The following is a 53,050-nucleotide window of genomic DNA, read 5'->3' as shown; positions in this document are numbered from 1 at the left end:
GGTTTTGGTGATCGAAGCGTCTGTCGAGATCGAAGGGGGTGAAGTGGTCGAAGTAGGCGAGGCGCTCGATGCGCTCGACGCGGCCGAAGCACCCGAAGCACCCGAAGCACCCGAAGCACCCGAAGCACCCGATGCACCCGATGCACCCGATGCACCCGATGCGCTCGATGCGCTCGATGCGCTCGAAGTGGTCGAGGCGGGCGGCGCAGTCGAAGTGATCAAAGTGCCAGGCGCACCCGAAATGCCCGAAGCGACCGAACCCGCCTCCATCCCCGGCAAATCGACGAGAAACCGCGGCAGCAGCGCGATGCCAGCGCCCGCCACACACGCGCGATGCAGCGCGGCGAGATCGTTCGAGATGAACGCGAAACCGCGCCCGGCCGCGAAGCGCTCGAGCCACTGCTGCTGCGGCATTTGCGCGAGCGCGTCGTCGTAACCGACGAACGCCCACGTATCGGGCGGCGCGGCGGCCCAGTCCGGCGACGCGCACAGCGCGAAGCGCATCGTGCCGAGCCGGCGGGCGGCCAGGCCCGGCTCGCTCGGCCGCGACAGGCGCACCGCGAGGTCGGCTTCGCGCGCGTACAGGTTGGCCGCATGCATGTCGCCGATCAGGTCGATCCGTAGCGCCGGCCACGCGCGCTGCGCGCGGGCGAGCCGCGGCGCGAGGAAATGACTCGCGAACACCGGCGACGCCGACACGCGCACGACGCCGTCGAGCGTCGCCGCGCCCTGCGCGGCGCGCGCGAACGCATGCACGTCGGCCTCGACGCGCGCCGCATGCTCGGCCAGATGCAGACCTTCGTCGGTCGGCGGCCAGCCGCGCGGCAGCCGGTCGAACAGCCGGATGCCCAGCGCCGACTCCAGCGCGTCGATGCGCCGCGCGACCGTCGAATGCTGGACCTGCAGTGCGCGTGCGGCGGCGGACAAGCTACCGCCGCGCATTACCGCGAGGAAGTAACGCAGATCGTCCCAGCTCATCGCCGGCGCGGAACCGCTGGATGGATCGGTCGAATTTTGCACAGGAAGTGGGCGGGAAATGGGAATTCCGCTCGATTATGCACGATGGGATGATCGCGTCACTTCATACGAACGCGAGGAATGCCATGACCCGAACTGAAACCGCGATCCGCATCGGAATCGACCGCTACGGCGACGCCGGTGCGCTGCGCCGCGTCGATGCGCCCGTCGCGCCGCCCGGCCCCGGCGAAGTGCGGATTCGACAGACCGCCGTCGGCGTGAATTTCGTCGACATCTATTTCAGGACGGGCGCGCATCCGTTGCCGGCGCTGCCGGCTGCGCTGGGCGTCGAGGCCGTCGGCGTGGTGGACGCGGTCGGGCCGGGCGTGGACGCCGTCGTCGCCGGCCAGCGGGTCGCCTATGCGGGGTTGCCGACCGGCAGCTACGCGAGCCTGCGCACGCTGCCCGCCGAGCGCGTGGTGCCGGTGCCAGACGGCGTGAGCGACGAAACGGTGGCCGGCGGCCTGTTGAAGGGGATCACCGTCTACATGCTGTTGCACCGCGTGCGGCAGGTGGCGGCCGGCGATAGCGTGCTCGTCCACGCGGCAGCGGGCGGCGTCGGCCTGCTGGCGACGCAGTGGGCGCACGCGCTCGGCGCGCGCGTGATCGGCACGGTCGGCTCGGCGGCCAAGGCCGCGCTGGTGCGCGCGCATGGCGCGCAGGCGGTGGTCGATTACCGTGACGAGGATTTCGTCGCGGCCGCCCGCGCATTCGGCGGCGGCGCGGGCGTCGACTACGCGATCGACGGGATCGGCGGCGACGTGCTGACCCGCACGCTCGGCGCCATCCGCCCGTTCGGGATGGTGGCGAGCATCGGGCAGGTGGCCGCGATCGGCGCGCGACAGACGATCGATCTCGACGAGCTCGGCCCGGCGCGCTCGATCGCATTGGCGCGGCCGAGCGTGCTGGGCTTCATCGCGCGCGACGTGGCCGGCTATCGGGACGCGGCGCACGCGACGCTCGAGTGGTTCGCGCGCGGGATGCACGTGGAGGTCGGCGCGCGGCTGCCGCTAGAACAGGCTGCCGATGCGCACCGCCTGCTTGAATCGAGGCAGACGACCGGCGGCGTGGTGCTGCTGCCGTGAGCGCGGGCGGGCAGGGCTGCCGCTCGAGCAGGCCGCCGCCGCGCATCGCTTGCTCGAAACGCGGCAGACGACCGGCGGCGTGGTGCTGCTGCCGTGAGCGCGGGCGGGCAGGGCTGCCGCTCGAGCAGGCCGCCGCCGCGCATCGCTTGCTCGAATCGAAGCAGACGACCGACGGCGTAGTGATGCTGCCGTGAGCGCGTGCGGCGCGACTGCCGCTCGACCAGGCCGCCGCCGCGCACCGCTTGCTCGAAATGCAGCAGACGACCGGCGGCATGGCGCTGATGCCGTGAGCGCGGCAGGCGCGGTTACCGCTCGACCAAGCCGCCGCCGCGCACTGCTTGCTCGAATCGAGGCAGACGACCAGCGGCGTGGTGCTGCCGCCTCGCGCACTTTCCGCCTCGCGCGACTACGCCCGGCCGACAGCGCTGCCGCCTTGCGCGCCGCCACCGCCAATTCAACGCCGCGTCCGCAGCGGCGCGCGCTCGACGAACCACGCGAGCACGAATGCGATCGCGATCACGCCCGTCGCTGCGAGGTACACACCGTGCAGCGAGCCGGCGAACGCGTGCAGGTACGCGTCGCGCACCGCGGCCGGCAACTGCTGGACGGCCGTCGGCCCGAGCGCGGCCGGCAGCGTCGCGTCGGCCGGCAGCGCTTGCTCGAGCCGCGACTGCAGCCCGTGCGAGAACAGCGCGCCGAACGCGGCCACGCCGAGCGAGCCGCCGATCGAGCGGAACAGCGTCGCACCGGAGGTCGCGACGCCCATGTGCTGGAATTCGACGGCGTTCTGCACGGCGAGCGTCAGCACCGGCATCACCATGCCGAGCCCGATGCCGAGCAGCGCCATGTACGCGTAGATCGTATGCAGCGACGTGTCGAGCGACAGCGTCGACAGCAGCGCCATCGCGACACCGCCGAGCAGCGTTCCGGCGATCGGAAACGGCCGATAGGTGCCGAACCGCGCGATCAGCCGGCCGCTCGCCACCGACATCGTCAGCATCCCGCCCATCATCGGCAGCAGTTGCAAGCCGGCCTGCGACGGCGTCGAGCCCTTGACGACTTGCAGATAGAGCGGAATGAACGTGACGGAGCCGAACAGCGCGATGCCGACGACGAAGCCGATCAGGCTCATCAGCACGAAGGTGCGCTGACGGAACAACTCGAGCGGCATGATCGGCTCGGCCGCGAGCCGCTCCTCGTAGACGAAGCCGCCGATCGCGACCGCGCCGAGCACGAGCGTCAGCCACAGTTGCGGCGACGACCACGGCAGCAGCGAACCGCCTTCGCTGGTGAACAGGATCACGCAGGTGAGCGCCGTCGCGAGGAACGCGGCGCCCATGTAGTCGATCCGGTGCTTGACGGGCGCCGCCTGCGGGCGGAACGCGACGCCGATCACCGCGAGCGCGAGCGCGCCGAGCGGCAGGTTGATCGTGAAGATCCAGCGCCACGACAGGTGCTCGACGAGGAAGCCGCCGAGCAGCGGCCCGACGATGGTGGCGAGGCCGTAGACGCCGCCGAACATCCCCTGGTAGCGCGCACGGCGATCGGGCGGCACCAGGTCGCCGATCGCTGCCATCGTGACGACCATCAGTCCGCCGCCGCCGAGCCCTTGCAGCGCGCGCAGCACGATCAGCTGCGGCATGTCCTGCGCGATGCCGCACAGCGCGGAGCCGGCGAGGAACAGCGCGATCGCGGCCTGCAGCACGACTTTGCGGCCGTAGAGGTCGCCGAGCTTGCCGTACAGCGGCAGCACGACCGTCGACGACAGCAGGTACGCGGTGACGACCCACGACAGCCGGTCGAGGCCGCCGAGCTCGCCGACGATGGTGGGCAGTGCGGTCGACACGATCGTCTGGTCGAGCGCGGACAGCAGCATGACGAGCAGCAGCGCGGCGACGATCGGCCCGCTCGGCGCGTCGCGGCCGGCCGCGGCGGTGGGCGGGACAGCAACGAGAGTATTGGTTTCCATTGAAATATCTGCCTTGGCAGTGAATCGGTCGAAATATAGGCGTATTCCGTTGTCCGATCAATGATCGTCGTGGCTCGAATTGTTGCAGCGGTAACGGGAGATTTCAGGTCAGATGAATTGACCGAGATCAGTGTGCAAGCACACTTCGCACTCAAGTTTTTTGCAGGGAAACCGTAATAAAGAATGCCGCGGTCCGATTGCCGCGGCATTTTTCATCGCTCACTCCCGACATGATGAACCTGAACGCCCTGTTTTCCCGCTTTTCGATCCGTACGCGGATCTTTTCCACGCTCGGTCTGGTGGCCGTGCTGCTCGTCGTGTCGGGCCTGATCGGCCTTGCCGGGATGCAGAGCTCGAACCGCGCGCTCGACGAGGCCTATACGCGCCAGATGGTCGCGAAGACGGCGCTGTCCGCGGCGAACCTGAACCTGATGATCGTGCGCACCACGCTCGACCGCGCGCTCGTGCATCCGGACGCGCCGGAGGTGCCCGACCTCGTCGGCAAGGCCGAAGGTTATCTCGCGAAAGCCGACGCGGCGTGGCGCACCTACGCGGCGATGCCGCACGACGGCGACGAAGCTCCGCTCGCGAGCCGGCTCGACGCCGCCCGCCAGGCGCTGATCGGGCAGGCGCTGAAGCCGATGATCGACGCGATGCGCGGCGGCCGCCGCGACGACGCCGACCGGCTGCTGATGACGGTCGCGCCGCCGCTGTCGGTCGCGCTCGCGCAGGCGACCGATGCGCTGGACGCATACCAGGCGGCGCGCGGCAAGGACGTCTACGACACCGCGCAGACCTATTACGGCTGGATGCGCATCGGCGCGCTCGCCGGCATCGCGTTCGGGCTGGCCGCCTGCTTCGGCTGCGCGGTCGGGCTGCATTTCGCGATCACGCAGCCGGTGAACCGGCTGCTCGCGCATTTCCGCCGCCTGTCGGACGGCGATCTGACGGCCGAGCTGCACTGGTCGTCGCGCGACGAGATGGCCGAGCTGGTCAAGGGCGTGACGGGGATGCAGCGCAGTCTCGCCGATACGGTGCGCCAGGTCAGCCGCGGCTCCGAATCGATCTCGACCGCCACGCACCAGATCGCGGCCGGCAACACGGACCTGTCGCAGCGCACCGAGGAGCAGGCGTCGGCGTTGCAGCAGACGGCCGCGAGCATGGAACAACTGACGGCCACCGTGAAGCAGAACGCCGATCACGCGGTCGAGGCGCAGGCATGTGCGGACAACGCGAGCGAGATCGCGACGCGCGGCGCGACGGTCGTCGGCGAGGTGATCGGCACGATGAACGAGATCGACCAGAGCTCGCAGAAGGTCGCCGACATCATCGGCACCATCGAAGGCATTGCGTTCCAGACCAACATTCTCGCGCTGAACGCGGCGGTCGAAGCCGCGCGGGCGGGCGAGCAGGGCCGCGGCTTCGCCGTGGTCGCGGGCGAGGTGCGCACGCTCGCGCAGCGCTCGGCGTCGGCCGCGAAGGAAATCCGCACGCTGATCGGCGAGTCGGTCGAGCGCGTCTCGACGGGCTCGAAACTGGTCGGCGTGGCCGGTGCGACGATGCAGGACATCCAGCAGGCGATCGGCCGCGTGACCGGCATCATGACCGAGATCGCGGCAGCGTCGAACGAGCAGCGCGACGGCATCGAGCAGGTGAACCGCGCGGTGTCGCAGATGGACGAGGTGTCGCAGCAGAACGCGGCGCTGGTCGAACAGGCCGCGGCCGCCGCGGCGTCGCTCGAAGAGCAGGCGGAAGGTCTGCGTCGGGCGGTGGGGACGTTCCGGGTCGCGTGACGCATCGGGCGCCGGCGCATGCAGCGGCCGGCGCGGCTGCCGGCGTGCCGTTGTTGGCGTCGCCGGGGTCGCCGGGGCAGCCGTGCGTCAAGCGGCCGGCAGTTGCGCAGCCGCGCGCGCCGACGCGACGAGCAGCAGCTTCATCGTCGCGCGGGTCGCGCCGACGAACAGCTTGCGGGCCGCGCGCGCATCGAGCGTGTCGAAGTCGACCTCGGTGAGGATCACGCAGGGCGCCGATTGCCCCTTGAACCGGTAGATCGAATCGAGGAGCACGTCGCCTTCGCGGTATTCAGGGTTGCCGAACAGGTCGTACTTCCCCGTGAACCGTTTCAGCCGGTGCGGGCCGAGCTGGTCGAGCCGCGCCAGCACCGAGCTCTCGCGGCCGCGATACGACAGCACGGCGATGTCCTGCTTGCGAAAGCCGAGCGACAGCGCGTGCGTGATCGCGCGCTTGGTCGCGTCGATGCACGCGTCGGCGAGCGCGTCGTCGGACGCGCCGGCTTCCCCGTATGACGACACGGCCGGATCGGAACCGTCGAACGGGCTGCCGGAGCGCAGCTCGGCCGCGAGTGGCTCCACCCGGCCGACGACGTCGCGCACGAATTCGAGCAGGTCGCGCGGGCTGCGATAGTTGGTCAACGCCTTCAGCGTGACCCAGCCCGGCAGCGCGACGGGCTCGCGCAGATACAGGTTCTGCAGCGGATCTTCCAGCCACCACCAGGCGCCGTTCGGCGCGAGCAGGCGCTCGAGGGCCGTCGCCCATGGCGCGTGGAAATCCTGACCTTCGTCGACGATCAGCACGTCGAAGCGCCAGCGCTCCGTCACCGGTGTTTCGGCGAAGCGCGCCTCGAGCCGCTCGAACGCGCCGGGCGCGTCGAAGTCGGGCGTATAGCCGCCGTCGCGCGCGACCCAGTCGCACAGCTGATGGTAGTTCGCGATCGTCGCGCCGGGCGGCGCGATGCGTGCGATGTAGTCGGCGAGCGGCCGGTTGAAGCACACGTAGAGCACGCGCTTGCCGGCCGCGAGCGCGTCGCGCATCGCCTGCACCGCGAGCTGGGTCTTGCCCGAACCGGCCGTGCCCGTCACGCGCAATCGGAACGGCGTGAACTCGAGCTGGCGCGCCCATGCGGCGAGCCCGCCCGACAGCCGCGTGACCAGCGTGCCGGCCTGGCCGACGAGCGCGCTGGTATCGGGCGTGAGCGCGAGCTCGTCCGCGAAGAAGTGATGCAGCTTCGCGGCGTTCGGCAACGGCGCGTCGTCGTCGGGGAGAATCTGCTGGATGACCTGCGCGAGCTGCGCCTTGCGCGAGGCATCGACGATGCGGTCCGCCGGGACGCCGGCGATCGCCGTGTCGCGGATCGCGTAGTCGGGGCAGTACAGCAGCGCATCGACGCCGTAGACGCCCGCGCCGAGCGCGGCCGTCAGCCGCCGGTGCAGCGTTTCCTGCGTGCGCGCGAGCTGGATCGGGACGTTGCGCTCCTTCTGCAGGTAGACCTTGACGAGGCCCTTCGGCGTTTCGCGCAGGAAGCCTGCCTTCTGCTCGATCAGCAGCACGCGGCCCGCTGCGCTGACGACCACGAAGGCCGCTTCGCCGAACACCGAGAAGCCCTGGTCGGCGCGCGTCCAGTGGACGCCGTGATAGACGGTGTAGGTGTCCGGCAGCGCGTGTTCGAGCGCGGCGAGCGTCTCGCGCTCGCGTTCGGCCGCGCCGGTGGCGGCAAGGCTTTTCCAGTCGTCGGGAATCAGGCGGGCCATGAAGTCGGGCGGCGGAGGCCGGTCGTGAACGGAATCCGGCCATTGTACTGACGAACCCGTGCGCCACCGCCGAGCGGCCTGCGCCGGCTGCCCGTCAGCGCAGGCCGGCGCTCAACTGCGGGCCAGCCGCTTCGCGAGATCGGCGCTGAGAATCGCCATGCGCGCGGGCTTTTCGTAGCAGACGACGTCGAACGCGCGGATCACTTCGCTGATGTCCGCTTCGCTCGCGCGGCCGGTCAGCAGGTCGCCGGTCAGCACGAAGATCGGGGCGCCCGGATTGTCGGACGTGCGCACCGCCTTGATCGCGGTGGCGGCCGTGCCGTCGTCGAACCGCCATTCGGTGACGACCGCATCGAACGCCTGGCCCTGCAGCGCGTCGACGAACGGCGCGAGGCCGTCGAACGCGGCGGTGGCGAAGCCTTGCCGTTCGAGATAGCGGCACAGTTCGGTCGCGCTGACGCGGTCGGGATCGATCACCGCGACGATCAGCTTGTCGCTTTCGGCGCGGCGCGGATATATCTCGATCTTGTGCACGTCGTACGCGTTTTGATACAGCACGCCGGTGTGGCGCAGCACGCGCCAGCGGCCGTTCTGTTCGTAGGCGACGAATTCGGGGCGGGCGCCCGCTTCGAGCGGCGCGCCGATCCACGCGGTGCATGGAATTTCGGCGACGCCCGCATAGAGCACGGCTTCCTGCGAACAGGCGCCGACCATGCCGGGGTCGAGCGTCTGCGCGCCGAACAGTTGGGCGGCGGGCTCGCCATAGGCTTCGGCGACTTTCTTGATCTGCGAGAGCGTCCAGGGGCTGCTGCCGCGCAGTTTGCGGTGACCCTGCGAAAAACTCAGGTCGAGGATGCGGCACAGCTCGGTGGTCTGCTGGCGCTTGCCGATGCCGTTGCGGGTCATCAACTCGCGCACGCGCTCGGCAACCGCGAGGGAATCCGTGGTGATTGCTTCAGTGGTCATGCTACGGGAACGGATCGTGACGTTCAGAACGACGCCTTGCGGCAGTCTCGGCGGACAGTCTTGAGGACGTCCAGGGGCGAGCCGACCGGCCACGCGCGGAAACGATAACTTTACCGCAAAACTGCGGCCATTCCGTGGCCGAAAAGATGGGTTTCTGTGAAAGGTGTGTCACGACGTTACGCGATGCGCACCGCTTCGGGGCATGCATAACGGTCGGCGCCGGGCCCGGGTGCGCCGCGTAGGCCTCGGCGCGCAGCGGCGCAGCATGCGGCCCTTTTTCGATGAAATCCTCTAGCGCAACCGATGAAGTTACAGTTGCCGGGCGCTGCGTGCACGAGCCGCACGCCATGCTACGATTTCGCTCGTCTCAAAACAGATCGAAGCGATGCAGAAAAAGTTTGTGATGCGCGGGTATGAGATGAACTGCGAGCCGCGCGTGACCGAGAACGGCAAATATGCCGCGCAAGTCGAGGTGACGAAGCTGGGTTTCAGCCGCGAGGCCGCATTCCGCAAGCTGGGCGAATTCGACACCGAAGCGGAAGCCGTCGCGTACGCGAAGAAATTCTCGGAAGAATGGTTGAGCCGCTACGCATAGCGTGCCGACGGGTTGCGGAACCCTCGGGCAGTACGCTCTCCTGACAGCCGAACGCGTTCAACGAAGCCAGCCATGCCAGGCGTGCCACGTGCGATCGCCTTGATTCATTCCATATGGTTGCGAATGGCGACGTAAATTTGTAGATTGCTCAGGTGAATCGCCGGTATCGGCCGATGATTGGTAGAACGACACGCAACGGGAGACCGTCAATGTCAGCCTTGTGCATGCAGACCATCGTTCACGGCAGGACCGTCCAGGTCGTGCTCTCACCCGAGCGGCGAACCGCCAGGATCCACATCGTCGACGACGAATCGGGCAGCTATCCCCCGCGCACGATCAGCATCGAACAGTATTTGAGCGCCGGGATGACCGACGAGCAGATCGCGCGGCATGTTCTCGAAGTTGTCACGATGTCGGTCGAGCAACTCGCCAGATTGCAGCCGTTCGACCGCGCGAGCGGAAACCGCAACCGCACGCGCCATAGCCACTGATTCGGGCCGCGCCCGACTGCCGGCGTTTGCCGCCGGAGACCCTTTCCACGATTCACGCGCATCGCCGTATGCGGCACCGCATACGGCGAGCATTGCCGCGACTATCAGGTCTGCGTCTGCGGCTGCGCGCTGCCGGCATCGGCGGCCGCCGCGCCGAACCATTGACCGCACTGCGCGTCTGGCTCGTCGCGGTCGTGCGCGAGCGCGGGCGGACGACCGCTCGCGCGGCGGCGGCGGGCGCCACTCGCGCCGAACGCGTCGAGCATCGCGTGCCCGCGCGGCGTCAGATGCACGCGCCGATCGCCGTCGGCGCGATGTTCCAGCATGATCAATTGGCGTGCGAGCAGCGTGTCGATTTCGGCACGGCCGTTGTCCAGCTGATCCGGCGCATGACGGATCAGCATCAAGGTCGCGAATTCGTGTGGACTCAGCATGTTCGTCTCTCATGTCAAAGCATCGCCTGGCGGCAACCCGATGCGCGACGAACCGGTGCGCTACCGTGCCGTTGCCTGCCTGGCCGATAACCCATCGAAGCACGCAGCGCGAGAACCGCGACTGCGTCGAGCGACACCTAAAATAGGTCACGCGTTGCGAATTTCAAGGGGCCGTCCGCTTTCGAAAGAATGGGAGGTTTCATGGACCTTTTCGACATCGTGAACGAGCAGATCGACGCCGTTCGACTGCCGCTCTATGCCGTGACCGTGACCGCCGCCGCACGTGCCGACACGCCGTTGATCGCGATCCTGCACTGGCATGGCTTGCTGCGCGAAACGCCGCTCGCGCTGCCCGGCATCGACGTGCCGCTGCGCCCGGTGCCCGGCAGCGCGATCCAGTTCGAGCGTCCGGGGCCGGCGCTCGAATCCGTCGAGGCGATGCTGCTCGATGCGGCATGGCGGTTGGGCGCATGGGAGCTCGAGCGCGTCGAGCGGCGCGCGTGCAATACGCTCGGCGCGTCGGCCGGCGAAGCGCTCGTGTGTCGCCAAGCGTTCGGCGACTACGGCGATTACGGTGCCGGCGCATGCGCCGAACGTCATCTCGTCGACGGCGCGCCGGAGCGCGACGCGCTGATGCAGCTGGCGGCCGCAAAGGCTACGCGCGCTGGATGTTCCGTCCGGTCAAGGGCGGCCTCTGGCGCACGCTCGACGAACCCGACGACACACTCGATGCGGACGGCGGCCGGCAGCCGCCGTGCCCGATCCCGCCGCGGCCGTGGCGGCCGTCGCTGCAGCGCGCGGCGCCTGTGCGCTACCGGCTGGGTGAGGTGCGCCGCATCCTGATGCGTTGAAACATTTTGTTACAAACGCATCGTGCGCGCGGGTCTTGAAGCGCGTTCGCTCGCCACTATTTCGCTTTTCGCCGATCGACGGCACGGCAGCGCATGGCGGCTTTCGCCGGTGGCTGCGCTGCCGGATTCCCTTATTCAGGTGATCTCATCGCTCAGGAGATGAAAATGCAGATTCGTCCCCTCTACGACCGGGTTATCGTCAAACGAATCGAACAGCAGCGGACGACGGCCTCGGGCATCGTCATTCCCGATTCCGCCGCGGAAAAGCCCGAACAGGGCGAAGTCATTGCAGTCGGCAGCGGCCGGCTGCTGCAGGACGGCTCGCAGCAGCCGTTGCAGCTCAAGGTCGGCGACCGGGTTCTATTCGGCAAATATGCAGGCCAGACCGTCAAGGTAGACGGCGAGGAACTGCTCGTCATGCGCGAAGAGGACGTGATGGGCGTGCTCGAAGTGGCATCGCCGGCTGCCCGCAAGGCGGCCTGAAGCGCGATGCGCCCGCGCCGCGCCGGCAGGCGGCCGGTGAGCGCGGCATTCCGTTCAACGACTTTACCCGGAGCAACGAAATGACTGCAAAAGACGTGAAATTCCGCGACGGTGCGCGTAGCCAGATCGTCAAGGGCGTGAATGTCCTCGCCGACGCGGTGAAGGTGACGCTCGGCCCGAAGGGCCGCAACGTGGTGATCGAACGCAGCTTCGGCGCGCCCGTCATCACGAAGGACGGCGTGTCGGTCGCGAAGGAAATCGAGCTGAAGGACCGCTTCGAGAACATGGGCGCGCAGATCGTCAAGCAGGTCGCGTCGAAGACGGCCGACGTGGCCGGCGACGGCACGACGACCGCCACCGTGCTCGCCCAGGCGATCGTGCAGGAAGGGATGAAGCACGTCGCGGCCGGCATGAACCCGATGGATCTGAAACGCGGCATCGACAAGGCCGTCGGCGTGGTGCTCGAGGAGCTGCGCACACTGTCGCGGCCGATCTCGACGCACAAGGAGATCGCGCAGGTCGGCGCCATTTCCGCGAACGCGGACGACGCGATCGGCAAGATCATCGCGGACGCGATGGAGAAGGTCGGCAAGGAAGGCGTGATCACGGTGGAGGACGGCAAGTCGCTCGACAACGAACTCGACGTCGTCGAAGGCATGCAGTTCGATCGCGGCTACATCAGCCCGTACTTCATCAACGATCCGGAGAAGCAGGCCGCGTATCTCGACGACGCGCTGATCCTGCTGCACGACAAGAAGATCTCGAACATTCGCGACCTGCTGCCGATTCTCGAGGCGGCGTCGAAGTCCGGCAAGCCGCTGCTGATCGTCGCCGAAGACGTCGAAGCCGAAGCGCTCGCGACGCTCGTCGTGAACGCGATGCGCGGCATCCTGAAGGTGGCCGCGGTCAAGGCGCCGGGCTTCGGCGACCGGCGCAAGGCGATGCTCGAGGACATCGCGATCCTGACCGGCGCGACGGTGATCTCGGAGGAAACCGGCAAGCAGCTCGACAAGGCGACGCTAGACGATCTCGGCAGCGCGAAACGCGTCGAGGTGCGCAAGGACGACACGATCATCATCGACGGCGCCGGCGACGCCGCGCGTATCGACGCGCGCGTGAAGTCGATCCGCGTGCAGATCGACGAAGCGACGAGCGACTACGATCGCGAGAAGCTGCAGGAGCGTGTCGCGAAGCTCGCGGGCGGCGTCGCCGTGATCAAGGTCGGCGCGGTCACCGAAGTCGAGATGAAGGAGAAGAAGGACCGCGTCGACGATGCGCTGCATGCGACGCGCGCGGCGGTCGAGGAGGGCATCGTGCCGGGCGGCGGCGTCGCGCTGCTGCGTGCGCGCGCGGCGCTGACGGACCTGAAGGGCGCGAACGGCGATCAGGATGCCGGCATCCGCATCGTGCTGCGCGCGCTCGAAGCGCCGCTGCGCGTGATCGCGTCGAACGCGGGCGACGAACCGTCGGTGGTGATCGCGAAGGTGCTGGAAGGCAGCGGCAACTTCGGGTACAACGCGGCGACCGGCGAGTACGGCGATCTGGTGGAGGCCGGCGTCGTCGATCCGACCAAGGTCACGCGCACCGCATTGCAGAACGCGGCGTCGATCGCCGGCCTCGTGCTGACGACCGATGCGACCGTCGCCGACGCACCGAAGGACGAACGCGCTGAAGCCGCGCCGTCCCCCGAGCTCGGTTACTGAACGCGCCGACACTGGCGCCGCCGCTGGCCGGCGCGGCACGGTTCGGTGCGCGCGATAGGCGCGCGCACCGTCTTTTTCATGTTGCAGAGACCGATCATGAAACTTCAGCTGTCGATCGATTCGAAGCCGCTGCACATCGAGATCGACGATGTCGTCGCGGGGCTGCTCGCCGCGCGGCTCGGCCTGCCGCCGGACGGCGACCACCGCGATGCGGTGGCCCGCTACCTCGGCGACGCGGCCGGCCCGTGGACCCTCGACGACGCGCACATGCGCAAGCGTGTGATGCGTCGCCTGATTCTCGACGTCGCGGATCCGACGCTCGTCATTCAGTACCTGATGGCCGACCAGTCCGAGCCCGGCGCAGCGGGCGCGTGATCGCGAGGCTCGGCGCCGTCAGCGTTTCGCGGGCGCGTCGGTCTCATCGCGGGCGAGATAGGTGCGCACGACGCCCGCCATGTTGTGTTCGAGCCACGCGGCCATCGCCTGCTCCTCGGGCAGGATCCGCTCGCAGATCGTCATCGTCTCGCGGTCGCCGACGAAGCGTGCCGCTTCGATCAGGTTGCGATACGCGGCGATTTCGAAATGCTCGAAGGTGTAGCTCGCCATGCCGCCCTTGACGATCTCGTCGGAGGCGAACATGCCCGCGAGGCCCTGCACCCACGCCATCGTCTTGGCGCCGACGTCCTTCATCGTCGACACCGATCCGCCGCGCCGTTCGATGCAGCCGCGTATCAGGCGTGCCTGCTCGCGCGTTTCTTCGATGTGTTGCTCGATGCGCCGCTTCAGATCCGGATAGTGGTCGATCCGACCGGCCATCGACGTGAGCATCGTCTCAGCCTGTTCTTCCATCGCGTGCGCGTCGCGCAGCCAGTCCATCAGGTTTTCCTCTGCTGCGGTCGTGTCCGTGGTCATTGCGTTCTCTCCGTTCGATTGGGTGAAGCGGCGTTCCGCTCGCAAGCGCACGTCCGTCGCGTGATGGTTCATGCGTCATCGGGTTCGTCGGCCGCGCCCGGCTGCGGCGTCGGTGCGCCAGAGCCGAGCTCCGCGCCGGTCAGCGGATCGCTGTTGCGGTCCGATGCCAGCCGTTGCGACATCGCGTCGATCGCGTCTGCCTGCTCCGGTTCCAGCATGCCCTCCGCAATGCCGGTGCCGCCGTCGACCGCAGGCTCGCCGGGACGAATCTCCAGGCCGGCGCCGTGATTCCACGGGCCGACCAGCGCGGCAGCGTCCGGCTGCATGCGGAAGTACACGCGGTCGTAGGGCTCGACCGGCGGCAGCTTGCCCGGCGGGAAGTTCGCGGTGATCGCGTACAGCGCCTTCTCGAACGACTTCTGATGCGATACCTCGCGCGTCATCAGGAAGCCGAGCGCGTCGCGGATGCCGGGATCGTCGGTCACGTTGATGAGCCGCTCGTAGATGATTTTCGCGCGCGCTTCGGCCGCGATGTTCGAGCGCAGGTCGGCGGTCGGCTCGCCGATCGTGTCGATGTACGCGGCCGTCCACGGCACGCCGCCCGAATTGGTGAGCGGCGTGCCGGCGCCGTACAGCAGCTGCGTCACGTGGCTGTCGTTGCCCGCGCCGTGCAGCTTGCGGTACAGCTCGGCCTGCTCGTCGACGGCCTCGGCGAGTTCGCCCTTCGCGCCGCGATTGAGCATCGCGACCAGCGAGCCGATCACTTCGAGGTGGCTCAGCTCCTCGGTGGCGATGTCGAACAGCATGTCCTTGCGGCCCGGATCCTCCTCGGTGACCGCCTGCGTGAAATAGCGCATCGCGGCGGCGAGTTCGCCCTGCGGGCCGCCGAACTGTTCGAGCAGCAGGTTCGCGAGCCCCGGATTGGGCGCATCGACGCGCACCGTGTACTGAAGCCGTGTGTTGTGAATGAACATGAAGTCTCCATGAAGTGGGTTGCGCGTGAAGATCCGCGATGGCCGTACAGCAGGAAGCGATCCCGCAGTCGATCGAGCGGCCGGTTCGTCGCTCGAGCGGTTGCCGCGCAGAGCGTCTGCGCTCGCTGCGCGACGAGCGGCGTGTTCGCGAACGTAGGTGCGGTTCGACGGAGCTTGAGCGGCGTGTGCGGCGTGTGATGCCGCGCGAACGCGTCGTAGTGATGCGCGTAGCGATCGGACGATGACGGTGCGGTTCGGCGCAATGACCTGTGCGGGCCGACAAACGCTTGTGCCGCTACGGCAAAGTTCGTGGCCGTTTGAGGCGCTTTCGCGATGCGGGGAAGACGAGACGCGAGCGGCGCTTTCGCGATGCGTGCAAGCGTCGGCGGATTTTTCAAGCGCTTGTCATTTCGCTTACGCGCGGCAGAAGCAGCTTTATTGGAAGAGAGTCGATGCGGGGTTGCGTGTGGCCGGGCACGGCAGCCGGCCGGTGGGAAGGCAAGCCCGCGGTTTTCGCAGGCTTGCGTGCTTATCGCGCCTTCAGCATTTCGTCGGCGAGCCGATAGGCGGTAACGGCGCGCTTCGATTCATAGTCGGCGATCGACGACACGTTGCGACCGGCATCGCGCGACAACAGTCCTTGCAGTGCCGCGGCTGCGAAAAAATCGCGCAGATCGGGCATCGGCTGCTGCTCCGGTTGCGGCGCAGGCACGTCGATCGGCGGCGCGGGCTTCCAGAAGGTGGGCGAAGGCTCGGCGGCTTTCGCTACGGAAGCGGGTTTTCTGATGCTCACATCCTGGGACGGCGGCGTCATTTCTTCCCCTTCGATCGGATATCAGTTCGCGAAACAACGTAAGTCCTCGTTTTGCTCGGAGAGCGGCGTATTTTTTGTGTTTTGAAGAAGTACTAACCGATGGATCGACGCGAATATTCGCCGGTTATGCCGATCTCGTCAAAGAAAATAAATGAGTCCCGGCAGGCGGTGTGGCGCAGCACGTTTCGTTCCCGGCCGCGGCAAGGACGACATACGGTGCGCCGCGCGTGATTGATGGTATGGCCGTGCGAGTGACGTCGCTGTGACACGTGCAACGTGCGATGGCGAACAGACGTGTGCGCGATTTTCGTGGTGATGTGGCGGCCGCGAGCGGATGCATCACCGTACGAACTCGCGCTACGGGACGAACGCGTCAGGACGGCAAGTACGTGAACGGCTCGCCGTCTTCGCGCTCGACGGACAGCAGCCGCCTGAGCTGATCGAGCGCGAACAATTGCTTGCCGTCGGCGGCGGCTTCGTCGATCGCGTCGTCGACCAGTTTGCGCGCACGCGCGAGTATCACCACGCGCTGTCGCGCGATCTCGAGCACCATGCGTTGTTCGAGGCTGTAGTGGCTCGATTGCCGGTCGCTCGAGCGGCGCCAGCGTTCGCGCAGTTCGGCCCACGTGACGCGCTCGAACGCCGGCATCGTGCGTACGCGTGCGCCGGCTTGCGCCGGCCCCGGTTGCGCGCGCAATGCGCAGCGCAGCGCTTCGCGAGCACGCCATTCGTCCGAAAACGGCGCATAGACGTCGCGCGAGCGGCCGATCGGATTGGCGCGTTCGATTTCCTTTTCGAGCAGGTAGGTCAGCCGCCGCAGCGCGGAGCCGTGCGCGAGCATGTCGGGATCGAGCACGCGAATCCGGCGCGATGCGTCGGCGACATGCGCCTTCAGTTCCCATAGCGTCAGACGCAGATGCTGGACTTCCAGAATCAGGCGCTGCACGTCCGCATAGGTGCACTTCGTCCACCATTCGGCGAGGTCGTTCAGCTTCGGAGGATCGAATGGGGGGAGGATCATTGCCACTGCATAAAACACTGTATGGATGTACAGTTTAGCGCGCGGTAACATAGCGCCGTCAAGACGAAAAAATGGGGACGGCCGCTCGCATGCCTTGCCGTGCGTTCGCGCACGATCCGACCTTCGACAGCCCGATTCGGCGGCGACCATCGCGAATGGCGATGCGCGGCCGGACACCTCACGCCACCGAGAACGATGACGACCACTTATCCGTTGCACGATGCATTGACCCGCGCCGACGCGGTGTTTCCGGCCGAAGCCGACGTGGTGATCGCCGGCGCCGGCATCATGGGCTGCGCGGCCGCTTACTATTTGGCGCTGCGCGGACTGAAGGCCGTCGTGCTCGACAAGTCGCGCATCGCCGGCCAGCAGTCGACGCGCGCGTGGGGTTTCGTGCGGCAGCAAGGCCGCGAATCCGCCGAAGTGCCGTTGATGATGGCCGGCATGCGGATCTGGGAGGGGCTCGAGCAGACGCTCGGCTTCGACCTCGAGTGGCGCCAGGGCGGCTGCCTGTACATGGCGGACAACGAAGAAGACTGGGCGTCGTTCCAGGCGTGGCTCGCCGTCGCCCGCGAGCACGGGCTCGATACGCGCACCGTCACACGCGCGGAGATCGACGGGCGCGTGAGCGGACTCTCCGCGCACGTGCGCACGCTCGGCGGGCTATATACGGCTTCGGACGGCCAGGCCGAGCCGCGTCGCGTGGCCGCCGCCTTCGCCGCGCGCGCGGCGGAAGCCGGCGCGCGTTTCTTCGAAGGCTGCGGCGTGACGGCGATCGAGACGGCCGGCGGCGCGGTGGTCGGCGTCGCGACCGAGCGCGGCACGATCCGCACGCGGCGCGTGATCTGTGCGGCCGGCGCGACCAGCTTCCGGCTGCTCGACGGCGTCGGCATCCGTCTGCCGCAGCACGCCGTGCGCGGCACCTGCATGCGCACCAACGTGCTGCCCGCCGTGTCGGCGTCGACGATCTGGGGGCACGGCCTCGGGATCCGCCAGCGCCGCAACGGTGCGATCAATCTCGCGGACGACATGCAGGTCGACGTCGATCTCACCGTGGGCCATCTGCGCGGCTTGAGCCTGTTCTGGCCGGAATTCTGGTCGCACCGCGAGAAATTCCGGCTGCATCTGAACGGGGCGGCGTGGCGCGACCTCAGCGCACGGGTCCGCGGCACGATCGGGCCGATCGAGCCGCGCGACCCGCAGCCGCAGCCGAATCCTGCGCATGCGCCGCGCGCGCTCGGGAAGCTGAAGGCGATCTTCCCCGCGCTGAAGGACGCGCAGATCGTCGAGGCGTGGGGCGGCCTGATCGACGTGCTGCCCGACGGGATTCCGGTGATCGATGCGCCCGATGCGCCGTCGGGGCTCGCGATCGCGACCGGCTTCTGCGGGCATGGCTTCGCGATGGGGCCGATCGTCGGCCGGCTGCTCGCCGAGTGGATCGACACGGGCGAGCCGTCGCTGGACCTGTCCGCGTTTCGTGCGCGGCGCTTCGTCGACGGAACGATGGTGCGGCCCCGCAGCATGCTGTGACGCGCGTGGGCGCGCACGCTCGCGTCGTAGGCCGTCGTAGAATCGAGCCCGCATTGTTCAGGAGAATCCCGTTGGCAACGCCTTCCGACCAGCGCCGTTCGTTGCGCTCACGTCTGCGTCGCGCACGCGAGCCGTGGCAGGCGCCGCGCGTGCGCACGCTGTTCACGCGGCCCGCGACGTCGCCGCGTCGCACGCTGCTGTTTCGTCTCGGCGCGGTGGTCGTGCTGTGCATGCTGGCGTTCCTGGTGCTGTATCTCGACCGTGACGGCCTGCGCGATTCGACCAAGAGCACGCCGATGGGCGTCGCCGATCTCGTGTACTTCACGATGGTCACCGTCGCGACGGTCGGCTATGGCGACATCGTGCCGGTCACGGCGCGAGCGCGGCTGATCGATGCGTTCTTCATCGTGCCGATCCGCATCGGCATCTGGTTCATCTTTCTGGGCACGGCGTATCAGTTCGTGATCCAGCGCGTCATCGAGGAATTCCGCATGAAACGGCTGCAGAAGCAACTGTCCGATCACATCGTCGTGTGCGGATACGGACTGTCGGGTTCGATCGCCGTGCGCGAACTGCTCGAGAGCGGCGTCGACCCGGCGACGATCATCGTGATCGATTCGCAGCAGCAGGCGCTCGAAGCCGCGACGTCGCTCGGCGTGACGGGGCTGCTCGGCGATCCGGCGCACGAGGATTTGCTGCAGCAGGCGCAGGTGCGTGCTGCAAAGGCGGTGATCATCTCGGTGACCGACGATCCGACCGCGATCCTGCTGACGCTGTCGGTGCGCAGCATCGCGCCCGAGACGAAGATCGTCGTTCGGATCCAGGAGAATTTGTACCAGCGTCAGTTGCGGCAGGCGGGCGCGGACGTGATCGTATCGTCGACGAAGATCGGCGCGCTGTTGCTCGCCGATGCGGTGCACAGCCGTTATATCGTGCCGTTCGTCAACGACATGCTGTCGACGCGCGGCCGGGCGACGCTGGTGGAGCGCACGGCGCTGCCGCATGAGGTGGGGTGCATGACGAACGTCGTGCCGGGGGCGATCGTGGTCGGGCTCGATCGCTGCGGGAAGATCCATTCGTTTTATGAGGATCCGCCGTGCCGGATCGAGGCGGGGGATACGCTGGTCGTGATTCAGTCGGCGAGGATTCCGGAGGGGGATGGTTGAGGGATGCTGCCTCTGATTAAATCCAAATTCGCTCGCAAAAAAGATTGAGTTGCACCTTGCGCGCATGAGGTGGCGATGCATGCGCGGTCCAGTAGTGACATTTGGCCCACGGGCGCTGCTTCCGGTTGTTCAACGTGATTGAAGATTTCAACCGCGAAGCCCTTGATATCGAGATCGACTTTTCGCTGCCGTCAGAGCGCGTGAGCCGTGCATGGCGAGGCCCAAAACGCTGCGGTGTGGTAACGCGCCGGAGTCTCTGAGCGCGGCGATTTTCGAATGGGCTCGACAGTACGACATTCGGCTGGACTACAGCCGTCCGTGCAAGACGCAGCAGAACGCATACCTCGAACGATACAACCGAACCGTTCGGTACGAATGCTGCCGGTTTTCCGCTCCCCGCGGATGAGATCGATCGCCTTCGCTGTCGGCACTTCATCGATCTTCACGAATCGATGAGGGTTTATCTGCCGTATCCGCGGACGTTGCAACGACGCGGAAGAAAGATTCATCGATTCCCAATTTCATCTGACGATTTAAACATTTCTCATTACGTCCAACACAATATTTTTCTCATCAGCCAATAAAAAAATTAATTCGCAGTTGATCGTTTGCGAGGGCTGGCAGTCACGCTGACGCGTCCGCGTGGCAGGGCAAGCGAACCGATTTATTCGGCCGTCTTGAGAAATGTCTCCTTGGCCGGCGAGCGCATCAATTACAGTAAGTTTGCAATGTGCCGACATACCGGTAAGAAGCGGAAGAAGAGCACGGGCAGGCGTGTACCTGGGTATCGAGCGACCGGCGATTGTCCGGAACATTTCGTACAGATGGCCCGCACCGCAACGCATCCGAACCGCCCATCGATACGTATACGTTGCAGGAACCGCGCAGCGCAGCCAGCGACAGCAATAAGAGACGAAAAAAAACGGGGAATCAGGGAATGATCCAGGCTTGGCAACGGGTACTCAATCAGGGCGCATCGACGTTCGTCGCACGCCAGCCTATCGTCGACCGGGACGGCCGGACCGTCGCCTACGAACTGCTGTTCAGGAACGGCCACACGGCCACCGCCGATGTCGTCGACGGCTTCGGCAGCACCGCACATGTCGTCGAGCGTACCGTGGGTGCGTTGGGCCTCGATACGGTGCTCGCGGGCCTCGACGGATACCTGAATTGCACGTCGCATTTCCTGCACTCCGATGTGCCGCAGATCTTGACCGGTCCGCGATTCGTGCTCGAAGTCCTCGAATCGTGTGAACTCGACGAGTCGCTGAAAAAGCGCTGCAATGCATTGCGCGCAGCCGGCTTTCGCGTGGCGCTCGACGATGTCGCGAAGCTCACGCCCGACATCGTCGCGTTTCTGCCGGCAGTCGACATCGTCAAGCTCGAGTGGCCGGCATTCGACGCGCCGAGCGCGCGCGCGATGGTGGGCGATCTGAAACGCGCCGGCAAGATCGTGGTTGCCGAGAAGATCGATAGCCACGAACAGTGGCATGCCGCAATTGGCAGCGGCTGCGACATGGTCCAGGGCTTTTACTTCAGCAGACCGCAGGTGATGGAGGCGCGCCGTCTGGTGCCCGACCTGGGGCAACTGGTGGATCTGCTCAACCTGCTGATCGAAGACGCTGGCGATCATCGCGTCATTCACGCGCTATCCGACATGCCCGTGCTGGTGGCGCAGGTTCTGCGCCTCGCCAACTGCTCCGGCAACGTGAACCCGAAGCGCACGGCCATCGCTTCGCTGCATCACGCACTCGCTGCGATCGGCACTACACGGCTATTCCAATGGTGCAGCCTGCTGCTCTACAACCATCCCGATCCGGAGACGGTTTGTCGAGATCCGCTGATCGCGCTAGCGAGACAACGTGCTTCCTTCATGCTGGACGTCGCGCTCTTCGAGTCCCCGAACGAGACGGCCTTCGCACAGACCGCTTACCTGACCGGCATGCTGTCGCTGTTGCACGTCGTCTACGGCCGGCAACAGGATGAGTTCGCAGAAGAACTGCCGCTCGAGCCGGGTATGAAAGCGGCTCTTACCGGGCGGTCCGGCAAGCTCGGAGAGCTGCTCGGCGCTGCCGAGATATTCGAGCGCGGACGGGATTCCACATCGGAGGGGCAAGGACAGAGATAGCCGATGGCACTTCCTTTGCCCGGCACGTCTGCGAAGGCCGAATGCGTCTCGCGGACCCCTCGCCGGCCGAAGGAAGTCGCCAAGCGACCCGGAATACCGGGCGCAACTGCAGTGATTTCGATGGCGATCGGATGCGTCGATTTTGCGCTCGATCGCCGGTCGGCTTGATGAGACTAAGTCGTTATATGGAACGTCAAATGGAGAATGGCTTATGAAGTACTTAGTTAACCTGCGCATTGGAACTCGCCTCAGAGTGGGTTTTGGCATTACGTTGCTGCTGCTGATGGTGACGGGCGGACTCGCCATGTTGCAGGCATCGCGAATTTATGAGGGCACCCGCGAGATCGCCGACAACTGGCTCGTCAGCGTTCAGACATTGGGTGAAATCAGGGCGCTCGCCAACGGCGTCCGGCGGGCTACCCTCCGGTCCGTGCTGGAAAGTGAGGCTTCGGCGAAGAATAGCCAGCGTAGTCAGCACGATGCCGCGCTGGCATCCATGAAAGCTGCGATGGCCAGCTATGAGAAGCTCGTTTCTTCGCCCGAGGAGCGACAGCTTTTCGACAGTATGGGTAAAGCATGGAGCGCATTCCTGGCCTCCGACGCTAAACTTCTGGCGCTGTCGGAATCGGGCGATGCCGGATTTGCTGCGGCCAGATCGCTTGCGACAGGGGAGTCTGCAATGCTGTTCGCGCAGGCATTGGACCTCGTCGAGCAAGATGTGAAGCTGAACCGCGCGGGCGCGGGCGTCGCGACGGCCGAAGCGGCAACCAACTATCACTCGACGCTCCTGTTGACCGGTGTGTTGTGCGGCACGGCGCTACTGCTGTCGGTCGCTGTCGCATGGTTGATTACCCGTTCCATCGTCACACCGCTCGGTCGCGCAGTCGGCATCGCGGAGACGGTCGCGCGCGGCGATCTCACGTCCAATATCGAAGTATCCGGTCGCGACGAGACGAGCCAGCTTCTGCTGGCGCTGCGGAATATGAACGCGCGGCTGCAGGACGTGGTGGGGCGCGTGCGCTCGAGCAGCGAAAGCATCGCGTCGGGCTCCGCGCAGATCGCTGCCGGCAACACCGATCTCAGCCAGCGTACCGAGGAGCAGGCGGCCTCGCTCGAGGAAACCGCGGCCAGCATGGAGCAGTTGACGGCGACGGTCAAACAGAACACGGAGAACGCGCGGCAGGGGAACACGCTCGCCGGCAATGCTTCTGAGGTCGCGGTCCGAGGCGGGCAGGTGGTGGCGAAGGTCGTCGATACGATGCACGACATTTCCCACAGCTCGGCAAAGGTCGCTGAAATCATCGCCGTCATCGAGGGCATCGCCTTCCAGACGAACATCCTCGCACTGAACGCGGCCGTTGAGGCAGCCCGGGCCGGCGAGCAAGGTCGCGGCTTCGCGGTGGTGGCGAGCGAAGTGCGGGCGCTTGCGCAGCGAAGCGCATCGGCGGCCAAGGAGATCAAGGAGCTGATCAGTCAGTCGGTGGCCAAAGTGGAGGCCGGCACGTCTCTCGTCGACAACGCCGGCGCCACGATGAACGAGGTCGTCGTCGCGGTAAAGCGTGTCACCGACCTCATGGGCGAAATTGCGTCGGCGTCGGTCGAGCAGCATACCGGCATCGAGCAGGTCAATCAGGCGGTCATGCAGATGGACGAGGTCACGCAACAGAACGCCGCGCTCGTTGAGGAGGCTTCTGCAGCGGCGCAGTCGATGGCATCGCAGTCGAACGCGTTACGCGAACTGGTTTCGATCTTCCGCCTGCCTGACGGGATGGCGGTCGCGGCCAGCCCAACGGAGCGAGCGGCAGAGGTCCAGCCGCGCCCGAAGCCGGCCGTGCGAAAGACGGTTCAACGCAAAACCGAGGCCGCAGTCGTGGCCAATGAAAGCGCCGCGAGCTGGCAGTCGTTCTAGTCCGTGACACGTTCTGATTTTCGATGGACCGCCGGCGGGCATGCGCCCGCCGGCGTCGTTTCTTGTTGAACGGGTCGCTGTGACTCGGTCCAGTAAAAATTGCCGACTTCAAAGTCGAAATTTCCGGCGTGATGTTGTCATCGAGACGAGGAATCACGTCGTGAAAGCGGGCAAGTTCACCGAACAGCAAATCCGCTGCGCGTATTAACCCCAAAGCAGCGGCGGCCATGGCCGCTTAGTTTCTGCTTCTGAATCCCACGTAAAGCGGGGATTATCACGCCAGCTTCCTCGGGGACAGCATTCATCGAATCCCGCTGGCTTCGTTTGCCGCGTGCATTTCCCGAAAAATCCCGCCGAGATGGCGTTCCTGGCTTTGCGATTCAGTCCAATCATCGGTCCCGCGACGAATTCGCGACACATATCCCCATGCAGTCCGGCACGAATTCGCGACGTATCGTTCGACCATTTGAGGCGCACTTAAGGTAATCTAACGACGCATGACTGCACTCGCCGGTGAGGACAGAACGGCTTCGCGCGTCACTGGCGGATGCTTCCCCGGCGTGGTGCAACGTGCTTCAGAACGCGCGTGCGGTATCTCTCCAGCGGGAAAGCCGTCGTTTCGCATCAGATTCCCAACCTACGATTGCGACACATGTCTTCTTCAAACTCGATTACGGTTCGAGGCGCGCTGAATTCGGCTGGGGCCGAAGTCGTTCGATCCATGCAATTGCCGTCGGGCATCATCCTGTCAGAATGGACAGGTCAGAACACACTGACCGAATATAAGAGTTCGTCCGAGAACGTGCTGAGCGTCTATTTGTCCGGTGGCGAGAATTGTGCGCAGGTCGATGGCCGGCACATCGTACGCCGAGGCTTTAAAAGCGCGGTCTGTCTGTTCCCGGTCGGCGAAGGCGAATCGCAGTGGCGGATTACCGAGCGCCTCAATTTCCTGCATATTTATTTCGATTTGCCCAATCTGGAGCCGAGCCTGATCCGGTCCTTGCGCCAGCCGGCGGAGGCTTACCGGTTCCGCGAGGTATTCCAGGAGGCGTCCCCCGTCATCAGCGCGGCCGCGACCAGCATCGCGCAGGCCGACTGGAACGACGACACGCTGTCGCTCGGCATCGATAGCCTGATGAGCTGGATTCTGCTGAATGCGATCAGCCGTTACGCGATGGCCGACCTGGAGCGCGTGGATGCGCGCGGCCGGCTGTCGGCGAAGCAGGCCGAGCAGATCCGCGAATATTGCAACGCCAATCTCGGTGAGGCCGTGCGGCTCGAGCATCTTGCCGATCTGGTCAATCTCAGCCGCTATCACTTCCTGCGCAAATTCAAGAACACGTTCGACCGGTCTCCGCACGCATTCTTGACCGAATTGCGGATGCTTCGCGCGCACGACCTGCTGAAACATACCGATCACAAGATCATGAGCATCGCACTCGAGTGCGGCTACGCCCAGCACAGCCGGTTCTCCACCGCGTTCAAGCGGCATTACGGCTATTCTCCCGGCGCGGTGCGCGGCAAGTGACAACGCCGACGTCAAGCGACGGTTTTCGCATCGTTGATCAGGCCGGCCAGATCGGGTGACCTCAATTTTCGATGCGAGAGCGCGGGAACGCCAAGTTCGCTCGCGAGACTACGCACCTGCTGCTTGTGCGCGCCCTTAAGGTTGTCATGAAACGCGATCGCATCGACACCGCCCTTGATCGATCGGGCACACGCGAGCAGGTCCGCCAGGCGTTCGGGCGAATCGTAACCGTACGCGACCAGCCAGTGATTGGGCAGCACGTGCGATAGCGCGAGTCCTTGCGTGTCGCCGTAATCGCGCAGCAGTTGCGTGAAGCCGGGCTCGAAGTGGACGCCGCCGATACAGAGCAGCGAGATCGCCGGTCGAGCGATTCGCTCGCCTACCGTCAGCAACGCGCGTGCCAGCACGTCGACGGCATCGGGGCACGCCCATGCGTCCGTGGTGCTGCCGATTTCCAGATCGATGACCGACGGCTCGACGGCGGAGACCAGGCAACCGGACTGCGCGCCGTAGAGCGGGCCGGACCAGTGCGTGGCCTCCATCCAGGTCGAATACGAATCCAGGCCCGCTTGCTGGCGCGCGTGCTCGACAGCCAGAAACAGGCTGCGTGTGACGGCCGGGTCCACCGGGCTGAACGTTCCGCTTTCCATGTCGCCGGTGGTCTGGATCGTGAAGATCCGGTCGGGCGCGTTCTTCCCTTCATGCCAGTTGACGATCACGATCGCGTCGGCGTCGGCGAAGACGCTGTTCGCCAGCGGGGCGTAGCGCCGATAGTCGTGGCTGAACACGTTGTCGAGCTGCAGCAGGCTGTAGCGCACCGCGCCGGATTGCATGTGCAGGATAGGGCGCCCGTCCACGACGCCATCGGCGTGCCAGTCGATGCCGGATGCCAGAAGTCGCGCGAGCACGCGCGACGACACCGGGTCCTTGTCGAGATCGGTACAGAATGCCAGGACGATGTGATTCACGGTCGAGCGTTTCCTTGAGGGGCGAGCGAGTTCAGAACAGCAGGAACACGATCGAAGAGGCGGACAGCAGCGCCATGATGCGCTGGAGCGTCTTGCCGTGCAGCATGCGGTGCATCATGAGACCGCATACCGCCCAGATCGAGTTGCACGGGAAGAAAACGATCCCGAGCGTGAGCGACAGGAGCGTCGCGTCGACGTAGGCGTTCCCCGTCAACGGCAGGAACGTCGACGCCGCGCTGGCGCCGAGCAGCCAGATTTTCGGATTGACGATCTGGAGCAGGGCTGCCTCGCCGAACGTGATGGGACGCTCGATCGAGCGGCGTTCGGCGTGTTCGGACTGAGCCGTGTAGAGCTTGTAGGCGAGGTACAGGATGTACGCGGAGCCGACCACCTTGAGTGCGTGTTGCAGCAACGGGTGACGGCTCATCACGCTGAACAGCCCGAGCGCGACGACCATGAACAGGACGACCACGCCGACCGAGATGCCGGTCAGCGATGGCAGCGTGCGCCGATAGCCGAATTGCGCGCAGTTGGCGGTCGTCATCAAGTTGTTCGGCCCCGGCGAAATGATCAGCGGGGTCGAGAACAGGATGATCTGCAGCAACTTGCCGACAAGTGCATCGTCAACGTTCATCTAACTGGTCTCCTTGCCGCGATTCGGGCCTGCCGCCAGCCGGCGGCGAATGGCGCCGAGGTGATGCACGAGTTCGACGAGCGGGCCGCGGTCGCGCATGCGATAGGTGGAGCCGACGTTCGGCTGCGGCTCGCTGCTCCATGCGGCGATGTCGGGTTCGCGCTTCAGGCGCGCCACGAGGCTGTCGATTGCGGCTCGTTCGGCGCGCGAATAGAGCGTTTCCGAATTGTCGTCCGCGCAGAACCGAACCGAATGGCGGCTGATGATGGCGCCGGTATCGAGGCCCGCCGACACGCGGTGGATCGTCGTGCTCAGCTTGTCGAGTTCGCCGTGGTGCAGCGCAAAGAAGAAGCAGTGATTGCCTCGGTAGTACGGCAGGTGGCCACCATGGATGTTGATGATGCGGTCGGCCGGGACGAGCGACAGCAAGGCCTCGCCGATCTTCTTGGTGCCCATCACGATATAGACGTCGGAAAGGTCGTCGCGCAGCGCATCGAGCACGGTCGTGTCGTTGATCCATGACGTTTCCAGATACCGCACGCCCGCATGACGTCGAAGCGCGTCCCATGTGCGCGGTTCCCGCTCGCGAACGAAGTAGCGCCGCCGGTACGCGTCATAGCCGAACAGCCTGCGTCGCCATTCGTGATAGCGCGTCCACAGATACGCGCGATAGTGGCCGTTGCGCAGCAGGCGCGATGCCTGTTCTCGCCCGGGCTCGACGATGACGCGAACGCGTCCGAACGCGTCGAGGATTTCCGCGGCGAGATACAGATGATGCGGGCCGTCCGAACAAAGCAGTGTGATGTTTGTCATGCTTGCACATTCATGAAGCACCGATCGAGCGCCTGCCTTACCGCAGTCTCGCGCGATTCGCACGATCGCTGGCGTCGGCGCTGCTCCAGCAGGCGGGCGGCGAGTATCGTCAGCGCGGCGTGCGTGTTGCGCGTCGACGGTCCGCTGCCGCCGTCGAGCCGGTCGAACACGTGCGCCCCTTCGAATTCGTCATGGAGACGCCCGAGCAACGCGGCCGCGGCGGAGCCGAGCGGATCCGCTGCGGCATCCGGCGCGGCATCGGGCGGGCTCGACAGTGCACGACCGACCGCCGCGTGGGCGTCCCTGAACGAGGCCATGCGTTGCTGCACCAGCGATTCCGCAACGAGCGTTGCGCCTGCGTTGCCCATGTCGATCGCGCGGCGCGCGGCGTTGGCGTCGAAGCGGATGCCGTCGATCGAATAGACGAGCACGCTCAGCATGTCGATGACGAGTCCGCTCATCTCGCTGACGGTTTCCACCGCAGTGCGGCTTGCCTGATAGGAGTTGCCGGTCGGCAGATGCGATAGCGAAGAGAGCGCCGTGGCGCAATATCCGGCGATGCGATCGTGGCCGAGGCGCAGCCATTCGAGCAGATACGGATTGCGTTTTTGCGGCATGTTGGACGACCCGCCGTACATGCCGTCGGGCAGCGTGACGATCGCGATTTCGCGCATCGACCAGAGCTGAAGATCCGTCGCGATACGGTTCAGATTGCTGCTCAACTCGGTCAGCAGGCAGGCGCAGCGCAGCGCCGGATTCTTGTCGGTGATCGCGCTCAGCGAGTTGAGCGGCCCCGTCGAGAAGCCGAGCAAAACCGCCGTGCGCCGCGGGTCGGTGACGAACGTGGTGCCCGCACCGGCGCACGCGCCGAGCGCAGAAGAGCCAAGACCGTCGCGCAGTGACGCCAGCGCGTCGAGCGTGCCGAGCAATATCTCGCACTGCGCGACGAGATAGTGGCCCGCCGACCCCGGCATCGCGGTTTGGTATTGGCTGTAGATCGGCAGCAGGACCTCGGCCGAATCCGCGGCGCGTCGTGCGAGCGTCTCGCCGAGATCGACGACGCGCCGCGTGACATGCGACAGCGCCTGACGCACGGTCAGCAGGAGGTGCGTGGCATTGATGTCATTGCGTGAGCGCGCCGCCTGAATCATGCCGCCCGTGTCTCGTCCGCAGCGGTCGATCACGTACTGCTCGTAGTCGAAGTAGTCTCCGCGACCGGAAACATGTTCGCTCAACAATGCCGGATTCGCCTCCAGCGTCGTTACCGCTTCTCGCAGCGAGCGAAACTGTTCCGCGCTGAGAATCCCTTGTTCGCGCAGCATGATCAGATGGGCCTTCTCGATCGCGAGCAGATTGACCGTGAGCTTGCCGAAGCATGGGGGAGAGGATTCGTAGACGATGTCGTGAATCGCGTCGCGGCCGGGAATCGTCCGCTCCGGATCGTCGTAAAGCACGCGCGAACGCATCCGCAGCGACAGCGCTTTCCGGAGCACCGAGGACGCGCTGCGGCCGAACGAAATCACGTAGCCGGCGCGATCCGAAAAGTCGAACTTGCCGGCGTTGACGCCTTCGTCGCGAAACAGCCCGGCATCCGCGCAGCCGTCCGGAAAATCGATGCCGACGTAGCGGCGCCCGACTTCCGGCACGACGAACGCAACGGCGCTGTACAGCGCGGGTGTCGGTACGACGAACTGGCTGCGACGCGACAGATGGCTGCGCACGTACAGGTCGGCGATCGACCATCCATACGCACGTTCCATCAAACGGGGAATCATGCCGCCGGCCAGGCGCGCATTGATCTCGATGATGGTGATCGTGTCGCCGTGGACCTTCAGTTCCGTGTGCGCGGGACCGAACGCGTAACCGACCGCATCGAGCGCCCGCCGCACGGTATCGACGATGCGGGCCTGGGTCGCCGCGTCGAGGTCGGCGGGCAGGACGTGCGCCAGCTCCAGGAAATGGGGCGGTTTGGTCAGGAACTTGCGTGTGACTGCGAGCACATGGTGTCCGTCGGCGTCGCTGAACGATTCGACGGAGAACTCCGCGCCCGGAATGAAGCGCTGGCAAATGAACGCGCCGCCCGATGTGTCCGGAAAGTCCTGCTCGCGTTCGACAAGGCGCACGCCGATGCTTCCGGTGCCCTGCCTGGGCTTCACGATGACCGGATAGGTCAGCTTGCGCGCGGCATCCGCCGATTCGATCGCCGTCGTGTACGGGTACGGGACGCCATGGTCGCGCAGCGTATCCTGAAGCCGCAACTTGTCCCGGCATAATGCGACGGCCTCCGCGGGCGTGCCAGGCAGGCCCAGGCGCTGCGACAGTCGTGCGGCGTTCTCGATGAACGCGTCGCTCGTCGACGCGATATAACGCACGTCCGGAATCTCGCCGACGACGCGCTCGAGCGCGTCGACAGACTGCGTGTCGCAATCGATCACCCGAACCGCAGGCGACAGTCTCGCGAGAAAGGGGTAGCGCGCGCGGTCGCGCACGAGAAAGCAGGTTTCGTCATGGTTCAGCGACGCGTCGAGCAGGCTTTGCCCGAACCCGGTGGTGTTCGATTCGATGTAGACGATCGCCATGATTCATTGAAACCGGTGAATGTCGGAGCGATCCCATTTCATCCACGCCCATTCCGTATTCGCGTCGTACGCGGTGGGGTGCCCGATCTCCACGGGTCGCAGCTGATCGTAGGCCGGGCTGTCGTCGTTGCTGGCGAAGGTCGTGTCGACATAGCGGGAGCCATCGTCCGGGCTGAGGAATACGATGGGTGCATCCGGATATCGGTTGCGCACGAAGCGGACGACGGCGAATGCGGCGCCGGTGGTCGGCCCGCGAAAATGGCCGGTGGCCTTGTAGAGTTTGCGCGTGAAATGATCGGCGAGTTCGGAGCTGACCCAATGCACGTCGTCGAACAGCGTGTGCTTCAGGTTGCCGGGCATGATGGTATTGCCGAGCCCGCGCAACTTGCGCGGGCCGTCGATCTGGCCGAACAGGACGCTGTTGAATGTGTCTACGCCGACGAGCGTGCAATCCGCCCCGCCGGCGCGCAGCGCGGCTGCGATCCCGCAGCTCGATCCGCCGGAACCGACCGGTGCGACGAGAATCAGGCGAGGGCCGATGATTTCGAGCAGCTCGCGCGCGATGTTTGCATAAGCGAGCCCGTTGTTCTCGTTGTCGTACTGGCGGCACCAGAAGGCACCTTGCTCGGCGGCGAGAATCTCTTGCAGCCGGTCAAGTCGTGCCTTTTGGTATCCCTGGCTGCCCTTCTTGTCCGTGACGATTTCAACCCGGCCGCCCAGCATTTCGAGCTGGCGTTTGAACGCCGGATCGATCGCGGGATCGCCGATCGCCACGAACGGATGGTTCAGGCGGTTGCATACGATGGCCATCCCGAGCGCAAAGTTGCCGCTCGACGTTTCCACCACGGTCTTGCCCGGCTGCAGGTCGCCGCGATCGCGCGCCTTGCTGATGATGTAATGGGCCGGCACGATCTTCATCGCTTTGAACGACACCATGTGCAAGGCTTGCCCGATCGGAAACAGCACGGCGTCCCGCATCGCATCCAGCGACGATTCGTATTGAAGCATGTACGATTCCTATACCGTTGTGTATTGAATGGATTCGATTCGACGGACCTGCAGGCGCGCTTGGGCATAGGCGGCCGCGGTCGCCGTTTCGGGAGCGTTCGCGTCGTAGAGCAGCCCGACGCACGTGCCGGAATGGGTCGCGACGAGGCCGAGCGCGTCGGTCTCGGCGCGCAGCTTGCGCAGGACGTCGATGTGCGGATGAGGATTGAATGCCTGCGACAACTGGCAGCTGCGCGTCGCGATCTCGCCGAGCTCGCGCAGGTCCTGGGCGCGAACCGCCGCTTTCATCCGCATCAGCATGCCGCGATATTCGTCGCGCACTTCCGCGGACGGATCGCGTTTCTTCCGGTTGAACTCGATCGTGTCGCATTCGCCGCCGCGATCGGCGCTGACGATCACGAGCGCGGGGGTCTTGCCGAGTCGCTCGTCGAGCTTTACCTCGCGGTGATAGAACGACACGACGCCGTCGTACATCACGCCGTCCGTCGGTTCGATGGCGCGCAGGATCGACTCGATGGTCTCGGGCGCCGGTGTTCGGCCGTACGCGTATGCGGCCGCACGGATCGCCGCGACCATGTCGGCGGACGAACTCGCCAGCCCCTTGCCGACCGCGAACATCGACTTGAAATGCAGCATGCCGCCCGGTGGCAGCCCGTGCAGGCGCAGATAGTCCTGAACCGCGCGACATGCCTTGGTCTTGAATCCGACATCCACGGCAACGCGATCGGCGCCGGTGATCTCGAACTCGACGACGCTCTTCAGGTTGACCGGCAACGTGACCAGGAAATGTCGATTGTCCGGCAACACGCCTTGCATCAGCTCGCCGAACGTTCCGTGACATTCGCCTCTGGGGAAAAGCGACAGGAACGCGTCGTTTCGTAGCGCATCGTCTTGCTCTGACAGAACGGCCATTTTCTCCTCTCGGAATGAAGGCAAATCGTGATGTCGAGCCCAGAGCATAGCGACGGCCGCTCGTCCGCTTCTTTATGAAAATTGCGCACTAGTATCGAAATGTTGCTCAGCCGCGCGTGGCGGCGCGAGCCGGATCGATTGAAAAACGCGTGCGGCCGGAGCGGATTCCGTCTCGCCAAAAGCGCCGACGAAGCGCTTCGGATCCTTGCTGGGTATGGGTTTGAGGCCGGGTGAGCGGTGCAGCGTCAGGGACGCTGAGATCGCGCGGCGATGCCGGTGGCGTGGCGAGCTCGAGCGAGTCGACCACTCTTTACGTACGCGGCCGGTGCGGGATAGAGTGTTTCCACCACGGAAGACGGCGTGCCCACTCTCGTTGCAACGAGGCGGTGCGCACGGCATCCGTCATTGCCCGAGTTTCGTCGAAGTCGACATCGCACGATCGAACATGGATCGGACCGCCGTGTCGATGCGTAGTTATCCGATTCAATTCAATCGAAGCTTCGTTTGCGGCGTCGACGCGTCGACGGGTTTTGACTTTCGAGTCAGGACGCGTCGGTTCGCGGGCACGCGGAAATCACTCAACCATTCTGGAAACGTGAAATGGAAACGGTATTCGCTGGCCGGTTTATGACATTCGACGGACAAGGCGTCGACAGGCGCATGACGCTGCGCGAGGCCGCCGAGTGCGTGCGGGATCGGGAAGTTGCCGTGGCATTGCTGGATGTGGTCGGCCCCGACGAAATCGATGCATGGTGGAACGATCGCGGCTTCCCCGATTTGCGCAACCATCAGTACCACCGCGCGCTGAACGCAACCGGGATAACGCTCGGTCAGCTTCAGCGTTCCCATCCCGAATCGTTGGTGAGCAATATCGCCGAGTACTTCGGCCATGCCGGCGTCGCGAATATCCCGATGCGCGACACGCGCTTCATTCAGTTGTTCATGAAGGAGCTGGGCGCGGAAACGCTCCAGTTCGGCAACTGGAGTCAATTCATGCTGGCGACGAAGCGCGAATATCCGCCTTTCGAAGGCGATCCGTTCAGCTTCGCGCCGCACTGCGACTGCATCGACTTCGGGCGCGACGTCGAACGGTGGCCGTTCCGGCTCAATCTCGAGCAGCTGGGCGCCTTCATCACGATACAGAAGGCCGAGAACGAAGCGGGCTTCGTTCTGTGGAACATCCGCCCGGAATCGCGTCGCCAGCTCGACCAGTGGGCCGAAGAGTATGCGCAGCACAAGACGCTGGGCGTGCTCGACGGGGTCGATGCGCTGACGGTGCGGCCACGCAGCGGTCAGCTGTGTGTCTTCAATAGCCGCAATCTGCATGCGGTCGAGCGCTGCTCGTCGCTGCGCCGAACGATCGGCACGTTCCTCGTGTATCACGAGGCGGGCTGGAAACTACTGCACTAGTCCGGTCGACGTCCATCACGCCCGCTCGTCCATCGCAAGATGCATCCAGTCTCGACGAAAACCCTGTCTATGTACGAATCGTTCATTACCGCGTCCGATGGAAAGCAGCTGCGCGTACTGCATGGCGACTGGCTTGAAACGAGGCCGTTCCTGACGTTGATACTTCCGTTCGGGCTTCGCGTCGATGCCGCGCGCACGCTGTTCGCGCTGTTGGCGAGCGAATTCAATGTGCTCACCTGGCAAGGGCGCTCGTTGTGCGATCGGCCCCTCGCGCCGCACGAGAGCGGAATGACGCCGGAGGCGCATGTTCGGGACATGTGCTCGGTGCTGGACGCATTTGACGTGCGCAAGACGGACGTCGTCGGGTTTTGCTCGGGCGCCGGCATCGCGCTCGTCGCCGCAACCATCGAGGGACATCGCATCGATCGTCTCGCGCTGGTTTGCGGAGAGTACATGCTGAGCCCCACGGTCTGCCCGCAATCGAATTTTCAACGGGAAGTCGACAGCCTGTTGCCGCTGGCGGCGCAAAGCCTGAATCATGCGGCCGCCTTGTGCGAGAAGCTCACGGCGAGCCGCGTGCGCGCGCCGGCCAGGACCGAATTCGACGAGGAGGTTCTCGTGCCGTTCTCGTCGGCTGCACGTCTGCATCGCCACGGGTTGAATTACCTGACGTATCGCGGCACCGATTTCATGGCGTTGGCCGGCGGCGTACCGCACCCGACGCGGCTGATCTCGACCGACCGCGACGAACAGGTGAGTGCCGCCAGCTCGCGGGTCATTGCGGCGCTGTTGCGCAATGCCGAGCAACACGTCGTGGTGCCGGGCGATCACTACGAGATCCTGCGGGGCAGGAACGCGGTCAACGATTCGATCGTCGAGTTCCTTGGCGGTAGAGGAGCGGCATGACGACGTGCGCCTTGGTTCGCTACGGACGATTCGTCGGTCCCGAAGCGAGTGTCTGTTTGATGTCGAGCCGGCAGGACTGGAGATGAGCATACTCGAGCGATTCGGACAGATGGTCCGGCGTCATGCCGAGCACACCGCGCTTGCCGCGGAAAGTGCGCGGTACACCTACGCGCAACTTGACGCGCTGTCCGATCGGTTGGCGGCGCGCCTCGCCCTATCCGGCGTTACCGCGGGTTCGCCGGTCGTGCTGCTGTTGCCGCGTTCGCCCGGCGCAGTGATTGCGATGATTGCCGTGCTGAAGGCCGGCGCCTACTACGTTCCGGTCGATCCGGCCGGCCCGGCCTCGGTGCTGAACGAGCAATTGCGCGAACTCGGTGCGCGCGTCGCACTGACGTTGCCCGAGTCCGTCGCGCAGGTGCGGTCCGATCTGGATCTCGCCGGCATCGCGCTTGTCGAGATCGGGCGCGACGGGGTCTTGCCGGACCGGAGCGACGGTGCGCAGACGAGCGCACCCGCGCAGGCGCCGATCTCGCCGGCCTACGCGATGTTTACCTCCGGCAGCACGGGCAAGCCGAAGGGCGTACTGGTGCCGCATCAAGCGGTTCACCGTCTGGTCGTCGAGACGAACTACATCGCGCTGAGTCCGCACGATCGTGTGCTGCAGATGGCGCCGATCACGTTCGACGCATCGACGTTCGAAATATGGGGGGCGCTGCTCAACGGCGCGACGCTGGTGGTCGAGGAATCGCCGGTGCTCGATCTGAACGCGCTGGGCCGTCTGTTGCGCGACGAGCGCGTGACGGTCATGTGGTTGACGGCTGCGCTTTTCCATCTGGTGGTGCGCAATCGGCTGCCGCTGCTATCGGAACTTCGCGTGCTCCTCGCGGGCGGCGACGTGGTCCAGGCCGACGCGGTCGCACGCGTGCTCGCCGCATTTCCCTCGCTGACCGTGATCAACGGATACGGACCGACGGAAAACACGACATTTACCTGCTGCCATGTGATGACGGCCGCTGCACCGCCGGTCGCGACGGTGCCCATCGGCAGGCCGGTCACCGGTACCACGGTGTGCGTGCTCGACGCGAGCGGGCAGCCGGTGCGCCCGGGCGAGGTGGGCGAGCTCTATGCGGGCGGTATCGGCCTCGCGCTCGGTTATCTGAACGATCCGGAGAAAACGAGGGCCGTGTTCGTCGACGATCCGCACGACCGGGATCGCAAGGTTTACCGGACGGGCGATCTCGTGCGGGAAGGCCACGACGGCGCCTACGAATTCATCGGTCGCGTCGACAGGCAAGTGAAGATACGCGGCTATCGCGTATCGGTCGAACAGGTGCAGCAGGTGCTCGCGACGGCCGACGACGTGGAGGACGCGATCGTCGACGTCGGACGCGACGAGCTGGGAGAAAAGCGTCTCGTCGCGTTCGTGCAGTCGTCGCGGGATCCCGCCGAGGTCAGGGCGGCCGTCCGGCGCCACCTCGGGCGACATCTGGCGAGCTACATGATTCCCGACGTAATCGAAGTGCAAGTGGCGCTGCCGTTGACCGTCAATGGCAAGGTCAACCGGCGGAGCCTGATGAGTTCGCAGGAGAACCGCAATACCGGAGATGAACATGAGCGAATCGCTGCAATTCAAGGAACCCATTCGGAAACGACTGGCCGAGTTGTTGAAGGATCGTGAGATCGGCGACGACGACGACTTTTTCGACCTGGGCGCCAGTTCGCTGTCGATCGTCGAGCTGCAAGTCAAGATCGAGGAGGATCTGGGCGTGACCGTACCCACGGCCAAGCTGATGCTAGCGCCGACGCTGGCCGGCTGGACCGGGCTTTATCGAGCGGCAGCCGTTGCCGCAACCGCCGTAGAGAAATAGCGCAAAGCGACTCAACCGAGAGGATCGACATGACGCAGTTTTCACTGACTCCAGACGAACTTGCCCGATTCCGTGCACAAGGCTTTTTCGGGCCGTTTCGCGTGTACTCGCCCGACGAGGCGCGCGAGCGATACAGGGCGATTCGCGCCGAGCTGTTCGACAGGGAACACGCTATCTACGATCTGCCGCCGACGAGCCCGATCGCCAATTACGATCGTCACCTCGACGTGAACCTGCTCAGCGAGCACATCGGCCGGCGCGAGATCGTCGATCGCGTCGCGAGCATGCTCGGGCCGGACCTGTTGTGCTGGCGATCGGAGATGTTTCCGAAGTACCCGGGCGACGAGGGGACGGACTGGCATCAGGCCGATACGTTCGCGCATGCATCGGGCGCGCCGCAGATAGTCTGGCCCGGCGAAAGCCGTTTCGGCGGGGCGATTACCGCCTGGACCGCGTTCACCGATGCGACCGAGGAGAACGGCTGTCTGCGCTTCATTCCCGGCACGCACGAGGAAATGTTCTACGACGAGTCGAAGAAGATGGCCTACGACGCTTCGAAGATCAATACCCAGGAGAAGGACGGGATCAAGCGCGGTTTTTTCGGTTACGACTACCGCTCCCTTCAGAAGGATCCGTCGTGGAAGCCGGATGAGTCGCAGGCGGTGTCGATCACGATGCAGGCCGGCGAGTGCGTGATCTTCTGGTCCACGCTGATGCATTCGTCGTTTCCGAATTCGACGGCCGACGTGACGCGGCTCGGCTACGCGAGCCGCTACGTTCCGACCGGCGTGAAGGTGTATCCGGATACGAACGTCGTCGAGGAGTACGGCAGCGCCATTTCGCTCGACAAGTATGGCGTCGTGCTGGTCTCGGGTGAGGACCATTACGGTCACAACCGGCGCGCGCTCAGCAATGCGCGAGGGCGGGCGTTTGCTTTCGACGACCGCGGCTGACGGCCGACGGCTCGATACCAGCGATATCCGGATCGTCGCCGCGCGCGCGGCGACGGCGGTGGCGATCCGATTCACGTGATGGAGTGAACATGCAGACAACCAGGGCACTCGTGAAGCGCCTGTTTTCCGAAGCGCTCGGCGTCGAGCACGTCGCGGCCGATGCGGACTTCTTCGTGCTCGGCGGCGGGTCGCTGGCCGCGGCGGTGCTGGTCACGAAGGTCGAGCAGGCGTGCGGTATCGAAGTGTCGTTGCTGGACTTCATGAATCATTCGACGGTCGACGGTTTCGCCGCGGTCGTCGAACAACGGCTGAGCAACGTCGCATGAGTCACGCAGCCTGCTTGTCGAACCCGATGGACGTAACGCGCGGCGCGATCGACGCGAACGGCATCGAGATTCATTATCTGCGGCAAGGCAGCGGCCCGCTGGTCATCTGCTCGCACGGCTTTCCGGACCATGCGCGCTCGTTCCTGCCTTTGCTCGCCGAGCTGGCGCACGCGGGTTTCACGGCCGTCGCACCGTACCTGCGCGGCTACGCGCCGTCCGGCACCGCCCCGGCGGATCAGTACCACACCTGCTACATGGCGCATGACCTGCGCGCGTTGATCGACGCGCTGGGTGTCGAACAGGCGATCCTGGTCGGGCACGACTGGGGCGCACAGGCGTCCATTGCGGCGGCCATTCTGTTTCCGGAGCGCGTCACGAAGCTGGTGGCGCTCGGATGGAGCCGTCCCGACGCGGCGCAGCGGCTGCACTACGACTACCTGAAAGGCATCTGGCACACGTTCTTCTTTCAGTCGCCGTCGGCCGAGCAGGTGCTGGCCCACGACGATTTCGCGTTCATCGAGGCGTGGTGGCGCGATGCTTCGCGCAACTGGGACGTGCCGCGGGACATCGTCGAAGCGGTCAAGACCACGTTTCGCCAGCCAGGCGTGCTAGACGCGGCGCTCGCGCAATACCGCTGTCGCCATGTCGCGTTGCGCGACCCGGAGCGTCGTGAACAGCAGGCCCGCATCGCCGCCGGGCCGGTCACCGTGCCGACGCTCCTGATGCACGGCACTCACGATCGCGAAGGGCGTCTCGAAGCATTTTCGGGTGACGGCGTGCCGGAATATTTTTCAGCGGCGCTCACGCGCGAGATCGTCGACGGGGCCGGGCATTTCCTTCACCTTGAAAAGCCGGCCGACGTGAACCGATCGATCATCGATTTCATTGTGGCGCGATCATGAACAGGATTCATTTGCCGGATATCCGCGTCGACGATTTCGCCGAGCAAGACATCGGCCCTTGTCTCGACTACTGGTATCGGTCGCCGCCGGCGCTGATGGAGTCGATGAACGTCGACGTCGACAAGCTGCCGAGCGAGCGACGCATGCGCGAGTTGCTGACGATTCTGGTACGGCGGGCATGCGGCGGTGTCGCGCCTGCGCCGATATTGACGATCCGTCACATCGGTGAGGCGATCGGCGTCCACGAGCTGACGCACCTCGACCCGGGGCGCAGTGCCGTGATGCACGCCCATATCTGGCAGGCCCGATACCGCGGCGCCGGCATCGGACCGGTGTCGTATCTGGCAGCCATGCGCATCTTCTTCGATCGATTCGATCTGGAGAGCATCCGCTTCGAGACGCCTGCCGAAAACGTTTCGGCGCAGCGCGTCAAAAGCAAGCTCGGGATCGAGCCGCACGGCGAGGGCGTCATTGACATGCCGATGCTGCGCAATCCCGTCAAAACGGTCAGCTATCGCGTGCTGCGCGCAGAACTCGACGCCATCGAGAAATTCGTCAGATCGACCGCACGCTGATCTCGATTCGCCGGCAGCGCGTGCTGTCTTCGTAACGCCGTTGAAATGTCCGTCAGGGGGACCTCATGTCGTTTGCTCTTGCATCAGGAATCGAACAATTCAAGCCGCTGGCCGTCGCCGCGTATATTCTCGCGCTCTCGATTACGCCTGGCCCGAACAACGTGATGCTTGCCGCGTCCGGCGCGAACTTCGGATTCGTGCGCACGTTACCGCATTTGCTGGGCATTACGGTGGGCGCAACCGTTCTGGTCGCGCTGAGTGCGACCGGGCTCGGGGTCGTGTTCACCGAATATCCGGCGGCAAGACTGGCGTTGTTCGTGGTTGGCGCGCTCTATCTGGCATACCTCGCGTTCAAGATCGCGAACGCCGGGCGGCCCGCGGCCAAGGACGCGCAAACGAAGCCCTTTTCGTTCGTTCAGGCCGCGACGTTCCAGTTCGTCAATCCGAAAACCTGGCTGATGGCCGCGAACCTGATCATTCTGTTCTCGGTCGACGGTCAGGGCTTCATTTCATCGGTAATCGGAATCTGCATATTGATGGTGGCGATCAATTTTCCGGCCGTGTCGGTGTGGGCCGCGCTCGGCGTCGGGATGCAGAAGCTGCTGCATACCGATCGTGCGCGCGTGATCTATAACCGCACGATGGCGCTGCTGCTGCTCGCATGCGTGCCGTTGCTGTTCTGGAAATAGGCGCGCGCGGATATGCCCGTCATGCCCGAAACCACGCGGCTTCCCCGCGGTATCGTGTCCTTTCCCACCGACGGGCACGCGGACGCCCGGATTTTCTGTCTGCCCTACGCGGGCGGCAGTGCCTCGATCTTCGCCGGCTGGCGACACGCGCTGCCCGCGAGCCTCGAAGTCTGTGCGATCGAATTGCCCGGGCGCGGCAGCCGATTTGCCGAACCGGCGCTGACGCATATGGATGCCGTGGTCGACGAGCTGGTTCGCATGGTCGGCGACTGTCCGCCTGCGCCGTTCGCGTTGTTCGGCCACAGCATGGGGGCCGTCGTGGCGGCTGAGCTGGCACGTCGGCTGGTCGAGCTCGGGCGGCCTCCGATCGCCCTCGTCGCGTCGGCATGTGCCGCGCCGCACCTGCCGATTCGGCGTGAGCACGTGCTGCATTTGCTGCCGCGCGACGCGCTGATCGAAGCGTTGATCCATCTCGACGGGCTGCCGCCCATTGCGCGCGAGCGCAGGGATTTCCTCGATACCTTCATGCCGACGATTCGCGCCGACCTGCAGTGCCGGGAAACCTGGCGCAGCACGCCGCACGATCTGCGCATACCGGTCCACGTGCTGACCGGCGCGGACGACGGGCTGGTATCGGAAGCGGATGCGCTGGCGTGGCACGCCTTCACGTCGACGGAGTTTTCGATACGTCGTTTCGACGGCGGACATTTTTTTATCCATTCGGCAATGCAAGCCGTACTGGATCACCTGGCTGCGATCGTCCAGCATTCGCTGGCGCTTCGTCACGGCGAATCCGTTGCGCCGGCACGCCAAGCGTGTGCGCCCGATCACGACAGAGGGATGAAGTGACGCATCTAGAAAATTGGCAGATCCGCAAGGCCGCGATTTCCGCATCGGGCGGCATCGTCGTGAGCCAGCACTACAAGGCATCGAGCATCGGCGCGGCGGTGCTGGAGGACGGCGGCAACGCGGTCGATGCCGCGATAGCCGCGAGTTTCGCGATCGGCGTGCTCGAACCGTGGCAAAGCGGGTTGGGCGGCGTCGGGCATATGGTCGTTGCGCCGGCCGGCCGAACTGCATTCAGCATCGACTTCGCAGCGAGAGCGCCGTTGGCGCTCGAAGCCGACGACTATCGCCTGACCGGAGAACCGGCGCGGGGCATGTTCGGGTGGCCCGCGGTCGTCGACGACCGCAATCTGGAAGGTCCGTTCTCGATCGGCGTTCCGGGGCAGGTCGCCGGCATGACGCTGGCACATCGCGAATGCGGCTCGTTGCCGTGGCGGCGGCTGGTGGAGCCGGCGGTTCGTTGCGCGCGGGAAGGACTCGAAATCGATTGGTACTTGACCTTGAAGATCGCGTCCGTTGCCGCGGGGCTCGCACGTTATCCGGGAAGCAGTGCATGCTATCTGCGGGACGGACACGCGCCTGCGTCGGACTGGGCGGGCGCGGCGTCGCCGATCGTGCTGGAGGATCAGGCGGCCACGCTGGAGGCGATTGCCGAGCGCGGCGGCGACGATTTCTATCGTGGTGCGCTCGCTCACCGAATCGCCGCCGATTTCGCAACCGTGGGGTCGCGTCTGAGCTTCGACGATCTCGCCGCGTATCGGGCCGAAATCACGCCGATCGAAGCGCTGCGCTACCGCGATGCATCCATCCTGACCTCATCGGCGCTCACGGCAGGACCGGCGCTGACGCGCGCGCTGTCCCTGTTCGCGCGGCAAGCGGACGCCGACGGGACGGCACGTCCGGACGCGCGATTCTTCTCGCGCATCGCCGACGCGCTGACGCAGACCTATGCCGAGCGGATCGGCGGCGCGGCGCCGGGCGACGATGCGCGACGCGGGACGTGCACGACGCATATCAGTGTCGTCGATCGACACGGCAACGCGGTCGCGCTGACCCAGACGCTGTTGTCGATGTTCGGCTCCAAGGTGACGTTGCCGCAAACGGGGATCGTCATGAACAACGCCGTCATGTGGTTCGATCCGCGACCGGGAAAGGCCAACTCGATCATGCCGGGCGCCGTGCCGCTGTCGAACATGTGCCCGACGGTGGTCAAGCGCGCGACCGGAGACGTACTGGCGCTCGGTGCGTCGGGCGGCCGACGGATAATGCCGGCCGTCATGCAACTCGTCGCGTATCTGGTCGATTGCGGCATGTCGATCGAGGACGCGATTCACTTCCCGCGTCTCGATGCGAGCGGCGACCCGTGGGTCACGATCGACGATCGCTTCGACGCATCGGTTGCGCAGGCCATCGGAGCGGCTCACGAAGTCAGGCGGGCCGCCAATCTCGTCGCACCCAATCTGTTCGGTTGCCCCAACGTCGTCCTGCGCGATGGCCAAACCCGCCAGCTGACCGGGGGCGCGTTCGTCTCGTCCCCGTGGTCGGCGGCGGTGGCCGAGCGCGACGCACATTGAGGCGGCCGCGATTCAGTTCACGTCCGATCACACCATGCACGAAGACTTCAATTATCTGACCAGTATCCTGAACGCTCCCGTCTACGACGTGGCCGTCAAGACCCCGCTCGAATCCCTGTCGCGGCTGTCCGAACGCCTGGGCAGTCGCGTCTTGCTCAAGCGGGAAGACATGCAGCCGAGCTTCAGCTTCAAGGTCCGGGGCGCCTATACGCTGATGGCGCGGCTGTCCGCGGAGGCGCTCGCCCGCGGGGTGGTGACGGCCTCCGCCGGCAATCATGCGCAGGGCGTGGCGCTCGCGGCACACACGCTCGGGTGCCGCGCGCGCGTGTTCATGCCGCACACCACACCCGACATCAAGGTCCAGGCCGTCGCCCGCTATGGCGCCGAGGTCGTGCTGTACGGCGACAATTTCGACGATGCCTGCGATGCCGCGCTGGCCGATGCGCGCGAGCGTGGCAGCACCTTCGTGCCGCCGTTCGATCATCCTCACGTGATTGCCGGCCAGGGGACCGTCGGGATGGAAATTCTCCAGCAGACGACCCAACTCGATGCGATTTTCGTGCCGGTCGGCGGAGGAGGGCTGGCCGCCGGCATTTGCGCGTACGTCAAGCGCGTGAAGCCGCAGATCAGGATTTTCGGTGTGGAGCCGAGCGACGCCGACAGCATGTATCAGGCGCTCGAGGGCGGCGCGCCGGTGCGGCTCGCGCACGTTGGCCGATTCTGCGACGGCGTGGCGGTGCGTCAGGTCGGCGCCCACAGCTTCGAGCTGTGCAGGCAGTATCTCGACGGCGTCGTGCGCGTCGACAACGACGAGGTTTGCGCAGCGATCAAGGACGTCTTCGTCGATACGCGCTCGATTCTCGAGCCGTCGGGCGCTCTGGCGCTCGCCGGATTGAAGGCGTGGCAACGACGCGAGCAGAAGGGCGGGACGCTGGTCGCGATTGCATCCGGGGCCAACATGAATTTCGATCAGCTGCGCTACATCGCCGAGCGTTCGACGCTCGGCGAAAACCGAGAGGCGCGCTTCGCTGTTTCGATCGCCGAGCGTCCCGGGAGCTTTCGCGCGCTCATCGAGCAACTCGGCGATTGTGTCGTGACCGCGTTCGACTATCGCCGCGCAACGGGCGGCGACGCGCAGGTTTTCGTCGGCGTGCGGACGCCGGGAGCCGAGGGCGCGCGCAAGATCGTACAGGATCTGGCGGCGGCCGGATACCGGGCCACCGATCTCGGCGGGAGTACGCTTTGGCGCACGCATGGTCATCAGCTCGTCGGCGCGGAGGCGTTCCGCATCGACGACGAGAAGCTCTTTCAGGTGATGTTCCCCGAGCGCCGCGGCGCCTTGCTGGAGTTTCTGCGCAAGCTCGACGATGCGTGGGACATCAGCCTGTTTCACTATCGTAACGAAGGGTTCGACTACGGGCGCGTACTGATCGGCATTCGCTGCGGCGAGGCGGATTCGGCCCGCCTGTACGGTGCACTGGAGGCGACGAATTTCGAGTTCAGCGAGCAAGCCGATGCGTCGCCGTATCTGGCTTCGCTGCAGGGCGAGCGACGCTGAAAGACCGGTCACTATCGCGGGCGAGGCTACGTTGAACTCCCATCAATTGATGACGATGTGCTTCTACACGATCCTGGTATTGATCGTTCCGGGGCCGACCAACACGCTGTTGTTTTCGTCGGGAATCAGCGTGGGCCTGGCGCGCACGCTGCCGCTCGTGCTTGCGGAAGCGGCCGGGTACGTCATCGCCATTTCCGTCTGGGGCGTTTCGCTGCTGGCGTTCGCGGCGCAGCATCCTCACGTCCTGAGCGTGATCAAGCTCGCCTGTTCGTCGTACCTGCTGCTGTTGGCCGCCAAGATGTGGACGCGAGGCAGGCTGGAGGAAGATCAACGTCCGAAAGCGGTGACGTGGCGGAACCTGCTCGTCGCCACCTTGCTGAATCCGAAAGCCTTTCTGCTCGCAAGCACGGCGTTTCCATGGCAGACGTTTCACGATTCGAGCAGCGCGGCCCAGGCATTCGGCGTGTTTCTGCTCGTGCTCATACCGGTTGGGACCGGATGGGCCAGCCTGGGGCGCGCAACGCGCATGCTGGCGTCCGGCTCACACCATGTCACTGCCGTGCTTCGCTTTTCATCGATGGTACTGGTGCTGTTTTCAGGGACCCTGCTGTATTCGCTCGTCAAATGAGTTGCTGACGTTGCAACGCGACGATGAACGGCGGGACGGGGCCGGCGGTGATCGAACACGGCTGCTATTGGCGAGGCGGTGTCGGACGGCGCGGTCGTGGGCAACGTGAAGATCCTGACAGTTGCGCTGGGTGCCGGTCGAGCGGGCTTTCTGCCGACGTTCAACGGCAACTGCCGACGGTGTCGGCGCAGCGCCGAACGGCTTGCTCGTAGCCCCCGCGCGATGCTCGACTCGCCACATATCGTCCGAACAGATATTCATCGAAAAAATAACCATTTGGTACACGCGTCGGCACGCATTACAGTCTCGCCTCGTGCCGGCTGCGGCGCCGGTTGTTCCGACGTTTTTCTAGAAATTCGCCACATGAATCGTTCGATGCTCTCTCCGGTCCGCCGTGCCGCGGCCGCGTTGTTCGTGCTCGGCCTCGTGCCGGTTTCCCATGCAGCCCAGCCGACGCTGCGCGTCGGCATCGATGCCGAGTCGTATCCGCCGTTCTTTTCGAAGGACGCTGCCGGCAAGTGGAAAGGCTGGGAGATCGACCTGCTCGATGCCGCCTGCGGCAAACTGAACGTTCGGTGCGAGCTGACCGACATTGCGTGGGACGGTCTGATTCCCGCATTGCAGAACCGCAAGATCGACGTGATCTGGTCATCGATGACGATCACTGGCGAGCGGCAGAAGGCGATCGATTTCAGTCGTGCATATTACGAATCGCCGACGGTGTTCGTCGGCGCGAAAAGCGACCGGCGTCGCGTCGACTGCGCGGTACCCGCGACTTTCAAGGGGCGTGTGATCGGCGTCGAGGCCGGTACGAACTTCTCGGCGTTCCTCGATGCCCGCTTCAAGCAGGACGCGCAGATCAAGGCGTTCGACAAGTTCGACAACGCGCTCGCGGATCTGGTGTCCGGCCGCGTCGACTACGTGCAGGAAGGCAAGGGACTGTTTACGGCGTTCCTCGCGTCGCGCGACGGCAAGGACTTCGAGATCAAGGCCACATGCGCGGACAATCCGGTGCTGGGCCTCGGCATCGGCGCGGGCCTGCGTCGCGGCGATGCACTACGCGACAAGCTGTCGACCGCGATCGCGCAACTGCAGCAGGACGGCACGTGGGATGCGATCACAGCCCGCTATCCGAACCTGAAGGGCTCGATCGAGAAGGGCCGCTGACGCCGATGGCCGCTGACGATTCACTGCTTGCACTGCTCGCATTCGGCGACGGCGGTTATGGCCGCATGTTCGCCAGTGCATTCGCGTTGACGGCCGCCGTCGCGGCAGCGTCGTTCTGCACCGGCGCGCTGCTCGGCGTTGCCGGCGCGCTCGGCAAACTGTCGCGGCACGCATCGCTGGCATGGCTCGCGCGGCTCTACACGACGCTCGTGCGCGCGCTGCCCGAGCTGTTGTGCCTGCTGCTCGCATTCTATGTGGTGGCGCCGGCCGTCGAGCGTGCGCTCCGCGACAGCGGGATCGTGTCCGACGGCTTCGCATTCGATCCGTTCGTCGTCGCCGCTTTATCGCTTGGATTCATTCAGGGTGCGTATCTGACCGACATTTTCCGTGCGGCCCTCGTCAACGTCCCGGTCGGTCAGGTCGAGGCCGCGCACGCGTACGGGATGACGCCGTGGCAGACACTGACGCGCATCCGCCTTCCGGCTGCTGCGCGGCTCGCATTGCCGGGCGTCGGCAACGTGTGGCTGAACGCGACCAAGGATGCGTCGTTCATCAGTGTGCTCGGCTCGTTCACGGATCTCCTGAAGGCGAGCCAGCTCGCGGCCGGCGCGACGCGACACTACGTATTCTTCTATCTGGTCACGGCCGCGCTGTTCCTGCTGCTCAGCATCGCGTCGACTGGCGTCTTCGCAGCGCTCGAGCGGCATGCGAATCGTGGGACGAGGCGCGCAACCGCATGATTTTCTCGCTGCCGTTCCTGCTCGATACGGTGATGCCGAAGCTGCTCGCCGCAGTGCCGACGACGCTCGCGCTGACGCTCGTGTCCGGCTCGGCCAGCGTGCTGCTCGGGGTACCGCTCGCGCTTGCGGCCGGCGCCCGCCATACGCCGCTGCGCTGGTCTGCACGCGGCTGGCTCATGCTGATTCGCGGCACGCCGCTGCTCGTCCAGCTCTACCTGTTGTATTACGGATTCGGCCAGATCGTGCCGCGCGAATGGATGCGCGACAGTTGGGCGTCGCCGCTGCTGCGCGACGCGTTCTGGTACGCGATCGTCGCGTTGAGCGTGAACGAGAGCGCGTATGTGGCGACGATCCTGCGCGGCGCGATTGCCGGCGTGCCGGCCGGCGAGATCGAGGCCGGTCACGCATACGGGATGACGCGCCTGCAGGTGCTGCGCCGGATCGTCGGCCCACGTGCTTGGCGACTCGCGCTACCGGCGCTCACCGGCGAGGCGATCCTGCTGCTGAAATCGACCGTTCTTGCGTCGACCGTCACCGTGTTCGACGTGATGGGGACGGCCAATACGCTGCGCTTCGAGACGCTGCGCGTGTACGAACCGCTGGCCGGCGCGGCGATCGTCTATGTCGTGCTGGTCGGGCTGCTCACTTTTCCCGCTGCTCGTCTCGAGAAGCGCGTCAATCGCCATCTGGCGCGTGCGCCCGAACCCGGAATGCCGGTCCAGCGCCGCCGCCCGTCATCCGGCGCGTGGGCGGCGCCCAATTGATTCCTGTCTTGATAGCGAACTACACGATGTCCGATCCTCGCCCCTTGTTGTTTTCCCTGTATGAGCAAGCCAGTGTCGGCTGCGGTGGCGCGCCGAGCCTGTGGACCCATCCGGCCGACGAGCGGCTGCGCGCCAATACGCTAGCCTACTGGTCGGACCTCGCGCGCACGGCCGAGCAGGCGGATCTCGACATGCTGTTCTTCGCGGACGTGCTTGGCCTGTACGACGTTTATGGCGGATCGGCCGACGCGGCACTGCGATGGGCGGTCGAGGCGCCGGCGAACGATCCGATGATGCTCATTCCGGCGCTGGTCGCGCAGACTGAGCGGCTCGCGTTCGGCGTGACAGCGAGCACGACCTATGAGCACCCGTTCGCGCTCGCGCGCCGCTTCAGCACACTCGACCATCTCAGCAACGGCCGGATCGGCTGGAATATCGTGACGTCGTACCTGACCAGTGCGGCGCGCAACTTCGGGCTCGACCGGATGATCGGCCACGACGAACGCTACGCGCGCGCCGAGGAGTTTCTCGACGTCGTGTACAAGCTGTGGGAAGGGAGTTGGGCCGACGACGCGGTCGTCGCCGACAAGCACGCGCCGCGCTATGCACGCGGCGACCGTGTGCGGCCGATCGCGCACGAAGGCGTGCACTATCGCGTGCACGGGCCGCACGTCTGTGCGCCGTCGCCGCAGCGCTCGCCCGTGCTGATTCAGGCCGGCTGGTCGGGGCGCGGACGGGAATTCGCCGCGAAGCACGCGGAGGTGGTGTTCGTCGCGAAGTCGAATCCGCGCGAGATCCGTGCGGGCCTCGACGAGATTCGGCGGCTCGCGACGGAACGCGGCCGCGCTGCGGACGATGTGAAATCGCTGACCGTGCTGCGGATCGTGACCGCGCGTTCGTCGAGCGCGGCGAAAGAGAAATACCATTCGCTGCAGCAGCACTATCACCAGCATGCGCAACTCGTCAGCTATGCGGGCGACACCGGCATCGACATCGACCGCTATGCCGACGACGAACCGCTGACGACGCAGACGGAAGGGCTCACGTCCTACGTGGTGCGCGCAGACGGAAGCGGCAAGCCGCTCACCGCCGGCGACGTGCGACGCAAGTTTGCGAGCGTTACGCGCGGCACCGACCTGATCCTCGTCGGTTCACCGGACGAAGTCGCCGACCAGATCGCCGAACATGCGCGACAGTCGACCACGAGCGGCTACATGCTCAATCCGCTGATCAGCCCCGGTACGCTCGACGATTTCGCCGAACTGGTCGTGCCGGAGTTGAAAAAGCGCGGCCTGTATCGGACCTCGTCGCCGGCTGGTACCTTCCGCTCGCGGCTCAGTGGCCGCGACAGGCTGCCGGATACCGCGCATGGCGCATCGTTCCGGCAATCGGCATCCGGCGGACGCTGACGAACGGTTAGCGACGGAGCAAAGATCGGCGCGTTGCGCGGCATGGATCGTGACGCGCTGTTCCGATTGCGAATCCACCGCTCGCGCGAACCGATTCTACCGGTGTCGCTAGCGTGGCGAATGAGCGGAACGGTCCGATGCGTGGCGGTCGATCACATCGGCCGCCATTGCAGCCCATTCTCGCGGCGGCGAGCATCTGACGGTACGCTGACGAGCGACAAGACCGACGGGTCGTGCCGACGATCAGCTGCGTTTCCGTGAGCCGCACGGCGGCACTGCTCGTCGGCCGTGGCCGCCGCGATTAGCCGGCCCACGCAGCGGTGCCGGTATGTGCCGCGTCGATCCATGCGTGCCGACGGTGATCGGCGCGGTCCAACGAATCCCGCCACGATGCGCAGGCCCGGCGGTTTCTCTCACAGCGCACCGTGCAATGCGACGTGACGCACGCTCCCGGCGAATCTGCCGCCCTGAATCGATGACGCTGTCAAACGAGAAATCTGGAAATCCATATAGATAAAAAGCGGATCGAGAGCTGTGGCTTGCACCGTATGGACACCGATGCGTTTGATGCACGCGACAAAGGACTCTTCCAGCTTTTGCACTATATCGAAACGTGCGTCGTCGCGAATATTTGCCGACTGGCAATCTTGCTTGCGGCAGCCGTGCTGCGTGGCCAGTGACAGAATCGTTCAAGCATGAATTCGTATTTACTAATTCGTAACCCGAATTGACGGTGACCGGAAGGCAGGCAGCGGAAGATGACACAAGCAGCACTTTTCAGAACGAGCCATACCATTGCATTCGCGGGCGCGTTGTTGGCGACGACAAGTTCCGCGACGCAGGCGCAGAGCGCCGTCCAGCTGTCGGGGATCATCGACGCGGGCATTGCGTACGTGAGCGATAGCGGCAATACCCACGGGCATCAGAGCGCGTGGCAGGCAAAGAGTGGTGACATCAACGGTAGCCGCTGGATCCTGTCGGGCAGGGAAGACCTCGGTGGAGATCTGAATGCGGCGTTCATGCTGGCGAACGGCTTTGCGCCGATGACGGGCACGGCTTCGCAGCAGGGCCGGTTGTTCGGCTTCCAGTCCTGGGTTGCGTTGCAATCGCAACAGCTCGGCTCGCTGATTGCGGGGCGCCAGTTCGACGAGGTCGTGCAGTTCGTCGAACCGTTTTCCCTGGGAGGGACGCGATATGGCGGCACGGCGTTCGCGCACGTCTTCGACAACGACAACCTCGACAACTGGACGCGCATCAACAACTCGGTCAAGTACGTGAGCCCGCTGCTGGGTGGCCTCAAGCTGGGTATGCTGTATGGATTTTCGAACCAGGCTGGCGGTTTCGACAACAACCGCGCGTATAGCCTCGGCGCGTCGTATCAATACGGCAATCTCGATCTCGGCGCGGGCTATGTGCAGTTCAACAACGCATCGAATCTCTCCAGCGCCAACGTGAACGGCGCGGCACCGGCCGGCGCACCGTTCAACGCGGCGCGCCAGCGCACCTGGGCTGCGGGCGGGCTGCTCCATTTCGGCAACGGTGCGGCCGGCCTCGTGCTCAGCGAGACGCGTCTCGATCATGCCACGTCGATCAACGACGTCGTGGATACCGCAGTCAGCCTGCCGGGCGACGACGTGCGGTTTCAGAACGTCGAGGTGAACGTGCGCTATAGCGTGCTGCAGAACTGGGACGTTTCGGCCGGTTATACGTTTACTGCGGGCCGCTTCGCGACGCCGGCGGGCGTTCGTTATCCGAAGTGGCATCAGGTCGGCATCGTCAACACCTACTTCCTTTCGCCGACGACGGACATCTACGCCGAGGCGGTCTATCAACGGGCCAACCAACTGGCCGGAACAGGTATCCGTGGCGCGCAGATCGCCAATTTTTCACGGGCGTCCGGCGCGAACCAGCTCATTGCGTCACTCGGTTTGCGACGCCGGTTCTGATCGTCTCGCCGGATGGGCACCTGTGGTGGATGCCGCGCGTTTTTCGTGGGCGGCTTGCATCCTGCGGCGAGTGGATACGCGAAGCGCTGCCGATTATGACTAAGGCCGGTACACGACGCCGGATCCATCTACGCCGCGAGCGGCACGCCGTCGTCGAGCGTGGACCGGTTGGCGTGCAGCGTGATGCAAGGTCGCCGATCATGATCGCGCTCATGTAACGCGTATTCGACGCTATTTCAGTATCGGTCGAGCGCTGCCTGCAGCATGCGCAGTCGGGTTTTGCCGTCCGGCATGAAGTTCGTGCCGAAGCGCACGAGCCCTGCCTGATGCAAATGACAGGCCATCGTGAAGCTGATCAACATACCAGGCTCGGGCGGATGAATTTCGATTTCTATTCGCTTCAGACGCGGTTCGTAAGCGAGCAGGGTCGCCTCGATCGCGCGCCGCAGCTTGTGCGCCGAGGACGGCAGATGCCGATAGATCTCCGACAGGTCGTCTAGGCCGTAGTCCGGAAGGTGCGCGAGAGACCCGCGCCGACTATTCAGGATGCGCTCGATGTTGTCGCGCACCGACAGGAAAACCTGCACTTCTGACGCGAAGTCGTCCACGCCAGAGCCGTCAGCGAAGTGCCCGGTAATCCGCTCGAATAAGCCAGGTCCGACCCACATCGTGGAGTTCCTTTATTGCGCGATCTGAGCAATCGACGCGATGAACCATCGATCGACCATGAACCAGGCGACGCCGACGGCGACGCACGAGGCGACCACCCAAGTCAGCGGAGAAATGCGCTGCGGGCGGGCGTCGGTGCTGTTCACCACGATCGAAGCGGCCGCTGCGGGGTTGTCCTCCGCCGCAGTCGTGCGCCCAAGCCGTTCGTCGAGGGTGCGAATAAGCGCCGCACGCGCTGTACTCCCGTCCATCGCAAACCGTCCGGTGAAGCCAAGCGACAGCACCGCGGCGAATATCGCAAGCAGCACCCGCGGCGACCGTGGCTCGAGCAAGCGATCCTCGATGCGTCGTACCAACTCCTCGCCGGCATCGTTTCTCGAGAAACGTTCCTCCTGGAGCGGCCGCTTCTCCCAGCTTTCGCGAGCTTCTCCCGTGAGGTGCTTCAATGCGGCCTCGTCGAGCAGTGCGCACAGCGCGTAGACCGCATCGTTGATCACGTGATCCGGGAGGCCCCGCAAGCCCAGATCGGAGCGCAGTTGGTCGATCTGCGTGTTGCATTGGCCTCGAAGCGTGTCGAACGACAGCGGCTCTTCGGCCAGTGCGGTGACCGTGCGTGCCGTGTCGCGTAACGCAACCGGGAGCAGGGGCGAATCTGCCATCGTCACCGCACTCATGACGGCAGCACCGCATACAGCTCGAGCGACGCTTCAGGAATCGACGCCGGCACGTAGATCTGGCAGGCATGCGCGTCGATCATCCGTTTGAACGCGGCATCGTTGCTGTCCAGCGCGAAGTACTGGTTTTCTATCCGCACGGGAATCGCGGCAGGCAGGCGCGACATCGGTCGCAGTGCGATGCCGAGCAGCGCGGAATTGACGATCTGCTCGACTTCGTCCGGTGCGCCGACCTTGCAGAGGCGCGGCAGGTGCTCGATGAGGGCGTGTGCGGGCATGGCGGCCTGAACCGACAGATAGTATTCAGCGCCTTCCGTCAGCCGCTCATCGTTGATTCGGCCGAGCCATGTGGTCGCGCGCACGCGCTCGAGTGCAATCGGCACGACTCGGGACGGAATCACGGCGTCGAGCAGTGTTCTGATCAGCGATTCGAGCTCGGCAAACATCGGCTCCGGTGCGTGGTGATCGTATAGCGGAATCGCCTGGAGCGACTCGGTCGTAGAGAACGTCAGCAGTGAACCGGCCAAGCGGGCGAGCACGGCGTAGAGCCGTTCCGGATGCTGGTCCGGCGCCTGTACGAGACGGGCGAGTTCGGGCCAGGTGCTATTCACGCTATGTAACAGCCAGAAGAGCGCCACGTCGGACACGGCGAAATCGGCGATCTGATCCGAGCGCTCTTTGCGGCGCACCGCAAGGCTGGCGCTCTTGGCAGACAGGATTTCGGAGATGCGCTGCGCGCGATGCACGAGGCGATCGCTCGCCGACAGGAACAGGCACGGCGGGACGAAGCTCTTGTCCTGTTCGAACCGCCCTTGTGGCGTGCGCACGAGCCGCGCGATCGGACAGGTGACGTAGTCTCCGGCCTGCTCGAAGTCGAACAGAAGGGCTACCACGTTGCGCTCGACACTGATTTCTTCCTGTCCGTCGCCGTTCAGATCGGCAACGTGCTTGTATTCGCGGGTCACGCGCCGCGGCCGCGCAGGCTTTTCGCCGGGTTCGACGCAGTTGCCGCCCTGAGCGTCCATCAGTGCTACACCAGCAAGCACGGTCACACTGTCGACCGTTGTCGGCACGTCGTCGAGACTGCGTGCCGCAGGAAGCCAGTCGGCCGTTTCACTATCGATCAGCGTACCGTCCGGCAGGCGCAGCCCGAGCGCCGTGCACTGCAGTCGATTGACGCTCAGTGCTTCGCTGTCGAGCGCAACGTTGACGGCACCCCAAGCGTCGGGGCTCGCGATACGTGCTACACGGTCATGGACGTATTGTTCCCATATCGCCTGCTGAACCGCACCGAATTTTGTGGAGGCTCGGATTCTTGAGAGAATCGAGCCATGAACAAGAAGGCAACCAAGTTTTCCCCGGAAGTCCGGGAGCGCGCAGTGCGTCTGGTACGTGAGCAGCGTAGCGA

The 53,050-nt window shown here is 65.1% G+C and carries 48 protein-coding genes and 3 pseudogenes; 32 read left to right on the top strand and 19 right to left on the bottom strand.

The window, feature by feature from the left end; all coding sequences use genetic code 11:
* Positions 1-279: 279 nt before the first annotated feature.
* Positions 280-978: pseudogene (locus C3Y15_RS32560) on the bottom strand (LysR family transcriptional regulator); the annotation flags it as partial.
* A 125-nt stretch (positions 979-1,103) separates the two neighbouring features.
* Here C3Y15_RS32560 and C3Y15_RS21390 point away from each other — a divergent pair.
* On the top strand, positions 1,104-2,102 hold the full coding sequence (locus C3Y15_RS21390) for a quinone oxidoreductase (RefSeq protein WP_034195218.1): 999 nt from the start codon (positions 1,104-1,106) through the stop codon (positions 2,100-2,102).
* A 454-nt stretch (positions 2,103-2,556) separates the two neighbouring features.
* Here the strand turns inward: C3Y15_RS21390 and C3Y15_RS21385 are convergent, their stop codons facing one another.
* Positions 2,557-4,071: an MDR family MFS transporter gene (locus C3Y15_RS21385; RefSeq protein WP_059463115.1), complete on the bottom strand. Its 1,515-nt coding sequence runs from the start codon at positions 4,069-4,071 to the stop codon at positions 2,557-2,559.
* 233 nt (positions 4,072-4,304) lie between these two features.
* On the opposite strand from C3Y15_RS21385, the gene C3Y15_RS21380 reads away from it, so the two are divergent.
* On the top strand, positions 4,305-5,864 hold the full coding sequence (locus C3Y15_RS21380) for a methyl-accepting chemotaxis protein (protein WP_041494308.1): 1,560 nt from the start codon (positions 4,305-4,307) through the stop codon (positions 5,862-5,864).
* 87 nt (positions 5,865-5,951) lie between these two features.
* Here the strand turns inward: C3Y15_RS21380 and C3Y15_RS21375 are convergent, their stop codons facing one another.
* Positions 5,952-7,619, bottom strand: a complete 1,668-nt coding sequence (locus C3Y15_RS21375) for an ATP-dependent helicase (protein WP_014725243.1) — start codon at positions 7,617-7,619, stop codon at positions 5,952-5,954.
* A 111-nt stretch (positions 7,620-7,730) separates the two neighbouring features.
* Positions 7,731-8,585 (bottom strand): helix-turn-helix domain-containing protein, encoded by an 855-nt coding sequence (locus C3Y15_RS21370; protein ID WP_011882463.1) that lies wholly within the window; start codon positions 8,583-8,585, stop codon positions 7,731-7,733.
* Positions 8,586-8,970: 385 nt separating this feature from the next.
* On the opposite strand from C3Y15_RS21370, the gene C3Y15_RS21365 reads away from it, so the two are divergent.
* Positions 8,971-9,180 (top strand): hypothetical protein, encoded by a 210-nt coding sequence (locus C3Y15_RS21365; protein WP_034195215.1) that lies wholly within the window; start codon positions 8,971-8,973, stop codon positions 9,178-9,180.
* Between the two features lie 209 nt (positions 9,181-9,389).
* Complete coding sequence (locus C3Y15_RS21360; RefSeq protein WP_045577881.1) at positions 9,390-9,671, top strand: hypothetical protein; 282 nt, start codon at positions 9,390-9,392, stop codon at positions 9,669-9,671.
* Positions 9,672-9,775: 104 nt separating this feature from the next.
* Here the strand turns inward: C3Y15_RS21360 and C3Y15_RS21355 are convergent, their stop codons facing one another.
* Complete coding sequence (locus C3Y15_RS21355) at positions 9,776-10,105, bottom strand: hypothetical protein (RefSeq protein WP_059895185.1); 330 nt, start codon at positions 10,103-10,105, stop codon at positions 9,776-9,778.
* Positions 10,106-10,306: 201 nt separating this feature from the next.
* Here C3Y15_RS21355 and C3Y15_RS21350 point away from each other — a divergent pair.
* The 4 genes and pseudogenes from C3Y15_RS21350 to C3Y15_RS21335 all read left to right on the top strand — a co-directional run bounded on the left by C3Y15_RS21350 (position 10,307) and on the right by C3Y15_RS21335 (position 13,517).
* A pseudogene (locus C3Y15_RS21350) lies at positions 10,307-10,956 on the top strand (diguanylate cyclase).
* A gap of 165 nt (positions 10,957-11,121) precedes the next feature.
* Positions 11,122-11,439, top strand: coding sequence for a co-chaperone GroES (locus C3Y15_RS21345; RefSeq protein ID WP_059696367.1), 318 nt, complete (start codon positions 11,122-11,124; stop codon positions 11,437-11,439).
* 80 nt (positions 11,440-11,519) lie between these two features.
* The gene (groL, locus tag C3Y15_RS21340) at positions 11,520-13,142 is read left to right on the top strand and encodes a chaperonin GroEL (protein WP_069246463.1); all 1,623 of its coding nucleotides are present in this window, start codon (positions 11,520-11,522) and stop codon (positions 13,140-13,142) included.
* Between the two features lie 96 nt (positions 13,143-13,238).
* Positions 13,239-13,517 (top strand): hypothetical protein, encoded by a 279-nt coding sequence (locus C3Y15_RS21335; protein ID WP_034195210.1) that lies wholly within the window; start codon positions 13,239-13,241, stop codon positions 13,515-13,517.
* Positions 13,518-13,535: 18 nt separating this feature from the next.
* Here C3Y15_RS21335 and C3Y15_RS21330 read toward each other — a convergent pair whose 3' ends face one another.
* The 4 genes from C3Y15_RS21330 to C3Y15_RS21315 all read right to left on the bottom strand — a co-directional run bounded on the left by C3Y15_RS21330 (position 13,536) and on the right by C3Y15_RS21315 (position 16,863).
* Positions 13,536-14,054, bottom strand: a complete 519-nt coding sequence (locus tag C3Y15_RS21330; protein WP_011882455.1) for a ferritin-like domain-containing protein — start codon at positions 14,052-14,054, stop codon at positions 13,536-13,538.
* A gap of 68 nt (positions 14,055-14,122) precedes the next feature.
* Complete coding sequence (locus C3Y15_RS21325; RefSeq protein ID WP_011882454.1) at positions 14,123-15,028, bottom strand: manganese catalase family protein; 906 nt, start codon at positions 15,026-15,028, stop codon at positions 14,123-14,125.
* 529 nt (positions 15,029-15,557) lie between these two features.
* A complete protein-coding gene (locus C3Y15_RS21320) occupies positions 15,558-15,842 on the bottom strand; it encodes a hypothetical protein (RefSeq protein WP_014725235.1) in 285 nt (94 codons plus the stop codon).
* A gap of 373 nt (positions 15,843-16,215) precedes the next feature.
* Positions 16,216-16,863, bottom strand: coding sequence for a hypothetical protein (locus C3Y15_RS21315; RefSeq protein ID WP_069240311.1), 648 nt, complete (start codon positions 16,861-16,863; stop codon positions 16,216-16,218).
* 195 nt (positions 16,864-17,058) lie between these two features.
* Between C3Y15_RS21315 and C3Y15_RS21310 the strand changes: the two genes are divergently transcribed.
* From C3Y15_RS21310 to C3Y15_RS21285, 6 genes and pseudogenes are all read left to right on the top strand, one after another.
* Positions 17,059-18,393, top strand: coding sequence for an FAD-binding oxidoreductase (locus C3Y15_RS21310; protein ID WP_069246464.1), 1,335 nt, complete (start codon positions 17,059-17,061; stop codon positions 18,391-18,393).
* 71 nt (positions 18,394-18,464) lie between these two features.
* Positions 18,465-19,559 (top strand): potassium channel protein, encoded by a 1,095-nt coding sequence (locus tag C3Y15_RS21305; RefSeq protein ID WP_011882450.1) that lies wholly within the window; start codon positions 18,465-18,467, stop codon positions 19,557-19,559.
* 101 nt (positions 19,560-19,660) lie between these two features.
* Positions 19,661-19,935: pseudogene (locus C3Y15_RS32370) on the top strand (IS3 family transposase); the annotation flags it as partial.
* Between the two features lie 426 nt (positions 19,936-20,361).
* Positions 20,362-21,687 carry an EAL domain-containing protein gene (locus C3Y15_RS21295; RefSeq protein WP_224056427.1) on the top strand — a complete coding sequence of 442 codons (1,326 nt, stop codon included), beginning with the start codon at positions 20,362-20,364 and terminating at the stop codon, positions 21,685-21,687.
* A gap of 211 nt (positions 21,688-21,898) precedes the next feature.
* Positions 21,899-23,596, top strand: a complete 1,698-nt coding sequence (locus tag C3Y15_RS21290) for a methyl-accepting chemotaxis protein (protein ID WP_069224670.1) — start codon at positions 21,899-21,901, stop codon at positions 23,594-23,596.
* A 652-nt stretch (positions 23,597-24,248) separates the two neighbouring features.
* Complete coding sequence (locus tag C3Y15_RS21285; RefSeq protein WP_059463121.1) at positions 24,249-25,124, top strand: helix-turn-helix transcriptional regulator; 876 nt, start codon at positions 24,249-24,251, stop codon at positions 25,122-25,124.
* 11 nt (positions 25,125-25,135) lie between these two features.
* Here the strand turns inward: C3Y15_RS21285 and C3Y15_RS21280 are convergent, their stop codons facing one another.
* The 6 genes from C3Y15_RS21280 to C3Y15_RS21255 form a co-directional block, all read right to left on the bottom strand.
* Entirely contained in the window at positions 25,136-26,044 is a 909-nt protein-coding gene (locus C3Y15_RS21280; RefSeq protein ID WP_230459730.1) for a D-aminoacyl-tRNA deacylase, read from the bottom strand.
* A gap of 79 nt (positions 26,045-26,123) precedes the next feature.
* Positions 26,124-26,726, bottom strand: coding sequence for a LysE family translocator (locus C3Y15_RS21275; protein WP_011882443.1), 603 nt, complete (start codon positions 26,724-26,726; stop codon positions 26,124-26,126).
* Positions 26,727-27,539, bottom strand: a complete 813-nt coding sequence (locus tag C3Y15_RS21270) for a formyl transferase (RefSeq protein ID WP_059623117.1) — start codon at positions 27,537-27,539, stop codon at positions 26,727-26,729.
* Entirely contained in the window at positions 27,536-30,118 is a 2,583-nt protein-coding gene (locus tag C3Y15_RS21265) for a lyase family protein (protein WP_069240308.1), read from the bottom strand. Before C3Y15_RS21265 ends, C3Y15_RS21270 begins: the two co-directional genes overlap by 4 nt.
* A 3-nt stretch (positions 30,119-30,121) precedes the next feature.
* A complete protein-coding gene (locus tag C3Y15_RS21260) occupies positions 30,122-31,126 on the bottom strand; it encodes a pyridoxal-phosphate dependent enzyme (RefSeq protein WP_045577892.1) in 1,005 nt (334 codons plus the stop codon).
* A 9-nt stretch (positions 31,127-31,135) separates the two neighbouring features.
* Positions 31,136-32,038: a GHMP kinase gene (locus tag C3Y15_RS21255; protein ID WP_011882439.1), complete on the bottom strand. Its 903-nt coding sequence runs from the start codon at positions 32,036-32,038 to the stop codon at positions 31,136-31,138.
* 600 nt (positions 32,039-32,638) lie between these two features.
* Between C3Y15_RS21255 and C3Y15_RS21250 the strand changes: the two genes are divergently transcribed.
* The 17 genes from C3Y15_RS21250 (at position 32,639) to C3Y15_RS21165 (ending at position 48,353) form a co-directional block, all read left to right on the top strand.
* Entirely contained in the window at positions 32,639-33,448 is an 810-nt protein-coding gene (locus tag C3Y15_RS21250; protein ID WP_011882438.1) for a hypothetical protein, read from the top strand.
* A gap of 69 nt (positions 33,449-33,517) precedes the next feature.
* Positions 33,518-34,354: an alpha/beta hydrolase gene (locus tag C3Y15_RS21245; RefSeq protein ID WP_069240307.1), complete on the top strand. Its 837-nt coding sequence runs from the start codon at positions 33,518-33,520 to the stop codon at positions 34,352-34,354.
* 82 nt (positions 34,355-34,436) lie between these two features.
* Positions 34,437-36,032 (top strand): amino acid adenylation domain-containing protein, encoded by a 1,596-nt coding sequence (locus tag C3Y15_RS21240; protein WP_069240306.1) that lies wholly within the window; start codon positions 34,437-34,439, stop codon positions 36,030-36,032.
* On the top strand, positions 35,965-36,222 hold the full coding sequence (locus tag C3Y15_RS21235; RefSeq protein ID WP_034195170.1) for an acyl carrier protein: 258 nt from the start codon (positions 35,965-35,967) through the stop codon (positions 36,220-36,222). The genes C3Y15_RS21240 and C3Y15_RS21235 overlap by 68 nt, the downstream gene beginning before the upstream one ends.
* A gap of 29 nt (positions 36,223-36,251) precedes the next feature.
* A complete protein-coding gene (locus C3Y15_RS21230; RefSeq protein ID WP_014725222.1) occupies positions 36,252-37,175 on the top strand; it encodes a chlorinating enzyme in 924 nt (307 codons plus the stop codon).
* A gap of 89 nt (positions 37,176-37,264) precedes the next feature.
* On the top strand, positions 37,265-37,501 hold the full coding sequence (locus tag C3Y15_RS21225) for a phosphopantetheine-binding protein (protein ID WP_011882433.1): 237 nt from the start codon (positions 37,265-37,267) through the stop codon (positions 37,499-37,501).
* Complete coding sequence (locus C3Y15_RS21220) at positions 37,498-38,403, top strand: alpha/beta hydrolase (protein WP_011882432.1); 906 nt, start codon at positions 37,498-37,500, stop codon at positions 38,401-38,403. The genes C3Y15_RS21225 and C3Y15_RS21220 overlap by 4 nt, the downstream gene beginning before the upstream one ends.
* Positions 38,404-38,507: 104 nt before the next feature.
* Positions 38,508-38,978, top strand: a complete 471-nt coding sequence (locus C3Y15_RS21215) for a GNAT family protein (RefSeq protein ID WP_224056424.1) — start codon at positions 38,508-38,510, stop codon at positions 38,976-38,978.
* A gap of 65 nt (positions 38,979-39,043) precedes the next feature.
* Positions 39,044-39,667 carry a LysE family translocator gene (locus C3Y15_RS21210; protein WP_011882430.1) on the top strand — a complete coding sequence of 208 codons (624 nt, stop codon included), beginning with the start codon at positions 39,044-39,046 and terminating at the stop codon, positions 39,665-39,667.
* 21 nt (positions 39,668-39,688) lie between these two features.
* Entirely contained in the window at positions 39,689-40,516 is an 828-nt protein-coding gene (locus C3Y15_RS21205; RefSeq protein WP_224056423.1) for an alpha/beta fold hydrolase, read from the top strand.
* Positions 40,483-42,087: a gamma-glutamyltransferase gene (locus C3Y15_RS21200; RefSeq protein ID WP_226111919.1), complete on the top strand. Its 1,605-nt coding sequence runs from the start codon at positions 40,483-40,485 to the stop codon at positions 42,085-42,087. Before C3Y15_RS21205 ends, C3Y15_RS21200 begins: the two co-directional genes overlap by 34 nt.
* 34 nt (positions 42,088-42,121) lie before the next feature.
* Entirely contained in the window at positions 42,122-43,645 is a 1,524-nt protein-coding gene (gene ilvA / locus C3Y15_RS21195; RefSeq protein ID WP_069240304.1) for a threonine ammonia-lyase, biosynthetic, read from the top strand.
* Between the two features lie 49 nt (positions 43,646-43,694).
* The gene (locus tag C3Y15_RS21190; protein ID WP_011882426.1) at positions 43,695-44,273 is read left to right on the top strand and encodes a LysE family translocator; all 579 of its coding nucleotides are present in this window, start codon (positions 43,695-43,697) and stop codon (positions 44,271-44,273) included.
* A 363-nt stretch (positions 44,274-44,636) separates the two neighbouring features.
* Positions 44,637-45,440 (top strand): transporter substrate-binding domain-containing protein, encoded by an 804-nt coding sequence (locus C3Y15_RS21180; protein WP_041494186.1) that lies wholly within the window; start codon positions 44,637-44,639, stop codon positions 45,438-45,440.
* 5 nt (positions 45,441-45,445) lie between these two features.
* Positions 45,446-46,180 (top strand): ABC transporter permease subunit, encoded by a 735-nt coding sequence (locus C3Y15_RS21175; protein ID WP_014725213.1) that lies wholly within the window; start codon positions 45,446-45,448, stop codon positions 46,178-46,180.
* Entirely contained in the window at positions 46,177-46,944 is a 768-nt protein-coding gene (locus tag C3Y15_RS21170) for an ABC transporter permease subunit (protein ID WP_014725212.1), read from the top strand. Before C3Y15_RS21175 ends, C3Y15_RS21170 begins: the two co-directional genes overlap by 4 nt.
* 26 nt (positions 46,945-46,970) lie before the next feature.
* Complete coding sequence (locus tag C3Y15_RS21165) at positions 46,971-48,353, top strand: LLM class flavin-dependent oxidoreductase (RefSeq protein WP_041494185.1); 1,383 nt, start codon at positions 46,971-46,973, stop codon at positions 48,351-48,353.
* A 413-nt stretch (positions 48,354-48,766) separates the two neighbouring features.
* Here the strand turns inward: C3Y15_RS21165 and C3Y15_RS21160 are convergent, their stop codons facing one another.
* Positions 48,767-48,955, bottom strand: a complete 189-nt coding sequence (locus C3Y15_RS21160) for a hypothetical protein (protein ID WP_124259745.1) — start codon at positions 48,953-48,955, stop codon at positions 48,767-48,769.
* A 156-nt stretch (positions 48,956-49,111) separates the two neighbouring features.
* Between C3Y15_RS21160 and C3Y15_RS21155 the strand changes: the two genes are divergently transcribed.
* Complete coding sequence (locus C3Y15_RS21155) at positions 49,112-50,299, top strand: porin (protein WP_069240301.1); 1,188 nt, start codon at positions 49,112-49,114, stop codon at positions 50,297-50,299.
* A gap of 236 nt (positions 50,300-50,535) precedes the next feature.
* Here the strand turns inward: C3Y15_RS21155 and tssE are convergent, their stop codons facing one another.
* The 3 genes from tssE to tssK are packed head-to-tail and all read right to left on the bottom strand — an operon-like array spanning position 50,536 to position 52,967.
* Positions 50,536-50,967: a type VI secretion system baseplate subunit TssE gene (tssE, locus tag C3Y15_RS21150; protein WP_011882424.1), complete on the bottom strand. Its 432-nt coding sequence runs from the start codon at positions 50,965-50,967 to the stop codon at positions 50,536-50,538.
* Between the two features lie 12 nt (positions 50,968-50,979).
* Complete coding sequence (locus C3Y15_RS21145; RefSeq protein WP_069246465.1) at positions 50,980-51,642, bottom strand: DotU family type IV/VI secretion system protein; 663 nt, start codon at positions 51,640-51,642, stop codon at positions 50,980-50,982.
* Positions 51,639-52,967, bottom strand: coding sequence for a type VI secretion system baseplate subunit TssK (tssK, locus tag C3Y15_RS21140; protein ID WP_185499737.1), 1,329 nt, complete (start codon positions 52,965-52,967; stop codon positions 51,639-51,641). Before tssK ends, C3Y15_RS21145 begins: the two co-directional genes overlap by 4 nt.
* Between the last annotated feature and the right edge of the window lie 83 nt (positions 52,968-53,050).

This window comes from Burkholderia sp. B10 (assembly GCF_004368385.1).
Classification (GTDB): Bacteria; Pseudomonadota; Gammaproteobacteria; order Burkholderiales; family Burkholderiaceae; genus Burkholderia; species Burkholderia vietnamiensis.
The sequence above is the reverse complement of the archived record's forward strand: the minus strand, read 5'-3'. Positions and strand labels throughout refer to the sequence as shown.

What these genes read in the sequence shown, in the direction of transcription:
- C3Y15_RS21390 (WP_034195218.1), top strand. Translation starts at nt 1,104, where the DNA reads ATGACCCGAACTGAAACCGCGATCCGCATCGGAATCGACCGCTACGGC.
- C3Y15_RS21385 (WP_059463115.1), bottom strand. Translation starts at nt 4,071, where the DNA reads ATGGAAACCAATACTCTCGTTGCTGTCCCGCCCACCGCCGCGGCCGGC.
- C3Y15_RS21380 (WP_041494308.1), top strand. Translation starts at nt 4,305, where the DNA reads ATGAACCTGAACGCCCTGTTTTCCCGCTTTTCGATCCGTACGCGGATC.
- C3Y15_RS21375 (WP_014725243.1), bottom strand. Translation starts at nt 7,619, where the DNA reads ATGGCCCGCCTGATTCCCGACGACTGGAAAAGCCTTGCCGCCACCGGC.
- C3Y15_RS21370 (WP_011882463.1), bottom strand. Translation starts at nt 8,585, where the DNA reads ATGACCACTGAAGCAATCACCACGGATTCCCTCGCGGTTGCCGAGCGC.
- C3Y15_RS21365 (WP_034195215.1), top strand. Translation starts at nt 8,971, where the DNA reads ATGCAGAAAAAGTTTGTGATGCGCGGGTATGAGATGAACTGCGAGCCG.
- C3Y15_RS21360 (WP_045577881.1), top strand. Translation starts at nt 9,390, where the DNA reads ATGTCAGCCTTGTGCATGCAGACCATCGTTCACGGCAGGACCGTCCAG.
- C3Y15_RS21355 (WP_059895185.1), bottom strand. Translation starts at nt 10,105, where the DNA reads ATGCTGAGTCCACACGAATTCGCGACCTTGATGCTGATCCGTCATGCG.
- C3Y15_RS21345 (WP_059696367.1), top strand. Translation starts at nt 11,122, where the DNA reads ATGCAGATTCGTCCCCTCTACGACCGGGTTATCGTCAAACGAATCGAA.
- groL (WP_069246463.1), top strand. Translation starts at nt 11,520, where the DNA reads ATGACTGCAAAAGACGTGAAATTCCGCGACGGTGCGCGTAGCCAGATC.
- C3Y15_RS21335 (WP_034195210.1), top strand. Translation starts at nt 13,239, where the DNA reads ATGAAACTTCAGCTGTCGATCGATTCGAAGCCGCTGCACATCGAGATC.
- C3Y15_RS21330 (WP_011882455.1), bottom strand. Translation starts at nt 14,054, where the DNA reads ATGACCACGGACACGACCGCAGCAGAGGAAAACCTGATGGACTGGCTG.
- C3Y15_RS21325 (WP_011882454.1), bottom strand. Translation starts at nt 15,028, where the DNA reads ATGTTCATTCACAACACACGGCTTCAGTACACGGTGCGCGTCGATGCG.
- C3Y15_RS21320 (WP_014725235.1), bottom strand. Translation starts at nt 15,842, where the DNA reads ATGACGCCGCCGTCCCAGGATGTGAGCATCAGAAAACCCGCTTCCGTA.
- C3Y15_RS21315 (WP_069240311.1), bottom strand. Translation starts at nt 16,863, where the DNA reads ATGATCCTCCCCCCATTCGATCCTCCGAAGCTGAACGACCTCGCCGAA.
- C3Y15_RS21310 (WP_069246464.1), top strand. Translation starts at nt 17,059, where the DNA reads ATGACGACCACTTATCCGTTGCACGATGCATTGACCCGCGCCGACGCG.
- C3Y15_RS21290 (WP_069224670.1), top strand. Translation starts at nt 21,899, where the DNA reads ATGAAGTACTTAGTTAACCTGCGCATTGGAACTCGCCTCAGAGTGGGT.
- C3Y15_RS21285 (WP_059463121.1), top strand. Translation starts at nt 24,249, where the DNA reads ATGTCTTCTTCAAACTCGATTACGGTTCGAGGCGCGCTGAATTCGGCT.
- C3Y15_RS21275 (WP_011882443.1), bottom strand. Translation starts at nt 26,726, where the DNA reads ATGAACGTTGACGATGCACTTGTCGGCAAGTTGCTGCAGATCATCCTG.
- C3Y15_RS21270 (WP_059623117.1), bottom strand. Translation starts at nt 27,539, where the DNA reads ATGACAAACATCACACTGCTTTGTTCGGACGGCCCGCATCATCTGTAT.
- C3Y15_RS21265 (WP_069240308.1), bottom strand. Translation starts at nt 30,118, where the DNA reads ATGGCGATCGTCTACATCGAATCGAACACCACCGGGTTCGGGCAAAGC.
- C3Y15_RS21260 (WP_045577892.1), bottom strand. Translation starts at nt 31,126, where the DNA reads ATGCTTCAATACGAATCGTCGCTGGATGCGATGCGGGACGCCGTGCTG.
- C3Y15_RS21255 (WP_011882439.1), bottom strand. Translation starts at nt 32,038, where the DNA reads ATGGCCGTTCTGTCAGAGCAAGACGATGCGCTACGAAACGACGCGTTC.
- C3Y15_RS21250 (WP_011882438.1), top strand. Translation starts at nt 32,639, where the DNA reads ATGGAAACGGTATTCGCTGGCCGGTTTATGACATTCGACGGACAAGGC.
- C3Y15_RS21245 (WP_069240307.1), top strand. Translation starts at nt 33,518, where the DNA reads ATGTACGAATCGTTCATTACCGCGTCCGATGGAAAGCAGCTGCGCGTA.
- C3Y15_RS21240 (WP_069240306.1), top strand. Translation starts at nt 34,437, where the DNA reads ATGAGCATACTCGAGCGATTCGGACAGATGGTCCGGCGTCATGCCGAG.
- C3Y15_RS21235 (WP_034195170.1), top strand. Translation starts at nt 35,965, where the DNA reads ATGAGCGAATCGCTGCAATTCAAGGAACCCATTCGGAAACGACTGGCC.
- C3Y15_RS21230 (WP_014725222.1), top strand. Translation starts at nt 36,252, where the DNA reads ATGACGCAGTTTTCACTGACTCCAGACGAACTTGCCCGATTCCGTGCA.
- C3Y15_RS21225 (WP_011882433.1), top strand. Translation starts at nt 37,265, where the DNA reads ATGCAGACAACCAGGGCACTCGTGAAGCGCCTGTTTTCCGAAGCGCTC.
- C3Y15_RS21220 (WP_011882432.1), top strand. Translation starts at nt 37,498, where the DNA reads ATGAGTCACGCAGCCTGCTTGTCGAACCCGATGGACGTAACGCGCGGC.
- C3Y15_RS21215 (WP_224056424.1), top strand. Translation starts at nt 38,508, where the DNA reads ATGAACGTCGACGTCGACAAGCTGCCGAGCGAGCGACGCATGCGCGAG.
- C3Y15_RS21210 (WP_011882430.1), top strand. Translation starts at nt 39,044, where the DNA reads ATGTCGTTTGCTCTTGCATCAGGAATCGAACAATTCAAGCCGCTGGCC.
- C3Y15_RS21205 (WP_224056423.1), top strand. Translation starts at nt 39,689, where the DNA reads ATGCCCGAAACCACGCGGCTTCCCCGCGGTATCGTGTCCTTTCCCACC.
- ilvA (WP_069240304.1), top strand. Translation starts at nt 42,122, where the DNA reads ATGCACGAAGACTTCAATTATCTGACCAGTATCCTGAACGCTCCCGTC.
- C3Y15_RS21190 (WP_011882426.1), top strand. Translation starts at nt 43,695, where the DNA reads ATGACGATGTGCTTCTACACGATCCTGGTATTGATCGTTCCGGGGCCG.
- C3Y15_RS21180 (WP_041494186.1), top strand. Translation starts at nt 44,637, where the DNA reads ATGAATCGTTCGATGCTCTCTCCGGTCCGCCGTGCCGCGGCCGCGTTG.
- C3Y15_RS21175 (WP_014725213.1), top strand. Translation starts at nt 45,446, where the DNA reads ATGGCCGCTGACGATTCACTGCTTGCACTGCTCGCATTCGGCGACGGC.
- C3Y15_RS21170 (WP_014725212.1), top strand. Translation starts at nt 46,177, where the DNA reads ATGATTTTCTCGCTGCCGTTCCTGCTCGATACGGTGATGCCGAAGCTG.
- C3Y15_RS21165 (WP_041494185.1), top strand. Translation starts at nt 46,971, where the DNA reads ATGTCCGATCCTCGCCCCTTGTTGTTTTCCCTGTATGAGCAAGCCAGT.
- C3Y15_RS21155 (WP_069240301.1), top strand. Translation starts at nt 49,112, where the DNA reads ATGACACAAGCAGCACTTTTCAGAACGAGCCATACCATTGCATTCGCG.
- tssE (WP_011882424.1), bottom strand. Translation starts at nt 50,967, where the DNA reads ATGTGGGTCGGACCTGGCTTATTCGAGCGGATTACCGGGCACTTCGCT.
- C3Y15_RS21145 (WP_069246465.1), bottom strand. Translation starts at nt 51,642, where the DNA reads ATGAGTGCGGTGACGATGGCAGATTCGCCCCTGCTCCCGGTTGCGTTA.